We start from the raw sequence: 43,496 nt of genomic DNA, 5'->3' as shown, positions 1-43,496 counted from the left end.
AGGAAAGTATCCGAGTTGTGTTGTCGCGTATCCATATCGCAACAACCGGCCGAGACCCGTATCCGGAGAACGGGTCCCGGCTCGGCCGTCCGCGTATGGCTGCTCAGCAATTGCTCGGCGCGGGCTCCCCCCGGAAGCGGGCGTCCAGCCAGTTCAGTGCCGCGGGAATGCCGAGTACCGCCGCGGTCAGATGGTCCGGAACCGGGATCTCCTCGGACTGCACCTTGGCGCCCGCCGCACACCACCGCTTGTCGGTGTTGACCACCGCGTCGATCGGAATGAGCCCGTCGATCGGCGAATGCCATTCGAACACCGGCGTCTTCGGCACGCCGTCGTAGAGTTCGAGGCTGTTCTCCTCGACCACGGCGCGTGCGGTGTCGTCGTTGATCATCGAGGTCGTCTTGGCGAAGTCCAGTGCGCCGCGACCCGCTCCGGTCGAGAGGATGTCGTTGGTGCAACTGTTGGCGATCTGCGCGCGGGCGGCCAGGCCCCTCTCGTTCAACTGTTCGCTGAGCGGGAATCGCGTCGGATATTCGCGCTCGAGCCCGAATCCGGCGGCGAACGCGAGCCCGAAGACCGGGTGCGGGTTCAATCCCAGACCCTCGAGCATCTTCACGAGATTCATCGGCACGCCACCCATGGCCGCGCCGGCGATGTCGAGCTCCGGCGCGTACTTCGGCTGCAATGCCGCCGCCCACGCGGTGGCCATCCCACCGCCGGAGTATCCGACCATCGCCACCGGGCTGCGCTGCACCCCGAGTTCGGCGATCTGCTTCACGGCGCGTACTCCGTCGAGCGTGATCTGCCCGCCGAGCTTCGCGGCGCCGTAGGCGAAATTCGGCCCGAGGTGGTCGGGCAGCGCGACGCTCCAGCCGCGCGCGAGCAAGACGTTCCAGCCCGGCGCCTCCCGCACGATCAGGTTCGGGTCGCCGGTGTAGAGCACCCGGGAGACCGAGCACTCCGCGCCGAGCCCGTTGATGATGTGCTGGAACGACAGCAGCGGCCCGTCTGGGCGATGCGACTTGGGCGTCAGCACCGTGGTGGTCGCGGCGATCGGCTTGCCCTCCGAGCTCGTCGACCGGAATCGGACCACGGTCACCGTGGTCTCCGGGAAGATCGCCAGCGCGGGCATCACTCGGGTGGCGATCACGTCGCCGGGCTTGCGATCGGCGATGTCCGCCGGTGTCGCGTAGAAGGGATCCGGATCGGGCTCGGGGTACAACGGTGCGCTGGTGGCCGCACCGGCCATGCTCGCGACCAGCGCCAGGCCGGCGGCCATCGCTCCGATCGCACGTGCGAGACGTCGTCGCCCCACTCCCCTACCCAGCGAACGTGGGCCCTGACTCATCGACGTGTGCCTCCTGCATCGTCCAACGCTCTAGATCATCCTCGGCAACATCACCCGAGCGGTGCATCGCCCGACGCGATCATGTTGCTAAATCACAAGTTTGGGGAGCCCGGCTTGTGATCGCGGCGCGCCCCGGGTGGTGACTGTACCCGACCGGCCCGGGTCCGTTCTGTGACATTTCCAGCCGATAACCTGGAACATGTTCTCAGCAGTGGCGGCCCTCTACCGTCAGTCCTACCGGCGCGGCTGCCGCGCCGGCCGGAAGGAGGCGGTGGCATGGACGGCACTGCTCGCAGACTCGCTGACCGCGACGACACCCAGGACCCGCCCACCCAGCGGATCACCGTCTACTTCGACGGCCCGACTCCCGGCGACGCGCTCGTGCTGGAGTACGCGGCGACCCGGACCGAGGCGTGGGAGTTCACCTCGGCGGCCGCTCATGCCGGGCTCACCGTCACCGTCGACGGCCAGATTCGTCCTGGCCTGCGCAGGCTACCGTGCCGATCGCTCTGGCGCTGAGTACGCGGGGTCAGGGCCGATCGAGAGCATCGCGCAGGAACGCGAGCGCGTCGGGGAACGCTTCCCGCGCCGCGCCCAGATGATCGCCGGGATAGAAGCCCACCCGCAGATCGGTCCCGGAGGACCGCAGCTCCGCGATCAGCTCGAGCGTCAGCGGCGCGGGCACCTCGAGATCGGTCAGCCCCTGACCGAGGTACAGCGGCACGGCGTAGTCGCTCGTCGGCACCCGCAGCATCGCGCGCACGGCCGCCAGCAGCGCGGGATCGTCCAGGGGCCGCGACAGCATGGCGCCGATGCCGATGCCGGACACCTGCGCGTCCGCCTCGATGACGCAGTCGCCTTCCACGATGCGCAGCACGTCCCGGCCCACCGGGGTCAGGTATCCGTCGATATCCAGCTCCGGTGCGCTGGCCCGCAATCCGGCCAGCAGCATGCCGAAGTAGGTCGTCGTCTTCTGCAGCGGCAGCCGGGGCAACCACGGTCCGGCCAGCGGGAACACCTGATCGAGATTCGACGGCGTGCCGGTCGCGGCCGCGCCGCGCAGATCCAGTTCCGGAGCGTCGGCGGGTGCGAGGTGGGCGGTGAACAGCGCCGCGTGCCCGCCCTGCGACTGACCGAACACCGCCCAGCGGGTGCCGAGCGAGGGGGCGACCGCGCGTGCCGCGCGGACGCCGTCGATGATGCTGCGGGCCTGCGCGGGACCGTCCAGATAGGGATGCACGCCTGGGGTGCCGAGTCCGACGTAGTCGGAGATCACGACCGCGTATCCCGCGCGCAGCAGTTCCGGGTACACCGACGTCAGGTAGTAGTCGCGGGGTTGCAGGGTGAAGGCGCACTCGTCGGCGATCCCGGAGGTGCCGTGCGCGTAGGCGACTATGGGCCAGCCGTCCTGCGGCGGATCGCCTTCGGGGAGGTAGAGCACTCCGGTGCTCAGCATCGGGCCGCGCGGGCCGCGCGACCAATACGTCAGCCGCTCGGCCCTCGTCGCGCCCTGCACGTGCAGCCGCCCGGCCAGCTCCACCAGATCGGTCACCGTGCCGGGCGCCTCCGCCCGCGCGCCCGCCGGCCCGGCCAAGGCGACCGTCACCGAGACCACGACGCCCGCCGCCCCCACCATGATCCGTCCACACCGCACCGACCGACTATCCCCAGCCGGAGGCTCGGCGGCAAGCCACCACAATCGGTGGCCCGCCCGACGCATCTCGCCGGAGCCGCGCACGCTCGCTAGGCTCGGATGAACACGCCGGAAAGCGGTGCCGAGGAGAACGCAGGAGGTTCGACCGTGGCGCAGCGGTACGCGCATCGCCTCGTCACCGGCCACCGCGCCGCAGTGCTGCTCTCGGCGGGCCTGCTACCACTGGCGGTGGCGTGCGGCGCCGAGGAATCCGCGCCCGCGGCGAGCACGGCCACCCGCACGACGCCCACCTCGAGCGCACCGGCCCAGTCATCGCCGGCCGCCGCACCGTCGGTCGACCCCTATGCGGGCCGGCCGCTGGTCGATCACGTCACCTGGACCGAGACCGTCGATGGACCGCGGCTGCTGGTCTTCCCCACGCAGGCCGGACGGCAGACCACTTTCCCAGGCTCCGAGGAACGGGCGTGGCAGGAGGTCGTGGCCCGGTCGATGGACGCCGACGCGCCCGGCATGCGTGACCAGTTCATCTGCCACTGGGCGTGGGCGCGGCTGGTCCAGCCGGACAAACCGAGTTGGAACTTGGAACCGTGGCGCCCTGCGGTCGGCTACCCGGCCACCGTCGAAGCGCGCTGTAATCCCGGCGGCCCCGAGCGCTGAGCGCGGGCGCCGCCCAGACCGGAAGGAGCGATTCATGCGCGTCGTCATCGCAGGCGGACATGGGAAGATCGCATTGCTGCTGGCCCCCTTGCTCACCGCGAACGGCCACCAGGTCGCCGCCCTGATCCGCAATCCCGAACACGCGGACGACGTGCGCGGCGCCGGCGCCGAACCGGTCGTCTGCGACTTGGAGCAGGTCGGCACGGACGAGTTGGTCTCGGTCGTGAAGGGCTGCGACGCGGCGATTTTCGCCGCGGGCGCCGGACAAGGCAGCGGCGTCGAGCGCAAGTACACCGTCGATCTGGGCGGCTCGGTCCGGCTGGCCGAGACGGCCGAGCGCACGGGGGCGCGCCGGTTCCTGCAGATCTCCACGATGGGCGCGGGCCGCCCACCCGCGCCCGGCTCCGACGAGGTGTGGGCGGCGTACGTCGAGGCCAAGACCGAGGCCGAGAACGATCTGCGCGGCAGAGATCTCGACTGGACCATCCTGCGACCCGGCCGCCTGACCGACTCCCCCGGCACCGGGCTGGTGACGCTCGCCCGGCCTCCGCTCGAGCGCGGCGAGATTTCCCGCGCCGACGTGGCGGCCGTTTTGTCCGGACTGCTGCCCGCCGCGCCCACCGCGGGAACGACGCTCGACCTGGTGTCGGGCGGAACTCCGATTAGCCAGGCAATAGCGCGATTGGCCGACTGAGCCGTCGTGAGCCTCGCTGCCGCCCTTGCCGATTGACGCCAACGGTCACGATGGGAGAACAACCGTGTTCAGTCGTATCGTCTCGATGAAGATCCGCCCCGGCTCCCGAGCGGAGTTCCTCGCGGCCATATCCCGCAGCGCCGACGCGTCGGTACGGACCGAGCCCGGCTGTCTGCGCTTCGACATCTGCGCAGATCGGGTGGACCCGCACCGATTCTTTCTCTACCAGCTCTACACCGACGACGAGGCGGCCGAGGCGCATCGTTTCACCGAACATTTCCTCGCCTGGCGGGCCGCGGCGGACCAATTCGTCGAGCCGGGTACACAGATCGACTACTGCACGGACGTCCTCTTCGGTCGTGACTGAATTCCGCTCGTCGGGCACCGGGTCCGCAAACTTCCGGACCCGAATTGCCTGCACGCACGTGCAATCGATCGTGCAGATGTGCTTGCATCTGAAAGGTACGGCGGCATAAACTCGGTGCCGCAACGCTTTACAGGGGACCACCAGGGGAGGCCGAGTGGGCGAGCCGAAGGCCGAAGCCGCCGCGGGTTTGCCGCCGCCAGTCGAAACAGGGGCGTTCGAATGGAACAACCACTTACCGGCGGTCGGTTCGGATCAACCGACACCGCACTGGCCGACCAGCCAGCGAACGGTAGACATATGAGCACATCGACGGCCCGCAGCGGCCACAGCAATACCGCGTTCTCCCGAGAAACCGCCATGGCATACGTTATCGATGCCGTCGAATCCACCGGGGCGGCAACTCGGCACGATTTCGATATCGAGCGAATCGTCACCACCGCGCACGCGATGGCCGACGATTGGGATCTTCAGGCTTTGCAGCCCGCGACATTCTGGCGAATCGCCTCCAGCTTTATCAAGCAGTAGCGAGACCAGACCCCCGCCGTCCGAGCCCGGCGTGGATCAAATTTTCGGTGCCACAAGCATTTCAGCTGCGTCGTGACTCGAGGCCGGCGCGTATCCACCACACTGCGCCGACGTCGAGCGCTGATCCAGAAGCACAATTCCGCCGACGGCCAGCGTCGGCAATTAGTACAAAGCAAACGAGCGGCCACCCCCGATTCCGGAGGTGGCCGCTCGGCTTACCGGGTCTTACGGGTGCGCGCAGCCGCCGCGCGATCTCAGCGCCCGTCGGCGTACTTCTCCATGATCTCGATCGACTTCTCCGGACGCTCGGCCTGAACGCTGAGCCGGTCCATCACCGACAGATACAGCGCCAGGTCCTGCCGCCGCTCGAGATACAACGCGCTGGTCAACTGTTCGAGATACACGATGTCCGGCAATTCCGACTCGGCGAAACGCAGGATGCTGAAGGAGCTACCGGCCGCGGCGTGCTCGCCCGCGGTGAACGGCAGCACCTGGATCGTCACGTTCGGCAGCTTCGCCAGCCGGATCAGGTGCAGCATCTGTTCCCGATGCACCTGCGTGCCGCCGACCGGCCGCACCAACGCGGCTTCGTCGAGCACCGCCCAGACCACCGGCGGGTCCGAGCGGAAGAGGATTTCCTGCCTGCGCTGACGTACCGCGACCCGCCGATCCGTGTCGGCGTCCTCGTACCCTTGCGCCACCACCGCCCTGGCGTATTCGGGGGTTTGCAACAGGCCGGGAACAAGATGCGACTCATAGGTACGGATCTTGCTCGCGGCCTGCTCGAGACCGAGATAGGTGCCGAACCACTGCGGCAGCAAATCGCTGTAGCGATGCCACCAGCCGGGCTCGTTGGCCTGCCTGGCCAGTTCGAGGAACGACTCGCGCTCCTCGGGATCGTGGACGCCGTACAGGGTCAGCAGGTCGCGGATGTCACGTTCTTTGAAGCCGGTGCGCCCCAACTCGAGACGACTGATCTTGGCGTGCGATCCGCGGATCGCATCGCCCGCTGCCTCGCGGGTGATGTTCTTCTTCTCCCGGAGCTTGCGCAGCTGGCCGCCCAATGCGATGCGTAGCACGGTCGGACCACGCTCCGCGACAACGGATTGCACATGACCATCGTCATCGGGTTCAGCGATCATCGAGTTCGTCTCCGATACTCCGGGGGTTGCCCACAGTGTGTCACATCCATATGTCGCAAGACACACCGCACCGACCGCTTATGTTACCGCTCAGCTAGTCAAATAGTCGAACTCTCCGGCTTTCGCGCCGCGGACGAACGCGTCGATCTCCGGACGGGTGTAGAAGATCACACCACCCTCCGGATCCCGCGAGTTACGCACCGCCACCTGGCCGTTGGCCGTTTCGGCCACCTCGACGCAGTTGCCGCTCGGATTGCTGAAGGAACTCTTGCGCCAAGTTCCGACGATCTCGTTGGTGGACGTATCCGACATCTTCCCCACTCCTCGGTTACCGCAGTTAGGCGATTCGGGTTCGTGCAAATGCACGTTCAAACGTTCTTGCATTTGCACCAACACCGGACGATAGCACGAAGTTCGCCCCTGCGCGCCCGCAGATTCGGACCATTCGGTCGGGATTGTGAAATGCCTCCGCGTCGACCCCGAAACGCCGAGATCAGGTCACCGATCCGGCCCGCTGGGCGAGTACGAATCTTGTACTGTCACAGTGCACATCGGATGTACCAGTCATTCGCGACACCCCCACGCGCCCACCCGCCCGGACGTGCCGCGGACACGTTTTTGCGAGGAGTCCAACCCCATGCCCGAAGACCACAGCCCCCTCATCCGGACCGACATCCCCCACTCCGCGCGGATCTGGAACTACTGGATGGGCGGTAAGGACTACTACGAGATCGACCGCATCGCAGGCGATGCCGGGATCGAAGTCGATCCGGACATCACCACCATGGCGGTGCAGTCGCGCCAGTTCCTCATCCGCGCCGTGCGCTACCTCGCGGGCGAGGTGGGCATCCGCCAGTTCCTCGATATCGGCACCGGCCTGCCCACCATGCAGAACACCCACGAGGTCGCCCAGAGCGTGGCGCCCGAATGCCGGATCGTCTACGTGGACAACGACCCGCTGGTGCTCACGCACGCGCGGGCGCTGCTCACCAGCACCACACCCGAAGGCGTGACCACCTACATCGACGCCGACTACCACGATCCCGAGCGGATCATCAACGACGCCAAGCACGTGCTGAACTTCAACGAGCCCATCGCCGTGATGTTCATGGGGGTGCTCGGCCACGCGAAGACCTACGAGGATCTGCTGCGCATCGTGCACACCGTCCTGGACTCCGTGCCGTCGGGCAGCCACCTGGTGATGTGGGACGGCACCGACGACAGCAAGGCCTACGTCACCCTGTGCGAGAACTACACCGGCACCGGCGGCACTCCCTATGTCCCGCGGCCACAGGCTCAGATCAAAGCCGTCTTCGACGGTTTGGAGCTGGTGGAGCCGGGCTTCGTGTCCATCACGCAGTGGCGCGCGGGTGAGACCGAGGTCGGCGAGACCCGGCCGATTTCCGCCTACGGCGCGGTCGCTCGCAAGCCGTAAGCCCCCTGGACGTCAAACCGCAAGCGGCACAGTGGCGGTCGCCGGTTCCCATACCGGCGACCGCCACTGCTTTTTCTTCCACCGATCGTGCAGATGTACTTGCATCTGTAAGCGACGCAGGCATAAACTCGAACTCGAAATCGGGGAGGTACGCAGGGAGTTCGAGCTCCGCGCACCAGCACCGCCCGGCCTCCCCGCCACACGTTCGGACGCGAGGGGTAGTCGAATGATCGAGCCATTTCGAACTCCCCGCCGGGTCGCCGTGATCGATGGCGCCGGCGTCGAACCCCTACGCCAGCGCCCGGCGCCGGAGTTCTCCATGTCCGACTGCGCGGTGGAGCCCCGCGGCCTCACCTACCGGCAGGCACGCGACATTCTCTACGCACACGAGGTGCACGGCCCGCAGTGCAGGCAGTGGCTGGCCGCCGCCGCCTACCTGTCGGCCGGACTGGACGACGAGTAACCCTCCATCATCATTTGACACACAGCGGATTTCGCCGCAGCGCTGCCCACGCTCCAGCGGCGCGCCCGACCCTCGCCACCGCCCGCCGGGCGTCACGTCGCGGTCGTCCGGCATGCGCTGTGGCGAGCTCCTGATCGATCTCACAGATCCCTCCCGGTACGCACGCCCCTTTCGTATAGTGATCGATCGACTCGGGCGCGATTTCTCGCACGCCTGGCGTGGCACTTGGAGCGAACTCGCAATGACCTACTCCGCGTTGGATCTGTCCGCCGACTCGTCCGACTCGGTGCTGGAAATCGGCGGACAGCCGGCGTCGGTGTCCTTGCAGAACACCGACAGCGTGGCCTCGCGCATGGTCGGGTACTTCGAGAACTTCATGGCTCCCTGCCGTACGCTGCCCGGCGAGCAATTGCGCGGGGATGTCACGAGACTCACCCGCAGCTGCCTGAACCTCGCCGCCGAGATGTTCGACCGGCGGACCGTGCCCGACGAGCGACAGCTCGGTCCGGTGCGCGCGGCGGCCGCCCGCTGGGCCCGCGAGGGCGTGCCGCTGAGCACCATCCTGCGCGCCTACCACGAAGGACTGCGCATCGCCTTCGGTCTGGTCACCGCACGTGCCGAGGCCGACGACGTCGACGAGGTGCTGGTCGCCGCCGATCTGCTGCTCGAGTTGCTCGAGGCGATCACCGCGGCGGTGTCCGACGCCTACGTCGACGAACAGCACCTGGTGGCCAAGGAACATCAGACAGCCACGCAGACGCTCGCCTCGGCCCTGCTCAGCGGTCGCGGCAGCTCGGCTCTGGCGCGGCAGACGGGCATTCCGATCGCGCAGTCCTATCAGGTTGTCGCCCTGTCGGTTCCGGAACATCCCGACGAGCGCGACGCACGCGTGGACGGAAACGTCGCCGCGCGCCGCAAGCTGCGGCGGCTGCAGTCCGAGCTGGCCACCGTCTTCGCCTCCCGCGCGCTGGCCCTGCTCAGCGCCAAAGGCGGCACGCTGCTCATCCCCTTGGGCGAGGAGGGCGGCACCGTCCTCACCGATACGACGCTCGGTCTGCTGGCCGAGGCCGCCGAGGTCCCGCTCACCGCGACCGTCGTGCCGACCGACACCGAGCAGATCCCGGAATCGGCCGATCAGGCACACGAGCTGCTCAATCTCGTGCGGGTGGGCGCCAGACCGCCCGGTCTCTACCAGATGTCCGATCTCGCGGTGGAATACCAGCTCACCCGCAGCGGACCGGCCACGCGGCGGATCGCGACCATCCTCGACCCGCTCGACGACCATCCCGAACTGTTCGACACCATGCGCGCCTACCTCGGCAACGACATGAACCGGCAGCTCACCGCGCGCCAGCTCTACGTGCACCCGAACACGGTCGACTACCGCCTGCGCCGCATCGCCCAGCTGACCTCGATCGACCTGGCGACCTCGGCGGGCATCTCGCAGGCGGCGATCGCCCTGCTGGCCCGGGACCTCGACCACAGCGTCGCACGGCGCCTGTGACGCCCGCGCCGTGACCGGATCGTGGCCTGTAACGGATTCGTGCTGGTCACCGCGGCGCGAACTTGCGATCCTGGTAGTGCCGCGACGTCTGGATGGTGAAATATGCGAATTTCGGAGATCCTGCGCAGGAAGGGCAGCGACGTGGCCACCGTCGCACCCGACACGACCGTGCGCACACTGCTCGCCACCCTGGCCGAGCGGAACATCGGCGCGGTCGTCGTCTCACCCGACGGGGACACGATCGCAGGCATCGTCTCCGAGCGCGACGTGGTCCGCAGTCTGCACGCCCGCGGTGCGGACCTGCTGGACACGCCGGTCTCGGCGATCATGACCTCCGAGGTGCGCACCTGCGCACTCGACGACCGGGTGGACGGCCTGCGCCGCACCATGACCGACCACCGCATCCGGCACCTGCCGGTGGTGCACGAGGGCAGGCTGGTCGGCATCGTCAGCATCGGCGACGTGGTGAAGAGCGCGATCTCCGAACTGGCGACCGAGCGCGAACACCTGGTCGAGTACCTGCAGGGCAGATACTAGAGCGTGCTCGGATCGCCCAGATCGGCCGAGAGCCAGCGCTCCGGCCGCAGGAAGACCGCGACCTGCTCACCGTATGCCTCGGCCACCTTCAGATAGGCATCCACCGATTCGGCGGGCAGATAACGCGCGGCCATCTCACGGTGCATCTCGTCGGTCATCGGGACGGTCCGGGTGACCGGGCCCTCCACGCTCACGTACCGGACCGTGGGCTCCACCTGCTGCACCATCAGCCCGAAACGGCCGGTCTCCCGGAGGTAGCGCATCTTCCGCGACTCGGGGCCGGTCAGGATCCATGCCTCACCGCCGGGGCTGTACTGGTACCAGATCGGGACGGTGAGCGGCGCACGACCGGCACCCGCGGCCACCGAGAACGCCGCGACATGCGGTTGCGCGAGAAACTCTTGACGCTGTTCGGGTGTCAGAGGCATGCCGCCCAGGTTAGTCGCGAAAGCCGTTGCGCACCAGAAACTTAGACGTCCGCACCGAAAATGCGTATCGTGGGTCACGTCCTGGTTACCGGTGAAGGGAGCGTCACGTTGCGGTCCCCCGCCCCGAGATCGCCGCTGACGCGAACCGAGACGACCCCCCGGTTACCCGAGACTCCGTTCGCGCCTGCCTCGGTGCGGTCGCTGTTCCCGGCGCTGTCCGGCGCCGCCGAGGTCTACCTGGACAGCGCCGCCACCACGCAGAAGCCGCTGCCGGTGATCGAGACCATCCAGCGCTACCACAGCTACGGTACAGCCAACGTGGGTCGCGGCACCTATCCCTGGGCCACCGGGCTCACCGCCAGGATCGGCGGGATCCGGGAACGGACCGCCGCGTTCATCGGCGCCGAGCACCCGGACGAGGTCGTCTTCACCGGCGGCGCCACGGCCGCGCTCAACGCCGTCGCGCTGTCCTGGGGCCTGACCGCGCTCGCCGACGGCGACCAAATCCTCTACAACGCGACCGATCACGCGTCGAACGTGTACCCGTGGCAGCACCTGCGCGGGCTGCTCGCCCGGTTCGGCCGCCGGATCGAGCTGATCCCCTACCGGGTGACCGGCGCAGGCGAGGCGGACACCGACGACATCCTGGCCAAGGTCACCGACCGCACCCGGCTGATCACCACCGGGCATCTGCACCACGTCTTCGGCGCGGTCACCACCCTGGAGGAGTTGCGCGGCCGGATCGACCCGGCCGTCCTGCTGTGCTTCGACTGCTCGCAGAGCGGCGGGCACCTCCCGGTCGACGTGACCGCGCTCGGCGCGGACTTCGCGATCTTCGCCGCGCACAAGATGTTCGGCGCGCCGGGCACGGGAATCCTGTACTGCCACCGGCGCGTGCACGATCGCTTGTCGCCGTTCCTGCCCGGCGGCAATTCCGCGATCAGCCCGGACCCCGAGGGGCTGCGGCCGGGTCCGATGCCCGCGCTGCTGGAAGGCGGTACGCCGAACATTCCCGGCATTCTCGCCCTCGGCAGTGCGCTGGAGGTGCTGGAATCGTTCGGCCTCGATGCCGTCGCCGCGCACAACCGCGCCCTGACCCTGCGCCTGATCGACGGCCTGCGCTCGGTGCCCCGCCTGGAATTCCTGCCCGGCCCGGCGCACGCCGCCTGCGAGGTGGGCTACGGCATCGTCTCCTTCACCCTGGACGGGATCTCGGCCGCCGACGCGGGTTTCGTGTTGAGCGAGCTGGGGTTCCTGGTGCGCACCGGCGCGCACTGCGTCCCCGCCGCGACCGGCGGCGCGGGCTCGGTGCGGGTCAGCACGCACATCTACAACACGCCCGGCGAGATCGACCGATTCGTCGCGTGCGTGCGGAGCATTGCCGAGGAGGTCACGTGAGTATCGACATCCCCCGCTACGACCGGCGGGCCGCGTCCAGGGTGCTGGCCGACTTGGCGCAGCCGGGGTTGTTCACCACACCGGCGCGCGTTCCTTCGCAGCGTCGATTCCAATTCATCTGCGCCGCTTTGCGTCCGGAGTCCAGTAGCCATCTCACCTATTCCCAGCGGCTGTACCTGGAGCGGTTCATGCGGCCGTGTCGCGCGGACCAAGTGACCAGCGCGACGCACCGGATCGCATGGACCGACAGCGCGGGCATCCCGAACACCGGCCACTTCCGCGCCGACGGCCTCGGCCCCTCGGTGCCGATCGCCGCGCGCGAGACGGTGCTGGCACTGTGGCGCCGCCTGGACGAAGATTCCGCTTTCGCCGAGCGGATCGCGGCGCTCGGGCCGAGCGACCACGCGGTGCTGACCGGAACGACCACCGATCACGACCCGCGCGACATCTTCCGGGTCGGGATCGAGGCGGCGGGGCGCGTGCTGGCCCAGCACGCCCTGCTGGCCGCGCAGACTCCGTATCGCGATGCCGTCGAATTCGCCAGAGGCATAAGTGCTTCCGGGATTTTTGCCGCCGTCGCCACGCGATGGTTCTGGGAGTTGCAGGCCTCCACCTATCGGCGCGGCATGATTCCGGCGACTCTCGTCCCGCAATCCGACGGCACCGTGCGCTACTCGGCGGAGACGGTGGCGACCCTGCGCGCGATGAAGGACGCCACCATCGCCGACGCGCACGCCGTGATGGAGCGCGCCACCACCGGCGAGGGTCTCACGGTCGCGGAGGCCATCGCCAAGTACCACGACGACCTGGACCTGATCTCACGGCAGTACGCGCTGCTGCCCGCCGGGGTTCACCCCGCTTGCCTGGCAGCCACACCGCATCAGTTCGACGGCGGGCACTACAGCATCCTGCCGCCGCTTGTCGACCGGTTCGTCGAGACGTTCGCCGAGATCGCCGGTCACTGCGAGGTGGCCGAGGTGAGCGCCGACCTCGACGAGGCCGTCGCCGACCGCGCCGCCACCGCCGAGGACCAGGTGTTCTACGTGCCGGATATGACGTGCAAGCACTGCGTGCGCACGATCGGCGGGGTGCTGGAATCGATGGACATCCGCGTGGTCGAGATCGACCTGGACAGCAAGCGGGTGGTGGCGGAGTTCCGCAGCCCGCGCAATCGGGCACGGGCGTTCGAGGCGATCCGCGACGGCGGCTACAACCCGGTCGCGCAGCGCCCCGACAGGCCCGGGCGGACATCGGCCACCGAGCCGTCGGAAGCCGCCGTATGACGCCGTGGCCGCCGGTATTGCCTGCGAAGCTGCATCCGATCGTCCGCGCCTTTCTCGACACCCCGGGCGCAGTGGCCGAGACGCTGGCGACCTTCGGTTCCCCGGTGCACCTGGTGTTCCCGCAGGTCTACGCCGAGAATCTGGCGCGCCTGCGCTCGCCGCTGCGGCGCAGCCTGCCCGGGCACCGGATCTGCTACGCGCACAAGGTGAATCAGTCGCGCGCGTTCGTTCGCACCGCCGAACGCGCGGGCGTCGCCATCGATGTCGCCTCACCGCACGAGCTGTCCAGTGCCTCGAGCGCCGGATTCGATCGAGCGCGCATCGAGGTCACCGGCCCGAAGGGCGAGGCTTTCCTCCGCGACCTGGTCGCGCGCCGGGTGACGATCAACGTGGACAACCTGTGGGAATTGGGCCGCATCGCGGAACTCGCCGACGAGCACGCGGAGATTCCCGTGCTGCTGCGCGTTTCCGGTTTCGATCCGGGACAGGTCAGCCGGTTCGGTGTTCCGCTCGCGTACGTCGAGCAGGCCTTCGACCTGTTGTCGGCGCAGCGGGGGCGCATCGACTTTCGCGGCTTCGCTTTCCACCTCGATTCGGGCGATCTCGGCGAGCGCGTCCGGGCGATCGACGCCTGCCTGCGCTTGATCGAACGGGCCTATGATCGTGGGCTCGCCCCGTCGGTCCTCGACATCGGCGGCGGATTCCGGCAGGTGTTCACCGCCGATGCCGAACGGTTCGACGCCTACGTGCTCGCGCTGCGCGAGTCGCTGCTCGGCCGTGGCGAGCCGATGAGCTGGGGCAGCAACACTTTCGGCTATCACGTCGCGGGCGGCGCGGTGCACGGCACACCGGTGTTCCACAAGTACGCCAATACCGTCTCCGCCGATCGCATGCTCACGGATCTGCTGGGCGCGCCGCTGGAACGGCACGGCGGGCGCACGGTGGCGCAGGTGGTGGGCGACAACCTGCTGGAGATGTGGCTGGAGCCGGGCAAGGCGCTGGTCGATCACGCGGGCGTCACGCTGGCCACGGTCGAGTTCGTCAAGGAGATCTCCGACGGCAGCGTGCTGGTGCACGTCGATCTCAGCCGTGATGCGGTGACGCCGGCCGACCAGGAGGTCATGGTCGACCCGATCCTGCCGCCGCGCGCGGGCGCCGGCCCGGTCGGTGTCTATTTCGCCGGACGGCTGTGCTTGGAGCGGGATCTGATCACCAATCACAAGGTCTGGCTGCCCGCTCGGCCCGAACCGGGTGATCCGGTGGTGTTCCCGAATACCGCCGCCTACCACATGGACTTGTCCGCGGCGACGGCCTCGATGCACCCGGTGCTCCCGAAACTCGCTGTCACACAGGCATCCGACGGGTTCCGGGTGGTCCGCGACGCCGACTACGAGCCGGACTTTCCCGGCGAGTCGTCATGGCCGCGCGACCGCGCGCCGAGCCCGGTCCGATCCATCGAAGGCTTCTGATGCGATACGACCACATCACCGAACTCATCGGCAATACACCCCTGCTCCGGCTCGATCCCGCGGTGCACGGGCTGGCGCACGTCGAGCTCTACGCGAAGCTGGAGTCGCACAACCCGTTCGGCTCGGTCAAGGACCGGGTGGCGTGGGGGATGCTCCGCGACGACTTGGATCAGATCCGCGCGAGCGGTCAGACGCTCATCGAGGCCTCCAGCGGCAACACGGCAAAAGCGCTGCGCGTCCTGGGCGCTGTGTACGGCATCGATCTGCGCGCGGTGACCAACCGGATCAAAGTGGCCGAGGTCCGTGATCTGCTGCGACTGTTCGGTACCGAGATCGTGGAACTGCCCGGCCTGTCCGAATGCCCGGACCCGACCACGCCGAACGACGTCTACTCGGTGATCGAGGCGACCCTGGCGCAGCAGCCGGGCGCGTATCGCCATCTGTCGCAGTACACGAACGAAAAGAACATCGAGGCACACCACGAGGGCACCGGCCGAGAGATCCACGAGGACCTGGCAGCCGACGGCATCGGGCGGGTGGACTATCTGATCGGCGGGCTCGGTACCACCGGTTCCACCCGCGGCACCGCCACCTACTTGCGCAAGCACAATCCCGAATTGCGTACGGTCGCAGTGGTTTCCGAGCGGTCGGACTTCGTTCCCGGCATCCGGTCGGAGAGCGAGATGTGGGATGTGGGGCTGTTCCAGCCCGAATTCTACGACCGGATCGTCACCGTGTCGGCGCGCGACGCCGTGGACGCGACGCTGCGCCTGGCGACCGGATACGGCATCCTGGCCGGCCCGACCAGCGGCGCGGGTTACGCGGCCGCACTGGACACGCTCGGCGCGCTCGACCTCTCGGGCACCGATCCGGACGACCCGGTCGTCGCGGTGTTCATCGTCTGCGATCGGCTCGAGCCGTATCTGTCCTACATCAAGAAGCGCAGGCCGGAGCTGTTCGGCGGCGCCGATCCCGAGCCCGCGCCGACCGCCGCCGAGCTGGCCGAGGTACCGCGTCTGTCACCCGCGCAGCTCGCCGAGCTGGACCGGACCGGACGGCCGACCATCGTGGACAGCCGCGGGGCCATGGCCTACCGGATCGGGCACGTGCCCGGTGCGTTGAACATCCGCGACGACCAGCTCGACGACATGTTCGCCCACGGCATTCCGTTTCCGCGGTCACGCCCCGTCGTGTTCGTCTGCCCCGTCGGGGAACTGTCGCTGCGGTTCGCCGCTCGCGCCCGCCGGGCCGGATACGAGGCCGCGAGCCTGGCTGGAGGTATCGTCGCCTGGCGTGACGCCGGACTGCCGTTGGAGCGTGGCTGACCGCCCGCTCGCGGCGCTGATCACCGGGGCGCGGCGGAAAAGCCGCTCAGCAGCGGGACGACCGGGCCGCGGTACCCGGTGGCGAGCAATTCGACTGTAGCGGTGAACAATTCGACGAAGGCCGTCGCCGTGCCGTGATCGAACAGCGCGGTCGGATAGATGAACACGCCGTCGACGCCCGCGGGCGCGCCCAGCCGGTCGTACCGATCCACCAAGCCGAATTCGAGGTCGTGTTTGGCGCGGACGACGCCGGTGTCGAGCTCGGTGAGGGTCAGCCCGCCGTCGCCGCCCGTGGCGGGCGCGGCGGCCGGACCGCGCTGGAGGATGAGCGTCGCCTGGAACAGCGGGCAGGCCGCGTCCTGCAACAGGCAGCGCTTCAACCGCTGGGCGGGGGTATCGGGGTGGGCGAACGCGGCCAGCGCCACCCGGCGCACTTGCTCGAGCAGATCGTCCGCGTCGGCGGCCCGGTCGAGGCGCACCCGCATCAGCACGTCGTCGGCGAAGTTGCCGACCAGGTCGGTCAGCAGCCGGTGGTCGCGGCCCGCCACCGCCGTGGCCACCGTGACGTCGGCGCTGCCGGAGAACGCGCCGACCGCCACCGCGAAGGCGGCTTGCAACACCATGAACAGGCTGGCCCGCGCCGCGCACGCCCGATCGAGCAGCGCACGGTGCCTGTCGGCGTCGAACGCGACCGGCACGACCGCCCCGGCGCCCGGCGCGGCGGCCCGGCGGGCGGGCCGGGGGCGAGTGCAGGAGAATTCGAGCACCGGGGGCCTACCGGCGAGAGTATTCGCCCAGTAGCGCAGCTGCTGCGTGGCGCGGCTCCACTCGTCGGAGTAGTCGCCGAGCTGGGCGTGCTTCCACAGGGTGTAGTCGGCGTAGTCGACCGGCAGCGGTGTCCAGTCCGGCGCGGCCCCGGCTTGCCTGGCGAGGTAAGCCGTGACGAGATCGCGCAGCAGCGGCGCCACCGAGCGCCCGTCGATCGAGATGTGGTGGATCACCAGCACCAGCACCACGTCGCCCGGCCCGAGCACGCACAGCCGCGCACGCAGCGGCAGATCGGTGGCCAGATCGAATTCACCGGCGGCGAATTCCGCGATACGGTGCGGTAATTCGACCTCGGTCACCGCGACGACCTCGGTGCGCACTCCGGCCTCGGGCGCTGGAACGATCACCTGAGCCGGGCCGGAGTCGGTCTTCGGGTAACGGGTGCGCAGCGGTTCGTGCCGGGCGACGACGTCCTCGATCGCGGCGACCAGCGCATCGGTCCGCAGCGCGGGCCCGGTCAGGCGTACCGCGCGAGCCACATTCCAGTCACCTGGGTTTCCGGCTCGTGCGGCATGCCACATGCGTTCCTGCGCCGGGGCGAGCGGGAGGTGCGCCGGGCGCGGACCACGGGCGAGCGGCACCGGGCGCCGCGGCGGAGGGAGATGCCGAACCGCTGGTCGAGTGCCGCGCCCCGGGGTGCGCCCGAGCCCGGCGCCGAACGCTTGGGACCAGATCAGCGCAGCGGAGTTGTTCACGCGCCGTTACCCTCCACTGCCGAACCGCCGAAAGTCCCGAGGAAGGTAACGGGCTGGAGTAAACCGACAGTTACCGCACCGTGACCGCGCGGGATCCGTTTCGGCAAGACCGCGGGGGACGGGGCGGGTGCGCGCGGCGCCGGGGTGCGCCGCCAGGGATTATCGTTGGGCGGTGCAGACAGGTCAGCAATCAGACGACGACGGGGGCCCGCGGATCTGGGGTGGGACGACGCTCACCGAGCGCAGGGAGACGCGGCGGACGGCGTTGCTGGAGGCGGCGCTCGATCTGATCGGCGAGTCGGGCGCGAGCGGGGTCACCATGCGCGCGGTGTGCCGCAGGGCCAATCTCACCGACCGCTATTTCTACGAGAGCTTCGCGGGCCGCGACGAGTTGCTGGACGTGCTCTACCGCCAGGTCGCCGACGAGTTCCTGGAGCCGATGACGGCGTTCGCCGCCACCGACGACCCGTCCCGGGACCGGGCGCTGTCGGAGATCCTCGTGGACAAGGTGCTCGCCGACCCGCGCAAATCGCGGCTGTTCCTGGTGGAGCCGTATTCCAGCACCGGACTCGGGCAGACCACCTTCGCGGTGATGCCGGTCTTCACCCGGATCATGCAGGACCATCTGTTCGGCCATATCGACGACCCGGTCCAGCGCAGGCTGGCGGCGGTGACGATGGCCAGCGGCAACGCGGGCATGTTCTCGGCCTGGCTGAACGGCTCGCTGCGCGCCACCCGCGAGCAGATCGTCGAGCACTGCGTCCAGACGCTCACCGTGTACCGCGCGCTCTACCGCTCCTGAGCCCGCGGCTCGGCCGGCCGTCAGTCGCCGGACTGACCCCGCCAATACGCCAGGGTGTTCTTGGTCCGGATGGTGGCGGCGTGCGCGGGCCCGAGGGCGCGCAATTCCGCCACCAGCAGAACCTCCAGCTCCGCGACGGCGCGGACGAGGTCGCCGTTGCGGGCGCGGCAAGCGGCGAGGTCGTTGCGGGTATCGAGGGTGTCCGGGTGATCCGGGCCGAGCACTCGGAGCCGGTCGGCGAGCAGTTTCTCCAGGTCGGTGATCGCGCCGGGGAGGTCGCCGCTGTCGGCGCGGTAGGTGGCCAGCCGACCGCGGGTGAGCAGCGTGTCGGGGTGGTCGGGACCGAGCACCCGTAGTCGATGGTCGAGCAGGCGGGTGAACTCCGCGCCTGCCCCGGCCAGGTCACCGCTGCGCGCGCGGAACGCCGCGAGGTTGTTGCGCGCGCCGAGCGTGTCGGGGTGGTCGGGGCCGAAGACGCGCAGGCAGTCCGCCACGAGTTGCTCGAACTCGGCGCGAGCCCCGGCGAGATCGCCGCTGTCGGCCCGCCAGTACGCCAGGCTGTTGCGCGTGCGCAGGGTGTCCGGGTGATCCGGTCCCTGCACGCGGGCGCGGTCGGCGACCAGTCGTTCGAATCCGGCGATCGCCCCGGCGAAATCGCCGATATCGCCGCGATTGGACGCCAGATTCCGCCTGGTGCGCAGGGTTTCGGGGTGATCGGGGCCGAACAGGCGCAACTGGTCGGTGAGCAGGTGCTCGAATTCCGTGCCCGCGCCCGAGTAGTCACCGCAGCGGGCGCGGTAGCTGGCCAGGCGGTCCCGGGTGTCCAGGGTGTCCGGGTCGTCGGGGCCGAACACCCGCAGCCGGTCCGCGAGCAGGTGCTCGAAATCGGCGATGGCGCCGACCAGGTCACCGCTCTCGGCGCGATGGTAGGCCCGCCGTTCCCGCGTGGTGAAGGTGTCGAGATGGTCCTGGCCGAGTGTTTCGACGAAGTCCGGCATCCAGGCGGCCCACAGGTCCCGATCGTCGGCCGACCTGCCGGTCTCCAGCTTCATCAGGAAATCGATGGCCAAGGCGGAATCGCCGTAGGCCAAGCAGTGGCGAACGGCCGCGCCCCGCGCGTAGTCGGCGGACCGGTCGGTGTCGTCGGCCTGGATCGCCGCCACGAGGGCCCGGTGGGCGTCGGTGAGCCGCACGCCGAGGCGACGGCATTCCGCGGCCAGCGCGGGCAGGAAGCCGCTGTGGGACACCCCGAGCGACTCGCGGACGCTGCCGGGATGGCTGCGGGTGATCAGCGCGCCGAGATTCACGGCGACGTCGCGGATGCGGGCGGTACTGAGATCGACCCCGAGCGACAGCAGGGCCGCGTCCAGCAACTCCAACGGCAGCACGGGGCCGACTCCGGCCGCTACCAGTACGCCGAGCAATACCGCTGTGGCGCTGGTGGTTTCGGGATCCGCGCCGCGCAGCGCCTTTTCCACTCGCAGGGCGATCACCCGGTCGAGACCGATTCCGGAGGCGACCGCGCCGTCGGTCAACCCCGCGGCGACCTCCAACAGCAGGCCCGCCAGCAGCCAACCGCCGGAGACCACCCGGGAACCGCCCGCGGCGGTCGGTGTCTCGGCCAGCAGCCGCTGGATCCAGCCGATCCAGTCCACCGGGCCGAGCGGCGCCGTGCCGCGCGCCGAGTCCACCACGGCGGCGATGTCGTCGGCCGCCGGTTCGGCGACATCGATCCGGTGCATGTGCGCCAGCTCCGGATCGTCCTCGACGCCGGTCCCTGGCCGGATGCCGATGATCACGCGCACATGCCGGAGATCCGCACGCGTGGTCAGATCGGCGATCGCGGCCACGAGCAGCCGCCTGGTGCCCTCCTGTGGCTGGTTGAGTCCGTCCAGCACCACGGTGACCCGGCGGCCCGCGGTGGCCAGGCGCGCCAACGGGCGGCGGACCAGGATGTCGAAGATGTCGGACTCGTCCCTGGGCCGATGCGCCCGCGCCGCCCGGGCCGCCTCGGCGAAGCCGGGTAGTCGTGCGCCGAGTTGGGCGGCCAGTTCCGCGGCGACCGCTTCCACCGAGCTGTTCACCGTCAGGAACACCGCGGCGGTGATGTAATCCGGGGTGACGGCGAGTCCGTCGACCAGGCTGGGGCGGATCAGCATCGCCAGCAGCGTGGACTTGCCCACGCCCGCCGGTCCCAGCACCGCCCGCAGCCGGTGACTGCCCGCGTCGACTATCGCGTCGAGGCGCTCGCGCACGTCGGGCGTCAGCAGCAGACGCCGGGTCAGCTGGTCGACGAACCCGGCGGCGGAGCGCCCGCTCACCGCGTCCCGGTGGCGCGCGGTGTTCGGCACCAACCACAGCCCCGGGTCGATGCCCTCGGCCGTCGACACCGCGCCGGAACTGAAGGACAGATGCTGCGGCTGCTGGTAGGTGCACTGCGTCGCGATCGGGTCGACCAGATCCGAGGGCAGCAGGTTCTCCCCGCGCAGGGGCAGTCCGGTGTCGAAGGTGGCGAGCATGGTCCGGGTGAAGCATCCGGAGTACGCGGGCCCGTCGCCCGAGGCGACCAGCAGTTCCATCCGGCCGCCGGACTGGGCCAGCAGATCGGTCCACCGGCGCGCCGCGCCCTGCACGCCCTGACCGGCTTCGCAGGCGTCGACGAGCAGCACCAGCCCGTCGATCGCGGCCCGGTCGAGCCGCTCCCTGATCTCCTGGGTGAGGTGGAAGGCGTTGTGCGAGTTGGGGTCGGCGGGCGAATCGTGGCCGAGCAGGTAGAAGTCCTCGGCGGTGGTCGCGACGCCGTGCCCGACGAAGCCCAGCAGTAACGTGGCCTGCCGCTGGGACGCCGCCGCGAAGGCCGTGTCGACGGCGGCGAACAATTGCGCGGCAGTCGGATTGAGCACCGGGCCGTCGAGTTCGGTCGCCGTCCGCCAACCGCCCGACCCGGTCAAGCTCCCGTACAGGCCGGTGGCGAGTTCCGCGGTGAACCCCAACTCTCCCAGCGCCGCGCATTCCGCCCCCACCACCAGCGCCAGCCGTCCTCCCATGCAAGCAACATACCTGCGCCGTCGCGGCCGTCCCGTCCTGCGGTCGGGCCGGACCCATACCGAAAGTCGCTGTGCCGGACGTAGGGTGACGATCCGAGAGCCAGAGAAGGAGATCGTGCGATGACCGACCCGGTGGTGGGTTTGACGGGTACGCTCACATCGCCGATCCGGGGCGCCGGGATGCTGGGCGAGGTCCTGGTCGCGATTCGTGGGGGAACCGAGCTGTACATCGCACGGGCCGCCGAGCCGATCTCGGCCGGCGCGGCCGTGCTGGTCATCGCGGTCCATCCGGGGCGCGTCGTCGACGTCGTCCCGTGGATTCCGCTCACCCCGGACGCGGCCGGAGAGACCTGAGAAGCAAGGGAGACAGCAGTGCTGGGCTATCACGTGCCGGACCCGGACGAGGCGATGCTGGTCAGCGGCGCCAAGAGCCGCGACAACGCGCCGTTCAAAGTGATCATCGGGCGTGGCGCCTGGGTGATTCCGCTGTTCCGCAAGGTGCGCTACCTGTCGCTGGCGATGTTCGAGTCCGAGATCAAGGAGCGCTGCGTCACCAAGCAGGCGATCCAGCTCGACGTCCGCGCCGTCATCGCGTTCAAGGTGGCCAACGACACCCAGTCCATCGTGAACGCCGCGCAGCGCTTCCTGTCCGAGCAGGAGCGGGAGATGTCGGTGCTGACCGGGCGGATCTTCTCCGGACACCTGCGTTCGATCGTCGGCTCGATGACGGTCGAGGAGATCATCCGGGAGCGCCAGAAACTGGCCGACGAAGTGCTGGTCGCGTCCAAAGTCGAGATGAGCAATATCGGCCTGTGGGTCGATTCCTTCCAGATCCAGTCCATCGACGACGGCAACCTCGGCTATATCGCCGCGCTCGCCGCCCCGCACAATGCCGCCGTGCAGCGCGACGCGCAGATCGCGCAATCGCAGGCCGCGCAGGCGGCGGCCCAGGCTGAGCAGGAATCGCAGCGCAGGCAGGCGGAATATCAGCGGGAGACGGCGATCCTGCGCGCGCAATACCAGCGCGATATCGACAAGGCCAACGCGGAGGCGGCGCAGGCGGGCCCGCTCGCCGAGGCGATGGCGTTGCAGGAGGTGCTCACCGCGCAGGCCGAGCAGGCGCGCAAGGAAGCCGAGCTGCGTGAGCAGCAGTTGCAGGCCGAGGTCGTCAAACCCGCTCAGGCCGAGGCGGATCGGGTGCGCATCCTGGCCGAGGCGGAGGCCGACCGCACCCGTATCCAGGCCGCGGCGGCCGCGTCCAACAACCGGATCGCGCTGGACCAGTTGTTGATCGAACAACTTCCGGAAATCGTGAAGCAGGCGTCGAACGGGTTGGCGAACGCGAATCTCACCGTGCTCAACGGACCCGACGGAGTGGGCGAACTGGTGAACGGAATGGTCGGTCAGGGACTGACCGTTTTCCATTCGCTGCAAAAGGCGCTTTCCTCCGACGACGGCGAAAACGCGGGTTAAAGTGGCCGAGTAGCGACGGCGACGAGGAGCGGGTGTTGGTGTCCATCGGGAAATTGGTGTCGTTCGACAGCTCTCGGGGATTCGGGTTCATTCGGCCGGAGGACGGTGGACCCGATGTGTTCGTCCACGTCAACGACATCGGTCTGGACGAGGACGAGTTGCGGCAGGGACGGGTGTTCGAATTCGAGGTGACCGAGGGCGACCGCGGACCGAAGGCGGTCAATCTCAGCCTGGCCGGCGGCGCGCCAACGCCGCCCGCCCGGCACAAGGGCAAGGACCGGCCCGGTTCGGGACAGCTCACCGTCGCCGAGCACAAACGCCTGATCACCGAATTGCTCCTGGACGCCAGCCCCGCGCTCACCGCGGGCGAGATCCTCACCATCCGCGACCGGCTCACCGCGTTCGCCGATCAGCACGGCTGGCTGGAGAGCTGACCGGAGAAGTCCACGTCGGTGTCGGGACGGCCGCCTACGATCGAGCCGAGACCGCGGCCACATACCGATGAGTTTGCTCGGCGCGTGCCGTCGGTATGGGTGAGGATCGAACCCGAGGAGGATCCGTGGACCTACCGGTGCTGCCGCCAGTGCGGCCGATGCTGGCCAAATCCGTGCCCGCGGTGCCGCGCGAGCCGGGGCTGAGCTATGAACCCAAGTGGGACGGCTTCCGGTGCATCGTCTTCCGCGACGGCGCTGAGGTGGAGCTCGGCTCACGCAACGACCGGCCCTTGACCAGGTATTTTCCCGAGGTCGCCGAACTGCTGAAGCAGGCGCTGCCGGACCGCTGCGTGGTGGACGGCGAGATCGTGGTGGTCACCGAGCAGGGACTGGACTTCGACACCCTGCAGAACCGTCTGCACCCGGCAGCGTCGCGGGTCGCGAAGCTGGCCGCGGAGACGCCCGCCAGTTTCGTGGCGTTCGACCTGCTCGCGCTCGGCGACAAGGATCTGACCGGCGAGCCGTTCACCGAGCGCCGGCGGCTGCTGGAGACGATCCTGGACACCGCGCTCGCGCGCGTTCACCTCACCCCCATCACCCACGATCCCGATGTCGCGCAGGACTGGTTCACCCGTTTCGAAGGCGCCGGATTCGACGGCGTGATGGTCAAGTCCGACGACCTGGCCTATCTGCAGGACAAGCGGGTCATGCTGAAGGTCAAGCACGAGCGCACCGCCGACTGTGTGGTGGCGGGATTCCGCTGGCACAAGGACGGCGCCGGAGTCGGTTCGCTGCTGCTGGGCCTCTTCGACGAGTCGGGCCGCCTGCATCATGTCGGGGTGGCCAGCAGCTTCACCGCGGCCCGGCGCACGGAACTGGTCGAGGAGCTGGCGCCCCTGCGGGCGAACGCGCTGGACAACCACCCCTGGCGGGACTGGGCCGACGCCGCGGCGCAGGCGGCGGCGGACGGCAAGATGCCTGGCGGCGTCAGCCGCTGGACCGGCGGCAAGGACCTGTCCTGGGAGGCGCTGCGGCCGGAACTGGTCGCCGAGGTGCGCTACGAGCACGTGCAGTCGGGGCGGCTGCGCCACGGCGGCAGGCTGGTGCGCTTCCGGGCCGACCGGACCCCGGAATCGTGTACCTACGGTCAGCTCGACGAAGTCGCGCCCGCGGAATTGAGCACGCTGTTCGGCGAGGGCGCGGCGCGATGACCGAATCCGTGGATATCGAGACCGACGGCCGGACCGTCACCATCAGCAATCCGGACAAGGTCTATTTCACCAAGCGGGGCGAGACGAAACTCGATCTGGTGCGTTACTACCAGGCGATCGCCGAACCGTTCCTGAACGTGGTCGGCGGACGGCCGCTGCTGCTGGAGCGTTACCCGGACGGGGCTTCGGGCAAATCCTGGTTCCAGAAGCGGGTGCCGAAATCCGCGCCGGACTGGCTGCGCACCGTTGAGGTGTCCACACCGAACGGCACCACCAGCGACGCCCTCGTCGCGCACGATCTCGCCCATATCCTGTGGGCGGTGAACCAGGGGTGCCTCGGCTTCCACGTCTGGCCCAACCGCGCCGACAACCTGGAAGTCGCCGACGAATTGCGCATCGACCTCGATCCTTCTCCCGGCATAACCTTCGCCGATCTCCGGCACGCCGCGATACGCACCAGGGATCTGCTCGCCGAACTCGGCATCGAATCCTGGGTCAAGACCTCCGGGTCGCGGGGCTTGCATCTCTACTCCGCGCTGGAGCCGAAGTGGGACGGTTATCAGGTGCGGGCGGCCGCGGTGGCCCTGGCACGCGAATTGGAGCGCAGGTATCCGGAGGACATCACCGCGCAGTGGTGGAAAGAAGAACGCGGCAACCGGGTTTTCATCGACTTCAATCAGAACGCCCCGCACAAAACGGTTTTCGGGGCCTGGTGTGTGCGGCCGAAAGTGGGCGCCCAGGTGTCGACGCCGATCAGCTGGGCGGATCTGGATTCGGTGGCGCCCGACGAACTGACCATCGCGACCGTTCCCGCACGCTACGCCGAGTCGGGCGATCCGTGGGCCGGCCGCGCCCCCCAGTCCATCGCCCCGCTCCTGGAGATGTCCGAGCGGGATATGGCGGCCGGACTCATGGACGCGCCGTGGCCACCGCAGTATCCGAAAATGCCGAACGAACCGCCTCGGGTGCAGCCGAGCCGCGCGAAGAAGCCCGAATAGCGCCCGCCGCTATTCGGTCCACAGCACCCACGTGCCGCTGCGACCGCTGACTTCGCACACCAGCGCGCGACCGTCGGCGGTGCGGCCGGTCTTGGCGCCCGAGCCGTCGCACTTCGAGCCCGCCTGCTGTACTGCGGTCGCCACGGTGTGCGGGCCCGACCACTGGTAGCCGCCGGAGGTGGTCAGGCAGATCAGGGTGCCGCCGGTGGCGGCGCTGCCGATCTGTCCGAGCTGAGCCTCGGTGCAGGCCGCTCCTTTCGTCACCGGTCCGGGACTCTCTTGCGGGGTGGTCGTCACGGCGGGGCTCGGTGCGGTGGTGGTGGCCGGAGCCGGGCGCTCGACGGTGGTGGGAACCGGCGCCGAGGCAGTCGGCCCGATCGTGGCGGTGCGGTTCACCAGATCCGGCATCCAGTTGCCGGTCAGCAGCACGAACCCGGCCACCGCGGTGATCTCGGCGACGCCGAGCAGCAGCGCGAACATCGCCATGACCCGGCCACGGGGATGACTGAAGGCGATGAAGCCGAACACGATGGCCACCGGGAACAGCCCCAGCAGCGCCGCCACCAGCGCGACGATCGCGTACGGATTGACGATCGGCGGAATCTCCACCCGTAGGCGTCCGGCCCGGCGGCGACTCGGCGGTTGCTCGGGCCAGCGCTCCTCCTCGTCGTCGGACCAGTGGCCGTCGGGCTCCGGCTCCGACCAGCGGTCATCCGGCCGCGCCTGCGGCCAGCGATCCGTTTCACGCCGTTCTGCCCGTGTCATCCAGGTCCTCTCCACACCAGCACCGCGCAGGAACCTCGGATTCGCCCGGACCCGCCCCGATATACCGACAGAATAGGACGCGCGACGCGAAAAGTTGATCCGAAGTGTCCGATATTTGTTCGGCTACGGCCGCGCAGCGTTACTGCTTGCGATCGACCTTGGGCAGCGACTCGGTGACCAGGGTGAGCAACATGTCGCACAGCAGATCGTGCACTTGTTCGCGGGTGAGTGTGCCGCGGGTGATCCATTCCCGGCCCGCGACCTTGACCAACCCGCCGTATGCGCGCACCATCGCACGCAGTTCCGCATCGTGTGCCGAATCGGCGAGCCCCACCATCAGCAGTAGACGTTCGGCCGCCGCGTCGTCGGCGGCGTCGAGGATCTGCTGTACCTCTGGGTCGTCACCGACCCCTTCGTGGCTGGTCACTTTCACCCAGGTGCTGCCGTGTTCGGCGATGGTGTCCAGCAGCCAGCGCACACTGGCGTCGACACGCTCGCGCCAGGAGCCGGTGGGCACGATCATATCGCCGAGCTTGGGCAGCGTCACCATCCGTCGCACCACCGCGAGGTAGAGATCGCGCTTGTTGCCGAAATAGTGGTTGATCAGCCCGCGCGCCACCCCGGCCCGCTGCGCCAGTTCCGCGGTGGAGACGGCCGCGTACGGGCGCTCGCCGAACATATCGATGGCGCAGGCGAGGATCTGCGCGCGCCGCTCGTCGGGCTCGAGCCTGCGGCGGCGCGGTAGCGCCGGGTCGGCGCCACCGTCCGCGGTCGCGCTCCTGGTATCAGAGAGACCGGGCAATGAGATCCTTCATCACCTCGTTGCTGCCCGCGAGGATGCGCAGCACGCGGGCGCCGGTGTAGAGCTGGGAAATCGGATACTCCGTCATGTAGCCGTAGCCGCCGAACAGTTGCAGGCAGCGGTCAACCACGATACCGAGCTGATCGGTCAACCAGTACTTCGACATGGCAGCGCTGGGAATGTCGAGTTCGCCGCGGAGGTGCTTGGTGATGCAGTCGTCCAGGAAGGTGCGGGAGACCTTGGTGATGGTCGCGCACTCGGCCAGTTCGAACTTGGTGTTCTGCATGGCGAACAACGGCTTGCCGAACGCTTCGCGACCCTTGGTGTAGTCGACGGTGAGCTGCACGGCCTTCTCCATCATGGCGACCGCGATGATGGCGGTGACCAAGCGTTCCTGCGCCAGCATCTGCATCATCTGGTAGAAACCCTGGCCCTCGCTGCCGCCGAGCAGGTTGGACGCGGGCACGCGCAGGCCGTCGAAGAACAGCTCGGCGGTGTCCTGAGCCTTGCCGCCGATCTTGTTCAGGATGCGCCCCCGCTCGAAGCCGGGGGTGTCGTCGCCGACCTCGGCGAAGATCAGCGAGACGCCCGCCGCGCCCTTGGTGGGGTCGGTCTTGGCGGCGATGATGATGCCGTCGCAGAGCCAGCCGTTGGTGATGAAGATCTTCGAGCCGGTGATGACGTACTCGTCGCCCTCGCGCACCGCGCGGGTCTTGATGTTCTGCAGGTCCGACCCGGTGCCCGGCTCGGTCATGCCGATGGACAGCACCATCTCGCCGCTGGCCGCCTTGGGCAGCACGCGCCGCTTGAGCTCGTCGGAGCCGAACTCGTGCAGGTAGGGCGCGATGATCGAGCTGTGCACGGCGATGCCCATCGACCCGTCGCCCGCACGCGCCTGCTCCTCGATGATGGCAGCCTCGTGCGCGAAGGTGCCTCCGCCGCCGCCGTACTCGGCGGGAATCGCGGGGCACAGCAGGCCCAGTTCGCCCGCACGGTTGTACAGCGCGCGGTCGGGGTGCCCCTGGGCGACGAATTTCTCCTCATGGGGGACGACCTCCTTTTCGAAGAAGGTCCTCGCCAGGTCTCGTACCGCCTCGACCTCGTCGTCACTCCACGCCGCGCGTGCCATCGCTCGATCCTTTGCTCGCTGAGGTCCGGCTCCGCCGCCGGTTCCGCCCTCAGATTCCCGAACTATTGGCGAGTTGTCAACAAGCGACGGACGCCGCTCCGGGGACGGTCCGCACGGCCGTCGGCCACCGCGCGGGCGAGCTACGGCCCAGACTCGGGCAGCGGATCGCCGAGTGCCGCTCCCGGGGCGGCGATACCGCTGGTGAGCTGCGCCATAATTCGGCGTTTCACCTCTCCCCCCAGCGGTCAATCCTTCGTACTGTCCGTATCGAAATTACTGACGTCGGGCACGACGGCGACGTGCCATGGGATCGGTAGCCGGCAGCGAACGAGGCAAGGACATGACCCAACCGCTCGACACCATCGACACGCCCCGCCCTGACCGCACCTGGACGGTCCACCGCGACGGCGCCGACCTCGCCGTCTTCGAATGGGGTGACGCGGCCGCCGAGCCGTTGATCCTGGTGCACGGCCTCACCGACACCCATCGCGTGTGGACCACGGTGGCGGCGCTCCTGGCCGACGGCTTCCGGGTCGTCACCTACGACGTGCGCGGGCACGGAGGCTCGGAGACGTCCGGCCCCCTGTCGGAATACCGGCTCGATCGCCTGGCGGAGGACTTCTTCGCGGTGATCGAGGCCGCCAGCCCGCGCCAGCCGGTGCACACCTGCGGGCACGGCTGGGGCGCGGTGCAGCTGTGGGAGGCGGTCTGCGACGAGCGGGCCAACACCCGCGTCGCCTCGTTCACCGCGATCGCCGGACCGAACCTCGACCATCTGGGCCTGTGGCTGCGTGCCCTGGCGCCCCGGGCAGGCCGCGAACTCGGCGATCTCGGCCGGTGGCTGCTGCGCGGGGCGCTCACGCCGCTCCCCATCGCTCGCAGACTCTGTCCGCCGCGCGTGCGCGGCCTGCTGGTGCGACAGCTGGGCGGCATCTCGCCGTTGCCCGCGCGCGTCGCCCCGACCTGGCGCGCCGACCTGGTCGCCGGCGCGCGCATCGCCCGGACCAACCTGCCGCACCACCTGCGCAGGCCGCGGGTGCGGCGAACGGCCGTGCCGATCCAGTTGCTGGTCGACACCACCGACCCGTTCGTACCGGCCGCCGTCTACGACGTCTCCGCGCGCTGGGTCGACCAGCTGTGGCGGCGGGACGTCCCGGCGGATCACTGGCTGCCGATCACCGAACCGCTGCTGGTCGCCGAGGCGATCGCCAACTTCGTCGACGATCTGCGCGCCGACCGCGCGGCGATCAGCCCGCGCAGCAGCTGAGGTCGGGCGTTCCGGCACGAGCACAGGCAACCGGGCGGTTACCCGGCGAGCGGGTTTGCGACAATGGGCCGGTCGCCCACCCCGCTCGACGAAGGATGTCCCCAGCCGCGATGGCCGAAAGCATGATCGATCCCGAAGACCTCGCGACCTGTCTTCGAGTCCTGGAGCAGGCCGGAACGCTGGAGAAGGACCACCCGGACTCGGTGCTCGTGCAGCGGGCCGTCGGGCACATGTTCAAGAAGCTCAAGCAGCGACGCCGCTCCGAAGCGCGCGAGGCGGTCTCCTCCGCCGACCGCGCCGTGGTCGCCGCCACTGCCACCGGCTCGCCGAACCGGATCGACGACGAGACCGCGGGCATCCCGATCAGCTCGACCGCCTCCGGCGCCAGCGCGGGCACGCTGATTCGCCCGCGGCCCTGCTACATCTGCAAGCAGCGCTACACCCGGGTGGACGCGTTCTACCACCAGCTGTGCCCGGACTGCGCGGCCGGCAGCCACGCCAAGCGGGACGCCAGGACCGATCTGACCGGCCGCCGGGCGCTGCTCACCGGCGGCCGCGCCAAGATCGGCATGTACATCGCGCTGCGACTGCTGCGCGACGGCGCGCACACCACCATCACCACGCGCTTTCCCAACGACGCCATCCGGCGCTTCGCCGCGATGGACGACAGCGCGGACTGGTTGCCCCGGTTGCGCATCGTCGGCATCGACCTGCGCGACCCGGCCCAGGTGGTCGCCCTGGCCGACGACGTCGCCGCCCAGGGGCCGCTGGACATCCTGATCAACAACGCCGCGCAGACGGTGCGCCGCTCCCCCGGCGCCTACAGCGCGCTGGTCGAGGCCGAATCCGGACCGCTGCCCGCGGGCGCGCTGCCGGAGGTGGTGAGTTTCGGCAAGACCATGCAGGCGCACCCGACCGCGCTGACCGCCTCGCTCACCCCGGCGTTGACCGCCGCCGACGTCGCCGAGCTGGCCTTGGTCGCGGGATCCGCGACACCCGAGCGCATCGCGCGCGGGGTGGCGATCGACGCGGGCGGCCTGGTGCCGGACCTCGCGCACACCAACAGCTGGGTGCAGACCGTCGCGCAGGTGGATCCGACCGAACTGCTCGAAGTGCAGCTGTGCAACTCGGTCGCGCCGTTCATCCTGGTTTCGCGTCTGCGCCCGGCGATGGCCGCCGCGCGGGCGCGCCGCAAGTACGTCGTGAACGTCTCCGCGATGGAAGGGCAGTTCTCCCGCGCCTACAAGGGCCCGGGGCACCCGCACACCAATATGGCCAAGGCCGCGTTGAACATGCTGACTCGCACCAGCGCCCGTGAGATGTTCGAGCAGGACGGCATTCTGATGACCGCCGTCGACACCGGCTGGATCACCGACGAACGCCCGCACTACACGAAGCTCCGCCTCGCCGAGGAGGGCTTCCACGCGCCGCTGGACCTCGTCGACGGCGCGGCGCGGGTCTACGACCCGATCGTGCAAGGCGAGAACGGCACCGATCTGTTCGGCTGCTTCCTCAAGGACTATCAGCCCTCCCCCTGGTAGGAGTCCGATCCGCGCATCCGCACGCCGGGAAAGCTACCCTGGAGGCGTGCTGTACCGGCTCTTGGCCGATGCCACCGCCGCCACGCACTTCGCCTTCGTGGCCTACGTGGTGACCGGTGGTTTTCTCGCGTGGCGCTTCCGGCGCACCATCTGGCTGCACCTGCTCGCGGTCTGCTGGGGATTCAGCACGATCGTGGCCGGGTTCGACTGCCCGCTCACGCATTTGGAGAACTGGGCGCGCGATCGCGCGGACTTGGCGCGGCTGCCGTCGAGCGGGTTCATCGATCATTACCTCACCGGCGTGATCTATCCCGAGCACGCGCTCGGATCGGTGCGCATACTGGCGGCGGCTCTGGTGGTGTCGTCCTGGATCGGTTACGCGTGGGTGCTCCGCCAACGGCCCGCTCCGGCCGTCCGTTGAAGACAGCGCGGCGCGCGCTCGTACGTACTCAGGCGGACGCCAGGTGGCGGGTGATGAAACCGGCTACTCGCGCGGCGTGCTCGTCCAGGTAGAAATGGCCGCCTGGGAAGGTCGCCCGGTCGAATCCGGCAGCGGTGTGCGCCCGCCACTCGTCGGCCTGTTCGGGTCGCATCGTCGGGTCCTCCGTGCCGACCAGCGCCGCGATGCCGGCGCGCAGCGGCTCCCCCGGCTGGTAGCGGTAGGTCTCGACCGCCTGGTAGTCGGCACGCACGGCGGGCAGCACGAGTTCGGCGAGACTCGGCTCCGCGCGCAACATCTCGAGCGGCGCGGGGTCGGAGGCCAGCCGCACCAGGTCGCCGATGAGTTCGTCGTCGGAGGCCATGTGCAATCGCTTGGTCTCCTCGAAAGTCGGTGCCGGACGGCCGGATACGAACAGCGTCGTCACCGGCTGCCCGGCACGCTCGAGCCGGCGCGCGGTCTCGAACGCCACGGTCGCGCCCATGCTGTGCCCGAACAGCGACAGCCCCTCGACGCGGCCTTGGGCGAGCACTTCCCCGGCGATCCGGTCGGCGAGACCGACCAGATCGGTGATCAGCTCCTCGCCCAGCCGGTCCTGCCGCCCGGGGTACTGCACCGCGAACACCGCCACATCCGCTCCGAACCGCTGCGCGAGATCCCGGTAGACCGTGGCCGACCCGCCGCCGGGCGGGAAACACAGCAGGTGCCGACGCGCCACCGCCGCGGATCGCAACGTGCGCAGCCACGCCGAGTCGGTGAGGTTTCCAGCCACGTTCGGGCTCCTTTCGCCACCGTCGGTCCCGGCGCGAACCGGATCAGACCACGGTAGTCGCCGACACCGGTCGAGTGGATGTCTCCTCCGGCCAACCGCCGCCGATCGAGGTCTTCGCTCCGCGGACCGGAGGAAAGGGCGGACGACACTTCCGCACGGTGGAAGCCGGTCAATGCGGCGCCACAGTCGACGCGTCGGGCATACGCCCACCCCTCGACGCCCGCGGGCCGGAAGATCTCCTGCACCGATGCAACATCCCCGTCCGGGACGCCGGGTTCCGCGCCGGGGTCGCGCGAACGGGTGGAACCGGCTCAGGGCTCGCCGAGCCGGGTCCGCGCGAGCCGCTGCTCGAGTTCGGCGATGCGCTGGCGGTAGCGGGCCAGTTCGGTGGTGCGAGAATCCATCTCGTCGGTCAACTGGGCGATCCGGCCCAGGTAGCGGTGCGCCGGGCGGTCGGCCCAGTAGGCGCCGGCGCGGCCGTACTCCACCGCGCGGTCGACTTCGCCCACCGCGACCCCCGCGGCCACCGCGTCCGTCGTCGCGGCCGCGAGCGCCGTCTCGAGCTGCGCCACGCGCAATCGCGTCGCCTGATCGTGGCCCGCGGTTCCGAGCGCGGCGCGCTCGGCGGCGAGATCCTGGATCTCGCGCAGGTACCCCGCGTTCTGCGCGTCCTGTACGGCCATCAGCTCGTAGTCGTGCTTGATCGGCGCGGCGCGGACCCGGTCGGGGATCAGAGCGGCGCGCGGCTGCATGTCGTTGCCGAATACCGGGACTCGCTCCTGCGCTGGAGAGTTCGGCTTCTTCCTGATCACCGGCACGGTGTATTCCGCGCTTCCGGCATAGACGTTCGTCATCGTCGCTCGACCTCACATATGGCTGCCGCGCGGCGGTCGGGTGCGGCCTGCCATGCTCTGCCCCTCTGCCCGCACGTGACGGACAGGTCATCGGATCGGCGCGGCATCCCGTGCCGGCTGCTGCGGTGCAGCATGGGGTCATCCTGGCCAATTCCTCCGGCCTCGGCGCGTACCACTATCCTCACTGGCGAGAAGTCCGCTCCGACAGTTTGTTTCGCGAGGGGTACCGTTCGAGGCCGGCCCGGCACCGCCACTCCCCGCCCGCGGGAGCGTCCGGAACACTCCGAGTTCGTCAGCATCGCATCCGCAATCTCGGCGGCACACCTCGGCGATCCGGCGGTCGCCGCGCGAGCGCCGTCGGCCGACCCGCCCGGACGAACGCCGTGGCCGACCGGCGATCGCCCCGCCGCATCGGGGCACCGCGCACCGGCACGCGGGGGGCGCCCCGCCGCGATCCGGATCGCCGCAGGTCACGCCGCCGAACGACCGCGCGGTCGGGAAACCGGGGGCCGCAACGGCTCCGGTCGGGGGGACCACGACACCCGGCCTCCCGGAACCGGCAACTAGGCTGAAGCGAGTGAACACGCACGCACGGCTCGTCCAGGACTACGAGGCCGGTATCGGTGTCACCGCCTCGCGTATCTCCCCCACGTCCGATCCGGGTAGCAATCTCGCCGCGACACTACCGGTCTGGGCGCTGGCCGCCGGTTCGGTGACAGCCCTGACCACGGCCGCGAACCGCATGCGCGCCGCGCGCGGCCTCGACCCGGTGGCGCATCGCATCGATCCGGCCCGCATCACCGCGGCTTTCGCCAGCGAGCGTCTGCTACGGATCGGCGGCCGGTTCCCGACGGCGTTCGCCGATCTGTCCGGCTTCTTCCCGACCTTCGACGGATGGGTGCGCACGCACGCGAACTATCCGCATCACCGGTCACGGCTGTTGTCCGTGCTCGGCCTGCCCGAGTCCGCCCCGGCCGACCTCATCGTGGCCCAGATGGCCATGATCCGAGCCTCGGACCTGGAGGAACAGGCCGCCGCGCACGGCGCCGTCGCGGTTCGCGTGCGGACCGAGGAGGAATGGACCACCAGCCCCGAGGGGCAGGCCGCCGCGGCGGGACCGGTGGTGGCGATCACAGCGCGTGCCGACCGCGGCGAGCCCGGGCTACCGGCGGGCGCCGCGCCTTTGCAGCCGCTGCGTGGAGTGCGCGTACTCGATTTGACCAGGGTGATCGCGGGTCCGGTCGCGACGCGGACGTTGGCGCTGCTCGGCGCCGAGGTATTGCGGGTGGATCCGCCGCAACTGCCCGAGATTCCCTGGCAGTTCGCCGACACCTGTCAGGGCAAGCGCTCGACGCTGGTCGACCTGCGCACACGCGGCATCGACGACCTGGTCGCCGCCGCCGACGTGCTGATCACCGGGTACCGGCCGGGCGCGCTGGAGCGCGCGGGCGTGCGCGCCGCCGCCCGTCCCGGCCTGGTCCACGGGCGGATCTCCGCCTGGGGTGAGTCCGGTCCCTGGAGCGGACGGCGCGGCTTCGACAGCATCGTGCAGGCGGCCTCCGGCATCTCGATCCTCGAGGGCGCGCCCGCCGTCCCGGGGGCGCTGCCCGCGCAGGCGCTCGACCACGCGTCCGGTTACCTGCTCGCCGCGGGCGTGATCGACGCCTTGGTCGCGCGGGCCGACGACGGCGTCGGGCGGGACGTGCGGGTGGCCCTGGCGCGCACCGCGGCCTGGCTGCTCGACGCGCCGGATCGCACAGCGAGTCATCCCAAGGCCGCGCTGCCGAGCCCAGCGGAGGTGGTCCGGCACGGACAGGTCGTCACCGCGCCGCCGGTGCTCGCCGAGTACCCCGATTACGCCTGGCCCGCGCCCGCCTACGGCGCGGATCGTCCCGCCTGGCCGCTGCCCGCGCGCTGACCGTCCGGCCGGAGCGCCGCGAAAATACTTTGCGGCGTCCCGGTCGCGGGCGATGAAATGGTGTCTCTCGCGTCGTCTGGACCGGCATGACGCTCATCGACACCGTTTCCGAAGGGACCAGCGCCGTGGACACCACGCTCGACCGCGTCGCCGAACCGCTGGCGGGCAAACGCGAGTGGATCGGGCTCGGCGTGCTCGCCCTGGCCTGCCTGGTCTACGCCATGGACATGACGGTGCTGCACCTGGCCGTGCCGATGATCAGCGCCGAACTTCGTCCCACCAGCTCGCAGCTGCTGTGGATCATCGACGTCTACGGATTCATGGTGGCCGGGTTGCTGGTCACCATGGGCACCCTCGGTGACCGCGTCGGCCGGCGCAAGCTGCTCATGGCGGGCGCGGCGGCGTTCGCGGTGGTCTCGATCGTCGCGGCGTTCGCGCCGAGCGCGGAACTGCTCATCGTCTGCCGCGCGCTGCAAGGGGTCGCGGGCGCCACGCTCGCGCCGTCCACGTTGTCGTTGCTGTTCAGCATGTTCCGGGACACCCGGCAGCGGTCGGTCGCGGTCGGGGTGTGGGTCGGCGCGTTCTCCGCGGGCGGCGCGGTCGGCCCGCTGTTCGGCGGCGTGCTGCTGGAGCGGTTCTGGTGGGGCTCGGTGTTCCTGCTCGCGGTCCCGGTGATGGCGTTGCTGCTGGTCCTCGGGCCGAAGGTGCTGCCGGAGTACCGCGATCCGCAGGCCGCGCGGCTGGACCCGCTCAGCGCCGCGCTGTGCGTCGCGGCGATGATCGCGCTGGTGTTCGGCATGAAGAAGATCGCCCAGGACGGGCTCGGCATCGCCGCGCTGCTCGCGATCGCCGCCGGTCTCGCGGTCGGCGTGGTGTTCGTACGCAGACAGTTCGGCAGCCGGGAGCCGATGCTCGACCTGCGGCTGTTCCGGCTGGGCACGTTCCGGATCGCGCTGCTGATCAATGTGGTCGGCGTGTTCGTCGCCTTCGGCTACTTCCTGTTCGTCGCTCAGTACTTCCAGCTCGTGCTCGGCCTGTCGCCGCTGGCGGCGGGTCTGGTGATGGCTCCGTCCGGGCTCGGCTTCATCGTCGGCTCGCAGCTGGCTCCCCGGATCGTCCGGGTGGTGCGCCCGGCCTACCTCATCGGTTCGGGCCTGGCGGCCTCGGCAGTCGGCCTGTTGCTGATGACGCGGCTCGGCGTCACCGGCGGCGTGCCGCTCGCGCTGGTCGCCTCGGTGATCATCGCGCTGGGACTGGCCCCGGTGTTCGGCATCACCACCGAGCTGATCGTGGGCTCGGCGCCGCAGGAACAGGCGGGCGCGGCCGCCGGCGTGTCCGAAACAGGTGCGGAACTGGGCGGCGCCCTGGGAATCTCGATTCTCGGCAGCATCAGCGTCGCGCTCTATCGCGGCGATCTCACCGGCTCGCTGCCCGCCGATCTGCCCGGCGAGGCCGGGCGCTCGGCGCGCGACACACTGGGCGGTGCGGTGCACACCGCCGCGGCGTTACCCGGCGAACTCGGCGAAGCGGTACTGCGGGCGGCGCGAGAAGCATTTCTGCACGGGGTGCACGTGACGGCGGGTGTCGCCGCCCTGGCTGCTCTGGCGCTCTCGGTGGTAGCCGTGCTTCGTTTACGCCACATCCCGGCCGGGGAGCTGTCGAGCGAGCACTAATCCTCGATTCCGGCCAGCGCGGCGACCGCCCGCGCCATGCGGTCGCCGTCCGGCAGGCTCGCTTCCGGGACGATGGTCTGCAACACACCGAGTCCCTGCACGAGCACGAAATACAGTTCGGCGATCGCCATGGCCTGGTCTTCGGTCAGCTGGGGGTGGGCTTCGCGCAGTCCGTCCGCCATGTCCTGGTAGGCCCCGGGCAAGGTCTGGGCGAAGAACTTCTGCGATTCCGGGGTCCGGGCGACGCGCACCAAGTTCTCCAGGCTCGCCAGCATGCTGTCGCGGTTCTCGGTGAACACCGCGGGCATGCCGTTCCACAGCGCGGCGAACGCCGCCAATGGCGCGACGCCGCTACCCTCGCGAATCTTCGCCTCCATGCTGTCGCCGATCGCGGTACCCAGGGAGTCGGACAGCGCCTCGGTGATCAATTGGTCCTTGGAGCCGAAGTGGTAGCCGATCGCCGCCAAGCTCACCCCGGCCGCCGACGCGATATCCCGGGCGGTCGCCTTGGCGATGCCGCGCTCGATGATCACTTTTCGTGCTCCCGCCAGCAGATCCTCGCGATTTCCCATGCCCGAAGGCTACAACGTCTTAGACGGACGTACTAGACGTATGTACTAGGCGCGTGATCGCCGCGCTGTCCGCACCTCGACGCCGCGCCCGCCCACCGGCTCGCTAGTCTCGTGCCGTGCGGCAGAAGATCATCCTGGACGTCGACACCGGCATCGACGACTCGCTCGCGCTGCTGTACCTGCTCGGGTCCCCCGAAGCCGAGATCGCCGGCATCGCCGCCACGGCGGGCAACGTAGCGGCGGCGCAGGTGGCCGCCAACAATCTGGCCTGGCTGGATGTCTGCCACGCGCCGGAGATCGAAGTAGCGCTCGGCGCCCCCGACCCCCTGGCGATCCCCCTGCGCACCACCGAGGACACACACGGACCACAAGGCATCGGATACGCCGAGCTGCCCGCGTCGGCCCGCCGCCTCTCACCCAGGTCGGCTGCGCGGATGTGGGCGGAGCTGGTGCGCGCTCACCCCGGCGAGATCGTCGGGCTCTGCACCGGCCCGCTGACCAACCTCGCGCTCGCCTTGCGGATCGAACCGGACCTGCCACTGCTGCTGGACCGCTTGGTGATCATGGGCGGCGCGTTCAACCATCCGGGCAACACCACACCGACCAACGAGTGGAACGTGCACGTCGACCCGGAGGCCGCGAAAGAAGTCTTCGACGCGTTCGCCGCGGTCCCCGCTCCGCGCAGGCCGATCGTCTGCGCCCTCGACATCACCGAGACCATCGAGATGCGTCCGGAGCACTTGGCACGCCTCGCCGAGCGCGCGAAAAGCTTCCCGGTGGAGGTCGTCGCGCCGTCCGATCCGCCCGGGACCCGCTCGGCGGCGAGCAATCCGATCGTCCGGCACGTCACCGACGCCGTGCGGTTCTATTTTGATTTCCACCAGGCCTACGACCTGGGCTATCTCGCTCATATGCACGATCCTTTCGCTGCCGCGGTGGCACTGGATCCGGGATTGGCCCGCACCCGCCCGGCGACGGTGGACGTGGAGTTGGCGGGCACCATCACCCGCGCGACCACGGTCGCGGACTGGGCGGGCATGTGGGGCCGGGAACCCAACGCCGACATCGTGATCGGCACCGATCCACGGCTGTTCTTCGATCGCCTGATCGCCCGGGTCGGCGACTTCGCGCGGGCGGTGCACCCGCCCGCCGCTCAGGAGGTCCGATGACCGGCACAGACGACGCGACCTATCTGTCGGCCCTGCGCGCCCGGCTGGGGTTGCCCGGCATCATCGACGTCCACACCCATTTCATGCCCGACCAGGTGATGCGGAAGGTGTGGGCGTATTTCGACACGGTCGGACCACTGACCGGCCGCGCGTGGCCGATCACCTACCGCGCCGACGCGGAGGTCCGGTTGAAAACGTTGCGCAGCTTCGGTGTCCGCGCGTTCACTGCCCTGGTGTACCCGCACAAGCCGGAGATGGCGGCGTGGCTCAACGGTTGGACCGCCGACTTCGCCGCGAGCACCCCGGATTGCCTGCACACCGCCACGTTCTTCCCCGAGCCGCAAGCGGCGAGTTACGTCCGCGAGGCGGTGGAGGGCGGCGCCCGCGTCTTCAAAGCGCACGTGCAGGTCGGCGGCTATCACCCGGGCGACCCGCTGCTGGACCCGGTATGGGGCCTGCTGGAAGAGGCCCGCATTCCGATCGTCATCCATTGCGGTTCCGGCCCGGCGCCGGGCGCGCACACCGGACCGGAGCCGATCGCCGGTGTACTGCGGCGCTTTCCGCGTCTGCGGCTGATCGTGGCGCACATGGGCATGCCCGAGTACTCCGAGTTCCTCGATCTGGCCGAGGAATATCCGGAAGTGCGGCTGGACACCACGATGGTGTGGACCGATTTCGCCGAGGTCGACGTGCCCTTCCCGGTCCACGAGCACGCCAGGCTGCGCGCTTTCGCCGACCGCATCCTGTTCGGCAGCGATTTTCCGAATATCCCGCATTCCTACCGTCATTCGATCGAGGCGCTCGAACGCCTCGATTTCGGTGACGACTGGTTGCGCCGGGTGTGCCACGGCAACGCGGCGGCAATGTTCGGCGTCGAGTGATCCGGAGCCCTCGCGCGGGCGTGAACACGTCGCGTTCCCCCTCGCGCGTCGACTCGTTCAGCTGGCGCGGTCGAATGGAGCGGGCAGCGCGCCGCCGAGGCCGATCGGCGTCGGCCGTCCGAAGCGGAAGCCGTGCTCCAAGGCGCCGCCTCGATACGTGTTGCGCCGCCGATGTGTTCGAGTATCGGGTGTGATGGTGAAGCCGTTTCGGGTCGGAGTCCATTTGCTCGCCTGGACCGCGGCACTGGCCGGGGCTGCCGGGGTCGCGTTGCACTTCAATGGGTCGTCTTCGCGATTGTTGGTCTTGGCGGCTTCGGGGGCGCCGTATCTGATGAGTTCCGCCTGCGTGGGAGCGGTGGCGTTCGCGGCCATGCGGCACTGGATCGGCGCGGCGGTCGCGACCGTCGTGGTTGCCATCGCGGCGTGGACGCAAGCTCCGCTGTATGTCGCTCGCGCGGGTGACGAGCACGGACAGACGGTGACGGCGATGCAGGCCAATCTCCTCTTCGACGGAGCCGATCCGCGGGCGCTGGTCGACGAGGTGCGCGCACGCGGCGTCGCCGTGCTCACCGTCAACGAGCTCACGCCCGCGGCAGTCGAGGATCTCGGCCGGGCCGGACTCGACCAGGTGCTGCCCTACCGTTTCCTCTCGCCCGGCAGGACAGCGGCCGGGACGGGAATATGGAGCAGCCATCCCCTGTCGGAAACCGTGGAGTACGACGGGTTCGTGCTGAACCAGCTTTCGGCCACCACCGACATCCCGGGCACCGGGCCGGTCACGGTGTACGCCTTCCATCCGGTGCCGCCGGTGTACGGCACGCGCGTCTGGGCCGACGAATTGTCCCGCCTGCGCGACATTCTCGGCAGATCGCCCGCGGATCGACCGGCGATCGTCGGCGGCGACTTCAACGCCACCTACGATCATCGGCAGTTCCGCGTGCTGCTGTCCCGGCGCTTCGGCGATGCCGCCGAGCAGGCTGGCGCCGGGCACCTGGTCACCTATCCGACCGACAAGCGCTGGCCGCCCCTGGTGGGTATCGACCACATCCTCGTCGCAGGCGGTCACGCGGTCGCGGTGGAGACCATCGGCCTCCCGGGAGCGGATCATCGCGCGCTGGTAGCGCATGTCCGCTTGCACGAGAAGCAGCGGTAAGCCCAGCGGCCGTCGGCGGGCTATGGCCGGATTCGGAGACGTCGCGGATGCGTTGCTCGAACGCGTCGCGCAGGTCGAGGTTCCCGCAGTCGCGCCGCCCGCGAGGGAGGGCCGCACGGCGCGGTTTCGCCTACGGCCGAGACCGGCGGGTCAGCGCCCGTCGAAGGCCCGCAGCAATTCCTCGGCGGCGAGCGCGGCGGTCAGGGTGCCGTCGCGAACCTGCTTTTCCACTTGCGCCCGAATGGCTTTGACTTCCGGATTGTCCGCGAGCCTGCGCAGCAACTGGTCGTGCACCATGGTCCAGGTCCAGTCGACCTGCTGGCGGCGGCGCTGCGCGTCGAACTCCCCGGCATCGGTGAGCACGCGGCGGTGTTCGAGCACCGTGTCCCAGAACCGGTCCAGACCACTGCCTTCCAACCCGCTCATGGTCAGCACCGGCGGCCGCCACAGCGCATCGTGCGGGTGGATCAGGCGCAACGCGCCGGCGAGTTCCCTGGCCGCGGCCTTGGCCTCGACCTCGTGTTTGCCGTCGGCCTTGTTCACCGCGACCAGATCGGCGAGTTCGAGCACGCCCTTCTTGATGCCCTGCAACTGGTCGCCGGTCCGGGCCAGGGTGAGGAAGCAGAACACGTCGACCATGTTCGCGACGGTGACCTCCGACTGGCCCACCCCGACGGTCTCGACCAGGATCACGTCGTATCCGGCCGCCTCGAGCAGCGCGATGGTCTCGCGCGTCGCCTTGGCGACGCCGCCGAGCGTGCCCGCGGTGGGCGAGGGCCGGATATAGGCGTCGCGTGCCACCGACAGGCGCGCCATCCTGGTCTTGTCGCCCAGGATCGACCCACCGGTCCGGGTCGAGGACGGGTCGACCGCGAGCACCGCGACCCGGTGCCCGCGCTCGATCAGGTACATGCCGAGCGCGTCGATGAAGGTCGACTTGCCGACGCCAGGAACGCCCGTGATGCCGACGCGGTTGGAGGGCGCGGCGCCCGAGCCCGCCTCCGGCGTCAACTTCAGCAACAACTGCTGCGCCAGCGCCCGATGATCGGCCCTGGTGGACTCCACCAGGGTGATCGCCCGCGCCAGGGCGGCCCGCTCGTTGGCACGGACCGCCGCGGCGAGGGCGTCGACGTCGATCCTCCGGCGCGCGGCCACCTTCGGGGCCTTCCGCGCGGAACCCGCTTCGCTCATTCCGCCGCGGCGCCGCTGCCGAGTTCGTGACCGAGTTCGGCGCCGAGCTTCTTCAGCAGGTCGATGGCCGCGTCCGCGATCACCGTGCCGGGCGGGAAGATCGCCGCCGCGCCGGCCTGGTAGAGCTCGTCGAAGTCACCGGGCGGGATGACGCCGCCGACGATGACCATGATGTCGGGGCGTCCGACATCGGCCAGCGCCTGTCGCAGGGCGGGCACCAGCGTGAGGTGGCCCGCCGCCAGCGACGAGACCCCGACGACGTGCACGTCGTTGTCGGCCGCCTGCTGCGCCACCTCTTGCGGGGTCTGGAACAGCGGGCCCACGTCGACGTCGAAGCCGAGGTCGGCGAAGGCCGTGGCGATCACCTTCTGACCCCGGTCGTGGCCGTCCTGGCCCATCTTCGCGACGAGGATGCGCGGCCTGCGGCCCTCGGCCTCGGCGAATTCCTCGACCAGCTCGCTCGCCTTGGTGATGTTGGTGACCTTTCCTGCCTCGTCGCGGTACACACCGGAGAGCGTACGGATCTCCGCCTGGTGGCGGCCGTAGACCTGCTCCAGGGCATCGGAGATCTCGCCGACGGTGGCCTTGGCCCTGGCCGCGTCGATGGCCAGCGCGAGCAGGTTGTTCGCCATGCCGCCCTCGGAAGAGGCCGCCGCTCGGGTCAGTTCGGCCAGCGCCCGCCGTACCGCGTCGGGGTCGCGCTCGGCGCGCAGCCGCTGCAGCTTCTCGATCTGTTCGGCGCGCACGCGCGAGTTCTCCACCTTGAGGACCTCGACCTGCTGGTCCTCTTCCACCTGGTACTTGTTGACGCCGATCACCGGCTGCTGACCGGTGTCGATGCGCGCCTGGGTACGCGCGGCGGCTTCCTCGATGCGCAGCTTCGGGATTCCTTCGCCGATCGCCTGCGCCATGCCGCCGTGCGCCTCCACCTCGGCGATGTGCGCGCGGGCGCGGTTGGCCAGCTGGTGGGTGAGCCACTCGACGTAGTACGAGCCGCCCCACGGGTCGATCGGGCGGGTGGTGCCCGACTCCTGCTGGATCAGCAGCTGGGTGTTGCGGGCGATGCGGGCGGAGAAGTCCGTGGGCAGCGCCAGCGCCTCGTCGAGCGCGTTGGTGTGCAGCGACTGGGTGTGGCCCTGGGTGGCGGCCATCGCCTCGATGCAGGTGCGCGCGACGTTGTTGTAGGCGTCCTGCGCGGTGAGCGACCAGCCGGAGGTCTGCGAATGGGTGCGCAGCGACAGCGATTTCGCGCTCTTCGGGTTGAATTTCGCGACCAGTTCGCTCCACAGCAGGCGCCCGGCGCGCAGCTTGGCGACCTCCATGAAGAAGTTCATGCCGATCGCCCAGAAGAACGACAGCCGCGGCGCGAACTTGTCGACCTCCATACCGGCGTCGATGCCCGCGCGGATGTACTCGACACCGTCGGCGAGGGTGTAGGCCAGCTCCAGGTCGGCGGTCGCCCCCGCCTCCTGGATGTGGTAGCCGGAGATGGAGATCGAGTTGAACTTCGGCATCTTCGCGCTGGTGTAGGCGAAGATGTCGGAGATGATCCGCATCGAGGGCTTCGGCGGGTAGATGTAGGTGTTGCGAACCATGAACTCCTTCAGAATGTCGTTCTGAATGGTTCCGGCCAGCTGCTCGGGCGCGACGCCC

General features: G+C 69.5%; 42 protein-coding genes. 27 read left to right on the top strand and 15 right to left on the bottom strand.

Annotated features, from left to right (window positions below; genetic code table 11):
- Positions 1-103 precede the first annotated feature (103 nt).
- Complete coding sequence (locus ON27_RS12850) at positions 104-1,279, bottom strand: lipase family protein (RefSeq protein WP_043725079.1); 1,176 nt, start codon at positions 1,277-1,279, stop codon at positions 104-106.
- Positions 1,280-1,624: 345 nt separating this feature from the next.
- On the opposite strand from ON27_RS12850, the gene ON27_RS12845 reads away from it, so the two are divergent.
- Entirely contained in the window at positions 1,625-1,867 is a 243-nt protein-coding gene (locus tag ON27_RS12845; RefSeq protein ID WP_043725076.1) for a hypothetical protein, read from the top strand.
- 10 nt (positions 1,868-1,877) lie between these two features.
- Here the strand turns inward: ON27_RS12845 and ON27_RS12840 are convergent, their stop codons facing one another.
- Complete coding sequence (locus tag ON27_RS12840) at positions 1,878-2,984, bottom strand: lipase family protein (RefSeq protein WP_043725073.1); 1,107 nt, start codon at positions 2,982-2,984, stop codon at positions 1,878-1,880.
- A gap of 117 nt (positions 2,985-3,101) precedes the next feature.
- Here ON27_RS12840 and ON27_RS12835 point away from each other — a divergent pair, with 117 nt between their 5' ends.
- The 4 genes from ON27_RS12835 to ON27_RS12820 all read left to right on the top strand — a co-directional run bounded on the left by ON27_RS12835 (position 3,102) and on the right by ON27_RS12820 (position 5,245).
- Entirely contained in the window at positions 3,102-3,659 is a 558-nt protein-coding gene (locus ON27_RS12835) for a DUF2599 domain-containing protein (protein WP_083887535.1), read from the top strand.
- Positions 3,660-3,693: 34 nt separating this feature from the next.
- Positions 3,694-4,353, top strand: coding sequence for an SDR family oxidoreductase (locus ON27_RS12830; protein ID WP_043725069.1), 660 nt, complete (start codon positions 3,694-3,696; stop codon positions 4,351-4,353).
- A 64-nt stretch (positions 4,354-4,417) separates the two neighbouring features.
- Complete coding sequence (locus tag ON27_RS12825) at positions 4,418-4,720, top strand: putative quinol monooxygenase (RefSeq protein ID WP_043725068.1); 303 nt, start codon at positions 4,418-4,420, stop codon at positions 4,718-4,720.
- Between the two features lie 297 nt (positions 4,721-5,017).
- The gene (locus ON27_RS12820) at positions 5,018-5,245 is read left to right on the top strand and encodes a hypothetical protein (RefSeq protein WP_043725067.1); all 228 of its coding nucleotides are present in this window, start codon (positions 5,018-5,020) and stop codon (positions 5,243-5,245) included.
- A gap of 254 nt (positions 5,246-5,499) precedes the next feature.
- On the opposite strand, the gene ON27_RS12815 is transcribed toward ON27_RS12820, so the two are convergent.
- Together ON27_RS12815 and ON27_RS12810 are read right to left on the bottom strand one after the other, a co-directional pair.
- Complete coding sequence (locus ON27_RS12815; RefSeq protein ID WP_051046489.1) at positions 5,500-6,387, bottom strand: Sco1979 family transcriptional regulator; 888 nt, start codon at positions 6,385-6,387, stop codon at positions 5,500-5,502.
- Between the two features lie 90 nt (positions 6,388-6,477).
- On the bottom strand, positions 6,478-6,699 hold the full coding sequence (locus ON27_RS12810) for a DUF397 domain-containing protein (protein WP_043725066.1): 222 nt from the start codon (positions 6,697-6,699) through the stop codon (positions 6,478-6,480).
- Between the two features lie 325 nt (positions 6,700-7,024).
- Here ON27_RS12810 and ON27_RS12805 point away from each other — a divergent pair, with 325 nt between their 5' ends.
- The 4 genes from ON27_RS12805 (at position 7,025) to ON27_RS12790 (ending at position 10,326) form a co-directional block, all read left to right on the top strand.
- Positions 7,025-7,822, top strand: coding sequence for an SAM-dependent methyltransferase (locus tag ON27_RS12805; protein WP_043725065.1), 798 nt, complete (start codon positions 7,025-7,027; stop codon positions 7,820-7,822).
- A 226-nt stretch (positions 7,823-8,048) separates the two neighbouring features.
- Positions 8,049-8,285 carry a hypothetical protein gene (locus ON27_RS12800; protein ID WP_043725064.1) on the top strand — a complete coding sequence of 79 codons (237 nt, stop codon included), beginning with the start codon at positions 8,049-8,051 and terminating at the stop codon, positions 8,283-8,285.
- 241 nt (positions 8,286-8,526) lie between these two features.
- Positions 8,527-9,789 (top strand): PucR family transcriptional regulator, encoded by a 1,263-nt coding sequence (locus ON27_RS12795; RefSeq protein ID WP_051046491.1) that lies wholly within the window; start codon positions 8,527-8,529, stop codon positions 9,787-9,789.
- Positions 9,790-9,891: 102 nt separating this feature from the next.
- Entirely contained in the window at positions 9,892-10,326 is a 435-nt protein-coding gene (locus ON27_RS12790) for a CBS domain-containing protein (RefSeq protein ID WP_043725059.1), read from the top strand.
- On the opposite strand, the gene ON27_RS12785 is transcribed toward ON27_RS12790, so the two are convergent.
- Positions 10,323-10,754: a pyridoxamine 5'-phosphate oxidase family protein gene (locus ON27_RS12785; protein WP_043725055.1), complete on the bottom strand. Its 432-nt coding sequence runs from the start codon at positions 10,752-10,754 to the stop codon at positions 10,323-10,325. The two genes, ON27_RS12790 and ON27_RS12785, sit on opposite strands and share 4 nt — an antisense overlap.
- A gap of 69 nt (positions 10,755-10,823) precedes the next feature.
- Here ON27_RS12785 and ON27_RS12780 point away from each other — a divergent pair, with 69 nt between their 5' ends.
- The 4 genes from ON27_RS12780 to ON27_RS12765 are packed head-to-tail and all read left to right on the top strand — an operon-like array spanning position 10,824 to position 16,229.
- A complete protein-coding gene (locus ON27_RS12780) occupies positions 10,824-12,152 on the top strand; it encodes an aminotransferase class V-fold PLP-dependent enzyme (RefSeq protein ID WP_245559923.1) in 1,329 nt (442 codons plus the stop codon).
- Entirely contained in the window at positions 12,149-13,435 is a 1,287-nt protein-coding gene (locus tag ON27_RS12775) for a heavy-metal-associated domain-containing protein (protein ID WP_043725048.1), read from the top strand. The genes ON27_RS12780 and ON27_RS12775 overlap by 4 nt, the downstream gene beginning before the upstream one ends.
- On the top strand, positions 13,432-14,904 hold the full coding sequence (locus ON27_RS12770; RefSeq protein ID WP_043725047.1) for an alanine racemase: 1,473 nt from the start codon (positions 13,432-13,434) through the stop codon (positions 14,902-14,904). Before ON27_RS12775 ends, ON27_RS12770 begins: the two co-directional genes overlap by 4 nt.
- Positions 14,904-16,229: a pyridoxal-phosphate dependent enzyme gene (locus tag ON27_RS12765; RefSeq protein ID WP_043725046.1), complete on the top strand. Its 1,326-nt coding sequence runs from the start codon at positions 14,904-14,906 to the stop codon at positions 16,227-16,229. The genes ON27_RS12770 and ON27_RS12765 overlap by 1 nt, the downstream gene beginning before the upstream one ends.
- 20 nt (positions 16,230-16,249) lie before the next feature.
- Here the strand turns inward: ON27_RS12765 and ON27_RS12760 are convergent, their stop codons facing one another.
- Complete coding sequence (locus ON27_RS12760; protein ID WP_245559922.1) at positions 16,250-17,752, bottom strand: condensation domain-containing protein; 1,503 nt, start codon at positions 17,750-17,752, stop codon at positions 16,250-16,252.
- A gap of 172 nt (positions 17,753-17,924) precedes the next feature.
- Between ON27_RS12760 and ON27_RS12755 the strand changes: the two genes are divergently transcribed.
- Positions 17,925-18,554, top strand: a complete 630-nt coding sequence (locus tag ON27_RS12755) for a TetR/AcrR family transcriptional regulator (RefSeq protein ID WP_051046487.1) — start codon at positions 17,925-17,927, stop codon at positions 18,552-18,554.
- Between the two features lie 20 nt (positions 18,555-18,574).
- Here the strand turns inward: ON27_RS12755 and ON27_RS39830 are convergent, their stop codons facing one another.
- Complete coding sequence (locus ON27_RS39830; RefSeq protein ID WP_051046486.1) at positions 18,575-21,601, bottom strand: tetratricopeptide repeat protein; 3,027 nt, start codon at positions 21,599-21,601, stop codon at positions 18,575-18,577.
- A 120-nt stretch (positions 21,602-21,721) separates the two neighbouring features.
- Between ON27_RS39830 and ON27_RS12745 the strand changes: the two genes are divergently transcribed.
- The 5 genes from ON27_RS12745 (at position 21,722) to ligD (ending at position 25,717) form a co-directional block, all read left to right on the top strand.
- Positions 21,722-21,955: an NfeD C-terminal domain-containing protein gene (locus tag ON27_RS12745; protein ID WP_043725044.1), complete on the top strand. Its 234-nt coding sequence runs from the start codon at positions 21,722-21,724 to the stop codon at positions 21,953-21,955.
- Positions 21,956-21,973: 18 nt separating this feature from the next.
- Entirely contained in the window at positions 21,974-23,074 is a 1,101-nt protein-coding gene (locus ON27_RS12740) for an SPFH domain-containing protein (RefSeq protein ID WP_043725040.1), read from the top strand.
- Between the two features lie 38 nt (positions 23,075-23,112).
- A complete protein-coding gene (locus ON27_RS12735; RefSeq protein WP_373282764.1) occupies positions 23,113-23,508 on the top strand; it encodes a cold-shock protein in 396 nt (131 codons plus the stop codon).
- A 125-nt stretch (positions 23,509-23,633) separates the two neighbouring features.
- On the top strand, positions 23,634-24,719 hold the full coding sequence (locus ON27_RS12730) for an ATP-dependent DNA ligase (RefSeq protein ID WP_218002984.1): 1,086 nt from the start codon (positions 23,634-23,636) through the stop codon (positions 24,717-24,719).
- Positions 24,716-25,717, top strand: a complete 1,002-nt coding sequence (gene ligD, locus ON27_RS12725) for a non-homologous end-joining DNA ligase (RefSeq protein WP_043725033.1) — start codon at positions 24,716-24,718, stop codon at positions 25,715-25,717. The genes ON27_RS12730 and ligD overlap by 4 nt, the downstream gene beginning before the upstream one ends.
- 9 nt (positions 25,718-25,726) lie before the next feature.
- On the opposite strand, the gene ON27_RS12720 is transcribed toward ligD, so the two are convergent.
- The 3 genes from ON27_RS12720 to ON27_RS12710 form a co-directional block, all read right to left on the bottom strand.
- Positions 25,727-26,482 (bottom strand): DUF4190 domain-containing protein, encoded by a 756-nt coding sequence (locus tag ON27_RS12720; RefSeq protein ID WP_043725032.1) that lies wholly within the window; start codon positions 26,480-26,482, stop codon positions 25,727-25,729.
- A gap of 139 nt (positions 26,483-26,621) precedes the next feature.
- Entirely contained in the window at positions 26,622-27,284 is a 663-nt protein-coding gene (locus tag ON27_RS12715) for a TetR/AcrR family transcriptional regulator (RefSeq protein ID WP_043725031.1), read from the bottom strand.
- The gene (locus ON27_RS12710) at positions 27,268-28,413 is read right to left on the bottom strand and encodes an acyl-CoA dehydrogenase family protein (RefSeq protein WP_043725026.1); all 1,146 of its coding nucleotides are present in this window, start codon (positions 28,411-28,413) and stop codon (positions 27,268-27,270) included. Before ON27_RS12710 ends, ON27_RS12715 begins: the two co-directional genes overlap by 17 nt.
- A 340-nt stretch (positions 28,414-28,753) precedes the next feature.
- Between ON27_RS12710 and ON27_RS12705 the strand changes: the two genes are divergently transcribed.
- The 3 genes from ON27_RS12705 (at position 28,754) to ON27_RS12695 (ending at position 31,642) form a co-directional block, all read left to right on the top strand.
- Positions 28,754-29,680, top strand: a complete 927-nt coding sequence (locus ON27_RS12705) for an alpha/beta fold hydrolase (protein WP_051046490.1) — start codon at positions 28,754-28,756, stop codon at positions 29,678-29,680.
- A 110-nt stretch (positions 29,681-29,790) separates the two neighbouring features.
- A complete protein-coding gene (locus ON27_RS12700; protein WP_043725023.1) occupies positions 29,791-31,221 on the top strand; it encodes an SDR family NAD(P)-dependent oxidoreductase in 1,431 nt (476 codons plus the stop codon).
- A gap of 46 nt (positions 31,222-31,267) precedes the next feature.
- A complete protein-coding gene (locus ON27_RS12695; RefSeq protein ID WP_043725019.1) occupies positions 31,268-31,642 on the top strand; it encodes a DUF2784 domain-containing protein in 375 nt (124 codons plus the stop codon).
- A 28-nt stretch (positions 31,643-31,670) separates the two neighbouring features.
- On the opposite strand, the gene ON27_RS44710 is transcribed toward ON27_RS12695, so the two are convergent.
- Positions 31,671-32,432, bottom strand: coding sequence for a thioesterase II family protein (locus ON27_RS44710; RefSeq protein ID WP_043725015.1), 762 nt, complete (start codon positions 32,430-32,432; stop codon positions 31,671-31,673).
- 311 nt (positions 32,433-32,743) lie between these two features.
- On the bottom strand, positions 32,744-33,286 hold the full coding sequence (locus ON27_RS44705; RefSeq protein ID WP_043725011.1) for a hypothetical protein: 543 nt from the start codon (positions 33,284-33,286) through the stop codon (positions 32,744-32,746).
- 577 nt (positions 33,287-33,863) lie between these two features.
- Between ON27_RS44705 and ON27_RS12680 the strand changes: the two genes are divergently transcribed.
- A complete protein-coding gene (locus tag ON27_RS12680; protein WP_083887533.1) occupies positions 33,864-35,204 on the top strand; it encodes a CoA transferase in 1,341 nt (446 codons plus the stop codon).
- 86 nt (positions 35,205-35,290) lie between these two features.
- Positions 35,291-36,877, top strand: coding sequence for an MFS transporter (locus ON27_RS12675; protein WP_051046485.1), 1,587 nt, complete (start codon positions 35,291-35,293; stop codon positions 36,875-36,877).
- Here the strand turns inward: ON27_RS12675 and ON27_RS12670 are convergent.
- Complete coding sequence (locus ON27_RS12670; protein ID WP_043725010.1) at positions 36,874-37,449, bottom strand: TetR/AcrR family transcriptional regulator; 576 nt, start codon at positions 37,447-37,449, stop codon at positions 36,874-36,876. The genes ON27_RS12675 and ON27_RS12670 overlap by 4 nt on opposite strands.
- Positions 37,450-37,565: 116 nt before the next feature.
- On the opposite strand from ON27_RS12670, the gene ON27_RS12665 reads away from it, so the two are divergent.
- The 3 genes from ON27_RS12665 to ON27_RS12655 all read left to right on the top strand — a co-directional run bounded on the left by ON27_RS12665 (position 37,566) and on the right by ON27_RS12655 (position 40,652).
- Positions 37,566-38,618, top strand: coding sequence for a nucleoside hydrolase (locus tag ON27_RS12665; protein ID WP_043725009.1), 1,053 nt, complete (start codon positions 37,566-37,568; stop codon positions 38,616-38,618).
- Positions 38,615-39,499, top strand: a complete 885-nt coding sequence (locus ON27_RS12660; RefSeq protein WP_043725008.1) for an amidohydrolase family protein — start codon at positions 38,615-38,617, stop codon at positions 39,497-39,499. Before ON27_RS12665 ends, ON27_RS12660 begins: the two co-directional genes overlap by 4 nt.
- Before the next feature lie 193 nt (positions 39,500-39,692).
- Complete coding sequence (locus tag ON27_RS12655) at positions 39,693-40,652, top strand: endonuclease/exonuclease/phosphatase family protein (RefSeq protein WP_043724997.1); 960 nt, start codon at positions 39,693-39,695, stop codon at positions 40,650-40,652.
- Between the two features lie 150 nt (positions 40,653-40,802).
- Here the strand turns inward: ON27_RS12655 and meaB are convergent, their stop codons facing one another.
- Both meaB and scpA read right to left on the bottom strand, forming a co-directional pair.
- A complete protein-coding gene (gene meaB / locus ON27_RS12650; RefSeq protein ID WP_051046484.1) occupies positions 40,803-41,843 on the bottom strand; it encodes a methylmalonyl Co-A mutase-associated GTPase MeaB in 1,041 nt (346 codons plus the stop codon).
- Positions 41,840-43,496 (bottom strand): methylmalonyl-CoA mutase (gene scpA / locus ON27_RS12645; protein ID WP_043724996.1); only part of this gene is annotated, 1,657 nt, incomplete at its 5' end. The genes scpA and meaB, both read right to left, overlap by 4 nt.

The organism is Nocardia asiatica NBRC 100129 (assembly GCF_000308415.1).
GTDB classification, from domain to species: domain Bacteria; phylum Actinomycetota; class Actinomycetes; order Mycobacteriales; family Mycobacteriaceae; genus Nocardia; species Nocardia asiatica.
This window is presented reverse-complemented; position numbering and strand designations above follow the sequence as displayed.

Bases quoted from the DNA above. Each gene is read 5' to 3' on its own strand.
- ON27_RS12820 (WP_043725067.1), top strand. From the start codon at position 5,018: ATGAGCACATCGACGGCCCGCAGCGGCCACAGCAATACCGCGTTCTCC.
- ligD (WP_043725033.1), top strand. From the start codon at position 24,716: ATGACCGAATCCGTGGATATCGAGACCGACGGCCGGACCGTCACCATC.
- ON27_RS12840 (WP_043725073.1), bottom strand. From the start codon at position 2,984: ATGGTGGGGGCGGCGGGCGTCGTGGTCTCGGTGACGGTCGCCTTGGCC.
- ON27_RS12710 (WP_043725026.1), bottom strand. From the start codon at position 28,413: ATGGCACGCGCGGCGTGGAGTGACGACGAGGTCGAGGCGGTACGAGAC.
- ON27_RS12850 (WP_043725079.1), bottom strand. From the start codon at position 1,279: ATGGCCGCCGGCCTGGCGCTGGTCGCGAGCATGGCCGGTGCGGCCACC.
- meaB (WP_051046484.1), bottom strand. From the start codon at position 41,843: ATGAGCGAAGCGGGTTCCGCGCGGAAGGCCCCGAAGGTGGCCGCGCGC.
- ON27_RS12660 (WP_043725008.1), top strand. From the start codon at position 38,615: ATGACCGGCACAGACGACGCGACCTATCTGTCGGCCCTGCGCGCCCGG.
- ON27_RS12700 (WP_043725023.1), top strand. From the start codon at position 29,791: ATGGCCGAAAGCATGATCGATCCCGAAGACCTCGCGACCTGTCTTCGA.
- ON27_RS12770 (WP_043725047.1), top strand. From the start codon at position 13,432: ATGACGCCGTGGCCGCCGGTATTGCCTGCGAAGCTGCATCCGATCGTC.
- ON27_RS12815 (WP_051046489.1), bottom strand. From the start codon at position 6,387: ATGATCGCTGAACCCGATGACGATGGTCATGTGCAATCCGTTGTCGCG.
- ON27_RS12845 (WP_043725076.1), top strand. From the start codon at position 1,625: ATGGACGGCACTGCTCGCAGACTCGCTGACCGCGACGACACCCAGGAC.
- ON27_RS12655 (WP_043724997.1), top strand. From the start codon at position 39,693: ATGGTGAAGCCGTTTCGGGTCGGAGTCCATTTGCTCGCCTGGACCGCG.
- ON27_RS12745 (WP_043725044.1), top strand. From the start codon at position 21,722: ATGACCGACCCGGTGGTGGGTTTGACGGGTACGCTCACATCGCCGATC.
- ON27_RS12785 (WP_043725055.1), bottom strand. From the start codon at position 10,754: ATGCCTCTGACACCCGAACAGCGTCAAGAGTTTCTCGCGCAACCGCAT.
- ON27_RS12795 (WP_051046491.1), top strand. From the start codon at position 8,527: ATGACCTACTCCGCGTTGGATCTGTCCGCCGACTCGTCCGACTCGGTG.
- ON27_RS12790 (WP_043725059.1), top strand. From the start codon at position 9,892: ATGCGAATTTCGGAGATCCTGCGCAGGAAGGGCAGCGACGTGGCCACC.
- ON27_RS12675 (WP_051046485.1), top strand. From the start codon at position 35,291: ATGACGCTCATCGACACCGTTTCCGAAGGGACCAGCGCCGTGGACACC.
- ON27_RS12720 (WP_043725032.1), bottom strand. From the start codon at position 26,482: ATGACACGGGCAGAACGGCGTGAAACGGATCGCTGGCCGCAGGCGCGG.
- ON27_RS12765 (WP_043725046.1), top strand. From the start codon at position 14,904: ATGCGATACGACCACATCACCGAACTCATCGGCAATACACCCCTGCTC.
- ON27_RS39830 (WP_051046486.1), bottom strand. From the start codon at position 21,601: ATGGGAGGACGGCTGGCGCTGGTGGTGGGGGCGGAATGCGCGGCGCTG.
- ON27_RS12835 (WP_083887535.1), top strand. From the start codon at position 3,102: ATGAACACGCCGGAAAGCGGTGCCGAGGAGAACGCAGGAGGTTCGACC.
- ON27_RS12800 (WP_043725064.1), top strand. From the start codon at position 8,049: ATGATCGAGCCATTTCGAACTCCCCGCCGGGTCGCCGTGATCGATGGC.
- ON27_RS12830 (WP_043725069.1), top strand. From the start codon at position 3,694: ATGCGCGTCGTCATCGCAGGCGGACATGGGAAGATCGCATTGCTGCTG.
- ON27_RS12705 (WP_051046490.1), top strand. From the start codon at position 28,754: ATGACCCAACCGCTCGACACCATCGACACGCCCCGCCCTGACCGCACC.
- ON27_RS12810 (WP_043725066.1), bottom strand. From the start codon at position 6,699: ATGTCGGATACGTCCACCAACGAGATCGTCGGAACTTGGCGCAAGAGT.
- ON27_RS44705 (WP_043725011.1), bottom strand. From the start codon at position 33,286: ATGACGAACGTCTATGCCGGAAGCGCGGAATACACCGTGCCGGTGATC.
- ON27_RS12805 (WP_043725065.1), top strand. From the start codon at position 7,025: ATGCCCGAAGACCACAGCCCCCTCATCCGGACCGACATCCCCCACTCC.
- ON27_RS12670 (WP_043725010.1), bottom strand. From the start codon at position 37,449: ATGGGAAATCGCGAGGATCTGCTGGCGGGAGCACGAAAAGTGATCATC.